A 57,671-nucleotide genomic window follows, 5' to 3' on the forward strand; every position below is an offset into this window, starting at 1 on the left:
CCGTGGCGACGCGTCGCTGGTCCGCCCCGATCCGGAAGCCTCGGACGAAGCCTGGCACGAATACGTCCATATCCGCAGCAACCCGCGCGGACGCTACCGCGAACACTGGCAGCATGTTGCCGGTTGCCGCCGCTGGCTGGTGGTCGAGCGCGATACATTCACCCACGAGGTTTTTTCGGTCACGGATGCGGCGTCTGATGGGCGGGAGGCTGGCCGATGACAGCCCATCGCCTCGCCTCCGGCGGTCTGGTCGATCGCAACGCGCCGCTTGATTTCCGGTTCGATGGCCGGAATCTGACGGGATTTGCCGGTGATACGCTCGCCTCTGCGCTGCTTGCCAGTGATCAGCTTCTGGTCGGCCGCAGCTTCAAATATCACCGGCCGCGCGGCATCGTCACAGCCGGACCTTCGGAGCCGAATGCGTTGGTGACCATCGGCAACGGCGCCAGCAGCGACCCGAACACCAAGGCGACTGTCGCCGAACTCTATTCGGGCCTCGACGCCCGCAGCCAGAACCGTTTTCCATCGCTGAAATATGATTTTGGTGCGGTAAACGGCCTGTTGTCGCCGTTCCTTGGTGCCGGTTTCTACTACAAGACGTTCATGTGGCCGGCGGCCTTCTGGGAGAAGGTTTACGAGCCGATCATCCGCAAGGCGGCCGGGCTTGGACGCGCGGTCCTGGAGAGAGATCCGCAATCCTATGAAAAATGCTGGGCGCATTGCGACGTGCTGGTGGTCGGCTCCGGTCCGACGGGACTGATGGCGGCATTGACGGCCGGCCGTGCTGGCTTGCGGGTTATTCTCGCAGACGAGGATTTCAGGCTGGGCGGCTCGCTGCTGGCTGAAACGGCGCGTATCGATGATGTCGCCGCACCGGATTTTGCCGAAACGGCGCTTGCGGAACTGCGGTCCCTGCCGAACGTGACGATGATGCAGCGCACCACCGTCTTCGGCTGGTACGACGACAATGTATTCGGTGCAGTCGAGCGGGTGCAAAAGCATCTGGCCTTGTCGCAGGCGAAACTGCCGGTCGAGCGGCTCTGGCGCATCGTCGCCAAGCGGGCGCTGCTGGCGACAGGCGCCGAGGAACGGCCGCTGGTGTTCGGCGGCAATGACAAGCCGGGCGTGATAATGGCGGGTGCGATGCGCACCTATGCCAATCGTTTCGGCGTTGCCGCCGGCAAGTCGGTGGCGATCTTCACCAATGGCAGCGCTGGTTACCGCACGGCCGCCGATCTCATTGCGCATGGTGTGGACATTGCTGCTATCATCGACAGCCGCGCACATGTCTCCGATGTCGGGCCGGATGGTGTTCGCGTCATTCATTCGGCCTCCGTGATCGATACGAAAGGACGCCAGCGCGTCTCCGGCGCCGTCATCGAACGCTCGGGCTTCGAGCAGACGATTGCCTGCGATGCGATCGGCATGTCCGGTGGCTGGAACCCGGTTATCCATCTTGCCTGCCAGCGCGGTGCCAAGGCCATCTGGTCCGAGGACTTGAAGACCTTTCTTGCGCCTGACGTCGGCAACGGTCTTGTTGTCGCTGGTTCGGCTGCCGGACGCTACAGCTTGGCCGGCTGTTTGCAGGACGGCGCCGACAAGGCGGCCATGATCGTTGCCGATCTCGGGTTCTCGGCTTCCGCCCATCCGGCCCCTGTGGTGGAGGGAGAGATCGATCCCTCGTTCACGGCGCTGTGGTATTCGCCGGGCGCCAAGGCGAAAGCCTTTGTCGATTTCCAGAACGACGTGCATGTCAAGGATATCGGGCTTGCCCTGCGTGAGGGCTTTGGCCATGTCGAACATGCCAAGCGCTATACGACAAATGGCATGGCGACTGATCAGGGCAAGCTGTCCGGCATCAACGCGACCGGACTTCTGGCGGCCATGCAGGGCATCAGCCCGGCCGATGTTGGCACCACCACCTTCCGGCCATTCTATACGCCGGTTGCCTTCGGGGCTCTGGCCGGCACATCGCACGATGAGCACGCAGCTCCGGTGCGCAAATCGCCGCTCCATGGTTGGGCGCAGCGAAATGGCGCTATCTTGGTCGATTCCGGCCTCTGGTTTCGACCGGCCTATTTTCCGCGTGGCGGAGAAAAGACCTGGCGTGAAAGCGCGGATCGCGAAGTCCGCAACGTCCGCGAGAATGTCGGCCTCTGCGATGTTTCGACGCTCGGCAAGATCGAGATTTTCGGACCGGATGCAGCGGAATTCCTCAATCGCCTCTATTGCAATCCGTTCCTGAAGCTGCCGGTCGGCAAGGCGCGCTATGGGCTGATGCTGCGTGAAGACGGCATGGTTTATGACGATGGCACGACGAGCCGCCTGTCGCCGGGGCATTTCGTCATGACCACGACCACGGCGCTGGCCGGTGGGGTGATGTCCCATATGGAATATTGCGCCCAGGTGCTGTGGCCAGAGCTCAAGGTCCGCTTCTGTTCCTCGACAGATCAATGGGCGCAGATGGCGATTGCCGGACCCAAAGCCCGGCTGGTAATGCAGGCTCTTGTCGAGGACGATATTTCCGATGCGGCCTTTCCATTCCTGGCTGCCGGCATCGTCACGCTGAAGGGCGGCGTCAAGGCGCGGCTGTTCCGGATCTCGTTTTCCGGCGAACTGGCCTATGAACTGGCCGTGCCTGCGGGGCTTGGCGATGCCGTTGCCGACGCCATCATGGAAGAGGGGCGGGCATATGGAATTTGTGCCTACGGGCTGGAAGCGCTGAATGTGCTGCGCATCGAGAAGGGCCATGTCACCCATGCCGAATTCGATGGCCGGGTAACGCCCGATGATGCGGGCTTCGGGCGCATGGTTTCGGCGCAGAAACCGGACTTCATCGGTAAGCGGCTTTCGACCCGCTACGGGCTCACCGCCGCCGACCGCATGCAGATGGTCGGGCTGAAGCCGGTGGAGGCGGACCAGCATATCCGCGCCGGTGCGCATCTGCTGCGCGAGGGCGCAAAACCCTCGACGCTGAACGATCAGGGCTACGTCAGCTCCGCCTGCTTCTCGCCGACGCTCGGGCACGACATTGCGCTTGCCTTCCTGAAATCGGGCCGCGAGCGCTATGGCGAGCGCATCGTCGTCTGGGACAAGCTGGCGGGTGCCGAAGTGGTGGCGGAGGTCTGCAACCCTGTCTTCGTCGATCCCGGCAACACAAAGCTGAACTCCTGATGTGGATGCGGACATGACCAGAACCTACATTTCCCACCATCCTCTCGACGGCCTGCTGCCGCCGCAACCCGGCATCCGCGCGGTCGACCATCTGGATGTTCCGCGTGCCGTCGCCATCTCCTCTGTCATGGCGATGGACGGCGAGGAGGCATCGGTGACGGCCGGATTGGCCGCATCGGGCGATGTATCCGTCCGGTTTGCCGGACCCGGCGAATGGCTGGCACTGTCGCAGTTGGAAACGCCGGAGGGCCTGCACCGCAACTTGTCATTGCTGCTGGCCGAGACGGCCTATGTCTTCGACCAGAGCGACGGCCGCGTCGTTTTCAGGCTGTCCGGCCCCAATGTCCGACGCATTCTTGCCAAGGGCATTGCCACGGATCTGTATCCCGCAGCGTTTGAGATCGGCACGTCATCGAACGTTCTTTGCGGCCATATCGGCGTCAATCTGGCCCGCACCGGCGAAAATGAGTTCGAACTGATCGTCATGCGCAGCTTTGCCGCGGCACTCTTTGACGATCTGCGCGTGATGGGGCGGGAGTTCGATCTGTCCGCCGGTTTCTCCACGCAAGGGTAAATGCGCCATCGCGTGACGCTTTTATGGCGCGGTTGAAGTGGCCGATGGCGGGAATGGGCAAGACCTGTTCGCAGGGATATCTTTAACCGGCGCGACTTTGCCGGTACGGTTTCGAAAGCCAAGAATTCGCTTCATTGAGCGGGACGTTTTTTTGCAAGCCGTCCCGAAACCGGAGAATACCCATGAAAAGCCATGCCAGGGTCGTCGTTATCGGCGGCGGCGTCGTCGGTTGTTCGATCCTTTATCACCTGACGAAATTCGGCTGGACCGATGTGGTTCTTTTGGAGCGTTCGGAGCTCACCTCCGGCTCGACCTGGCACGCGGCCGGCGGCATGCATACGATCAATGGCGATCCGAACGTCGCCAAGCTGCAGAAATATACGGTCGAACTCTACAAGGAAATTCAGGAATATTCCGGCCAGGATATCGGTCTGCATATGACCTCCGGCATGATGCTGGCGGCGACCAAGGAGCGGTTCGATTGGATGAAGTCGATCCTCGCCAAGGGCCGCTACATGGGCCTCGATGCCGAGCTTCTGTCTCCGAAGGAAGCGCACGAGCTGATGCCGCTTCTCGATCCCACGCAGTTCGTCGGTGCCGTGTTCGATCCGGTCGAAGGTCATCTCGATCCCTATGGCACCACCCATGCCTATGCCAAATCCGCCAAGAAGAACGGAGCGGATATCTACCTGCACACCAAGGTGGAAGACCTTGTCCAGCGGGAAGACGGCACCTGGCGGGTCATCACCAACAAGGGCGAGATCATTGCCGAGCACGTCGTCAACGCCGCCGGCCTGTGGGCGCGCGAAGTCGGGCGGATGACGGGGCTTGAGTTGCCGGTGCTTGCCATGGAGCATATGTATCTCATTACCGAGGACATGCCGGAGGTGATCGAGTTCAACCAGACGCGCGGCAAGGAACTGATGCACTGCGTCGATTTCGACGGCGAGATCTATCTGCGCCAGGAACGCAACGGCATGCTGATGGGCACCTATGAAAAGGCCTGCCGCCCATGGTCGCCGATCACTACGCCGTGGGATTTCGGCCATGAACTGCTGGCCGAAGATATAGAGCGCATCACGCCCGAACTTGAAGTCGGCTTCCGACACTTCCCGGCCTTCAACAATGCCGGCATCAAGAAGATCATCAACGGCCCCTTCACCTTCTCGCCGGACGGCAATCCGCTGGTCGGACCGGTGCGCGGGTTGACCAATTACTGGTCCGCATGCGCCGTCATGGCCGGCTTCAGCCAGGGCGGCGGCGTCGGTTTGGCGCTGGCCAACTGGATCATCTACGGCGATCCGGGTTTCGATGTCTTTGCCATGGACGTTTCGCGCTACGGCGATTTCGCCACGCTTGGCTTTACCAATGCCAAGGTCCGCGAAAACTATTCCCGCCGCTTCTCGATCCGCTATCCGAACGAGGAACTGCCGGGCGCACGCCCGTTCCTGACCACGCCGATCTACGACAAGCTGAAGGACGCCGGTGCCGTGTTCGGTGCCTCCTATGGGCTGGAAGCGCCGCTGTGGTTTGCGCCGAAGGGCGAAGAGGACAAATTCTCCTGGCGCCGCTCCAACGACTTCGATGTCGTCGGCGCCGAAGCCCGGGCCGTGCGCGACAGCGTCGGTCTGATGGAAACATCGGGCTTTGCCAAATACACCATCACCGGAAGCGGCGCGGAAGCCTGGCTCGACCGGATGCTGACCTGCCGCATTCCGGCCAATGGCCGCATGTCGCTGGCGCCGATGCTGAAGGACGACGGCAAGCTGATCGGCGATTTCACTTTGGCAAAGCTCGGCGAGGGGGATTTCCTGCTCATCGGCTCAGGGATCGCCGAAGACTATCACATGCGCTGGTTCGAAAGCCATTTGCCGAAGGACGGCTCGGTCATCCTGAAAGCGCTGAACCTGCAACTGGTCGGCCTGTCGATCGCTGGACCCAACTCCCGTGCGCTGATCTCCAAGCTGACGCATCTCGACATGTCCGACGAAGCGTTCGCCTTCATGGATATTCGCCGGATGAATCTCGGCATGGCGCCGGCGATCGTCGGCCGTGTCAGCTACACGGGCGATCTCGGCTATGAAATCTGGATGAAGCCGGAATATCAGCGCTATCTCTTTGACCTGATCATGGAGGCCGGTGCCGAATTTGCCATCAAGCCGTTCGGCCTGCGGGCGCTTAACGCCCTGCGGGTCGAAAAATCGTTCGGCAGCTGGTCGCGCGAATATCGCCCGCTTTACGGTCCGTTCGAGGCAGGGCTCGGGCGATTCGTTGCGCTGAAGAAGGATGCCAACTTCATCGGTAAGCAGGCGGCAGCAAAGGAAAAGGCCGAAGGCGGCACCTTGCGGCTCAGAACCTTCATCATCGATGCCAAGGATGCCGACGTTATCGGCGACGAGCCGATCTCGCTGAACGGCAAGGTCTGTGGTTGGGTGACCTCAGGTGGCTACGCCCATGCCTCCGGCGTTTCGGTCGCGATCGGCTATGTTCCGAAGGAGGTTGCGAACGAAGCGGAGGGGTGGCAAGTCGAATTGCTGGGCGAAATGCTGTCGGCCCGGTTGCAGGCCCAGCCGCTTTTCGATGCCAACGGTTCGCGCATGCGGTCCTGACAGGCTCGATTGTGATCGCGACCTTTCGTAGGCCGAGTTGGCGGCTGAACGGGCCCGCCGGGGCTTAGCCATGTTTAACCGTAGAATTCACGGTCTGATGCCCAAAAATAGGGCCTAAACTGCACTATTTTTGTTTTTTCGACTGTTTAAGCGTCAATATCACTAAAATGGGAAAGAAAATCAGGAAAGCATCATTTTACGCTTCACTTTTGGTCTGAAAGCATTATGGAATCCTCTATCGAAAAGGCTCAGAAAGAGCCACGAAAAGAAGAGGTCTGACCTACTAGGATCAGACCCGGGGGATATTGATGGAGTATTTTGTCCAGCAGCTCGTCAATGGGCTGACTCTTGGCTCGATTTACGGTTTGATTGCCATTGGTTATACAATGGTTTACGGCATTATCGGCATGGTCAACTTCGCCCATGGCGATATTTTCATGCTCGGTGGTTTCGCAGCGCTGATTGTCTACCTTGTTCTGGTGGGTTTGTTCGGCGGTATTCCGATCGCACTTGCCCTATTCATCATGATCATCGTGGCGATGGTGATGACTGGATTGTGGAACTGGGTCATCGAAAAGATGGCTTACCGCCCGTTGCGCGGCTCGTTCCGCCTCGCGCCACTGATCACCGCGATCGGCATGTCCATCGCACTGTCGAACTTCATTCAGGTGACGCAAGGCCCGCGTAACAAGCCGATCCCGTCAATGGTGTCGTCGGTTTACGAGGTGTTCGGCATCTCGATATCGCTGAAGCAGATCATCATCGTGGTGGTGACGGCGGTTCTGCTGACGATCTTCTGGTACATCGTCAATCATACGCCGCTTGGCCGCGCTCAGCGGGCGACCGAGCAGGACCGCAAGATGGCGGCATTGCTGGGTATCGACGTCGACAAGACCATCTCGATCACCTTCATCATGGGTGCGGCATTGGCTGCGGTCGCCGGTACCATGTACCTGATGTATTACGGTGTCATCGTCTTTACCGATGGCTTCACGCCGGGCGTCAAGGCCTTCACGGCTGCGGTTCTGGGCGGCATCGGTTCTCTGCCGGGCGCTGTGCTGGGTGGTCTGATGATCGGTCTCATCGAGTCGCTGTGGTCGGCTTACTTCACCATCGACTACAAGGATGTCGCGACATTCTCGATCCTCGCCATCGTGCTGATTTTCAAGCCGTCTGGTATTCTGGGTCGGCCGGAAGTCGAGAAGGTATAATTTCATGGCAAACATTACCAACACACCTGAGAGCGCCGGCAGCAATCTGATGGCGCGGGCTCTGCGCGAGGGCTTTTACGCCGGCCTCGTGGCACTTGGTCTCTTCGTACTCTTCGTCGGGTTGAAGACCGACCAGAACATCCTGAATGAGCTGATCCTCGTGCAACGCTGGGGATTGCTCGCAATCTTCGTCGTCATTGCCGCAGTCGGCCGTTTCGTGTCGGTTGCTTATATCCGGCCGTTTCTGGCTCGCCAGAAGGTAACGAATGCCGTCACCGGCCTTCTTCCCGACAGCGTTGCCACGCGTTTCTTTCGCATGCCAATAGTCGTCGTGGCGGCAGTGATCGCCATTTTGTTGATGTTCGCTGCGACGCCGATCACTGCGGCTTTGCCTGCCGTGCTCGCTCCTTGGGTGACGATGATCCGTGCGCTGGCGATCATCTACGTGCTGGCGTTCGGCTTCTTCTATTTTCGGGTCTATATAGCTGCGCATTTCAGCATGTTGGCCATCATTGCCCTTATTTTCTACCCGCCGCTCATGGTGTACTTCTTCGGCTATCAAGGGTCGCTGAAATATGTCGATAACTTCGGCATCCAGATCCTGATCTACGTGATGCTGGCCTGGGGCTTGAACATCGTCGTCGGCCTCGCCGGCCTGCTCGATCTCGGTTATGTCGCCTTCTATGCCGTTGGTGCCTATTCCTACGCATTGCTGTCGTCTTACTTCGGCCTGTCGTTCTGGGTTCTGCTGCCGATGGCCGGTATCTTTGCCGCCCTCTGGGGCATTATCCTCGGCTTCCCGGTTCTCCGCCTCAAGGGCGACTACCTGGCGATCGTGACGCTTGCCTTCGGGGAAATCATCCGGTTGGTTCTGATCAACTGGACCGCGGTGACCAAGGGCACCTTCGGCATCTCCGGCATCGCCAAGGCATCCGTGTTCGGCATCTGGTCCTTTGACGTCAGTGCGACGAACAATTTCGCCAAGGTCTTCGGGTTGCCGATGTCGTCGGCCTACTACAAAATCTTCCTGTTCTATCTGATCCTGGCGCTCTGCCTTTTGACGGCCTTCGTCACCATCCGTCTGCGCCGCATGCCGATCGGCCGTGCCTGGGAAGCCTTGCGCGAAGACGAGATCGCCTGCCGTTCGCTCGGCATCAACACGGTGACGACCAAGCTGACCGCATTTTCCACGGGCGCCATGTTCGGCGGCTTCGCGGGCTCTTTCTTCGCCGTGCGCCAAGGCTTCGTCTCGCCGGAATCCTTCGTCTTCCTCGAATCGGCAATCATTCTTGCCATCGTGGTTCTTGGCGGGATGGGGTCGCTGGTCGGCATCGCGGTTGCTGCGACGGTGATGATCGGTGGTACGGAACTGCTGCGCGAAATGACGATATTGAAGCAAATCTTCGGCCCGGATTTCACGCCGGAACTTTACCGCATGCTGATCTTCGGCCTGGCCATGATCATCGTCATGGTCTGGAAGCCGCGCGGTTTCGTCGGCACACGTGAACCCACGGCCTTCCTGCGCGAACGCAAGAGCGTCTCCGGCAGCTTTACCAAGGAAGGGCACGGCTGATGGCCCTTGAGACAGATACAATGACGAAAGATCCAATCCTCAAAGTCGACCATCTATCGATGCGCTTCGGCGGCCTGATGGCCATCAACGACCTGTCGTTCGAAGCCTATCGCGGCGATATCACCGCCCTGATCGGTCCTAACGGGGCCGGCAAGACCACGGTGTTCAACTGCATCACCGGTTTCTACAAGCCGACGATGGGCATGATCACGATGCGGCAGAAGGCGGGCAAGGAATATCTGCTCGAACGCATGTCGGATTTCGAGGTCAACCGCGATGCCAAGGTGGCCCGGACTTTCCAGAACATCCGGCTGTTTTCAGGCCTGACGGTGCTGGAAAACCTGCTGGTCGCGCAACACAACAAGCTGATGCTGGCCTCTGGCTATACCATCCTCGGTCTTTTGGGCTTTCCTGCCTACAAAAAGGCTGCGGCTCAGTCGATCGAGCAGGCCAAATACTGGCTCGACAAGGCAAATCTGACCGACCGTGCCGACGATCCGGCCGGCGATCTGCCCTACGGCGCCCAGCGCCGTCTGGAAATCGCCCGCGCCATGTGCACCGGCCCCGAATTCCTTTGCCTCGACGAACCGGCCGCCGGTCTCAATCCGCGCGAATCGCTGGTGCTCAACGAGTTGTTGCGCAGCATCCGCAAGGACACCGGGACCTCGATCCTTCTGATCGAGCACGACATGTCCGTTGTCATGGAAATCTCCGACCATGTCGTCGTCCTGGAATACGGCCAGAAGATTTCGGATGGCAATCCGGACCATGTGAAGAACGACCCGAAGGTTATTGCGGCCTATCTCGGTGTTGAAGATGATGAGGTCGAAGAGGTGATCGAACAGATCGAGGAAATCGCCGTCGCTGCGCCGGGAGACACGCCCAAATGAGCGATAACCTTCTGCATGTAAAAGACGTCGAAACCTATTACGGCAATATCCGGGCGCTCGGCGGGGTCGAAGTCGAAGTCAAGCGCGGCGAAATCGTCTGCATGATCGGGGCCAATGGCGCCGGAAAATCGACGCTGATGATGACGATCTGCGGTAGTCCGCAGGCAAGGGCAGGCTCGGTAACCTTCGATGGGCAGGATATCACCCATATGCCGACGCACGAGATCGCCCGGTTGCGGATCGCGCAGTCGCCGGAAGGCCGCCGGATCTTTCCGCGCATGACGGTCTATGAAAACCTTCAGATGGGCGCGAGCCTGGATAATCTGAAATATTTCAACGAGGATGTCGAAAAGATCTTCACGCTGTTTCCGCGTCTCAAGGAGCGTCAGTCGCAGCGCGGCGGAACGCTTTCCGGCGGCGAGCAGCAGATGCTGTCGATCGGCCGTGCGCTGATGGCGCGTCCGAAGCTGCTGCTTCTCGATGAGCCGTCTCTCGGTCTTGCGCCGCTGATCGTCAAGGGCATCTTTGCTGCGATCAAGAAGCTCAACGAAGAGGAGGGGCTTACGGTTTTCCTCGTCGAGCAGAACGCGTTTGCGGCCTTGAAGCTGTCTCACCGTGGTTATGTCATGGTCAACGGCAAGGTGACGATGAGCGGCAGCGGCAGGGAATTGCTGGCCAATCCGGAAGTGCGCGCCGCCTATCTCGAAGGCGGTCATCATTGATGGCATTCCGGCTCGAGTCAGAGGTTTCGTTGGACCCGGGCCGGCTTGCATATCCGACATGTTGGAGCGTTCGCATGCGGTCTGAAAACCGCCCGGCGCTTTGAAAGGGAGAAACGGGATGCACGGCATTCTCTACGAAGAACCTTCGGTTCTGCATTTCGCGCTGATCACCGTCGTCATGGGCGGCTGGACGGCGTGGCGCACGGGAAAGAGCGCTGCCGAAGGCTGGAGCAGCTACGGCGTTCTCGTCATCTATACTCTACTCCTGGGTGTGGCGATCCGCTTCATTCATCATGCGCTTTTCAACGGCAGCATGTTGACTTTGCAGTACTATGCCGTGGACACGATCATTCTTTTGCTGTTTGCTACGGCAGGCTATCGCTACTACCGTACGCAGCAGATGACCAACAACTACTATTGGCTTTACGAAAAGGTTTCGCCCTTCTCGTGGAAGTCAAAATGACAGAGGGAACCCCGCTGACGCGTCTCGCGCGCTGATGCGGATATAAGAATACCGGCGCGATTATGGTGGGTATCGTGACTGGCTTAAAAAGGCACCCGCTCAATTTTTTTGGGAGTAACAAGATGAAGAAGTCACTTTTGTCAGCTGTTGCGCTGACTGCAATGGTTGCTTTCAGCGGCACTGCATGGGCTGATCTGCTGGTTGGTGTTGCTGGCCCGTTGACGGGTCCGAACGCAGCTTTCGGCGCACAGCTCCAGAAGGGTGCCGAGCAGGCTGCAGCTGACATCAATGCTGCCGGCGGTATCAACGGCGAACAGATCAAGATCGTGCTCGGCGACGACGTTTCCGATCCGAAGCAGGGCGTTTCCGTTGCCAACAAGTTCGTTGCCGACGGCGTCAAGTTCGTCATCGGCCACTTCAATTCCGGCGTTTCGATCCCGGCTTCGGAAGTCTACGCTGAAAACGGCATCTTGCAGATCACTCCTGCCTCCACCAATCCGGTCTTTACCGAACGCGGCCTGTGGAACACCTTCCGTACCTGCGGCCGTGACGACCAGCAGGGCGCCGTTGCCGGTGCCTACATCGCTGCAAACTTCAAGGACGCCAAGGTTGCCGTCGTTCACGACAAGACACCTTACGGCCAGGGCCTTGCTGACCTGACCAAGGCTGCCATGAACGAAGCCGGCGTCAAGGAAGTCGTTTACGAAGGTATCACGGCTGGCGACAAGGACTTCTCGGCTCTGATCGCCAAGATGAAGGAAGCCGGCGTATCGCTGGTTTACTACGGCGGCCTGCACACCGAAGCCGGCCTGATCATGCGCCAGATGGCTGACCAGGGCCTGAAGGCTACCCTGATGTCCGGCGACGGTATCGTCTCGAACGAACTTGCTTCGATCGCTGGCGACGCTGTGAACGGCACGCTGATGACGTTCGCTCCGGATCCGCGCAAGAACCCGGCTGCAAAGGAACTGGTCGAAAAGTTCCGTGCAAACGGCTTTGAGCCGGAAGCCTACACGCTCTACTCCTATTCGGCTCTTCAGGTTATCGCTGAAGCTGCAAAGACGACCGGCGGCAACGACCCGCAGGCTGTAGCCGAAAACATCAAGGGCAAGGGTCCGTTCAAGACCGTTATCGGCGATTTCGGCTATGACGAAAAGGGCGACATCACCCGTCCTGACTACGTCATGTACACCTGGAAGAAGGGTGACGACGGCAAGTTCAGCTACTTCGAAAACGAAAAATAATCGTTTTCGGTTGAGCACCGATTGGTCCATCTGGACCGCGAAAGGCCCGGCATTGCCGGGCCTTTTTGCGTTCTGTCCGCCGTCTGTGATGATGTTCAGTTTTGGCAAGGCTGTTTCAACAAACCGACGGCTGGATTGATACCGTTGCTATGCTAATTGTCAGCGCAATTCCCTTTTATCCGGAGCCAGACGATGACCCAGAAACCACGCATCCTTGTCACCCGCCGCTGGCCCGATGCCGTCGAGCGTGTGCTTGCCGAGCGGTTCGATGCCCATTTCAACACATCGGATGTGGCGATGGATGCCGATGCGCTCTCCAGCGCGCTACGATCCTTCGATGCAGTGCTGCCGACGGTGTCCGACCGCCTGCCGGCGCCGTTGTTTGAAGGCGGCGATCTGCGCACACGGATCCTCGGGAATTTTGGCGTCGGCTACAATCACATCCATATCGCGACGGCCGAACATTACGGCATCGCCGTTACCAATACGCCAGGCGTTCTGACGGATTGTACGGCCGACATCGCCATGTCGCTGCTGCTTTCGGTGGCGCGCCGGGCAGGCGAGGGCGAGCGTCAGGTTCGTGCCGGACAATGGACCGGCTGGCGGCCGACGCACATGATCGGCACCAAGGTTACCGGAAAGACGCTGGGGATCATCGGCTTTGGCCGAATCGGCAAGGCGATGGCAAAACGCTGCCATTTCGGCTTCGACATGGACGTGGTCTTCTACAACAGATCGAAGATCGACCCAGCGGAAGCCGCACGCTATGGCGCACGGCAGCTGGAGACCGTCGAGGACGTGCTGGCCGCTGCCGATTTCGTTTCGCTGCACTGCCCGGGTGGCGGCGAAAACCGCCATCTGATCAATGCGCAGCGGCTGGCGGTGATGAGGCCGGGAGCGTACCTGATCAATACGGCGCGCGGCGATGTCGTCGATGAGGCAGCGCTGATCGAGGCTCTGGAAACGGGCATTATCCGGGGTGCCGGGCTGGATGTCTTCGAGGCGGAGCCGAATGTACCCGAGCGGTTGCTTGCTCTGGAAAATGTCGTGCTTCTGCCGCATCTTGGCAGTGCGACCGAGGAAACCCGCACGGCCATGGGCATGAAGGTGGTGGACAATATCACCGCCTTCTTCGAGGGCCGCGAGCCGCCCGACAGAGTTGCTTGACTGGCTATTCCTGATGCAGCGCGTTCGCCGCCTTGACGGCGGCCGAGGCGCGGTTTTCGACGCCGAGTTTGACGTAGATCTGTTCCAGGTGCTTGTTGACGGTGCGGGCGCTGAGGCCGAGGATTTCGCCGATATCGCGGTTGGATTTTCCCTTGGCGATCCAGAGCAGAACCTGTCCTTCGCGTACTGTCAGGGCAAAGCTCTGGCGGAGAATTTCGTCGTCGCTGGTGTGGCTGACACCGGTCAGCCGGAACAGGAATTCGTCGCCGCCGATCGCACCGAGATAGGCGAGTTGCAGCACCGGCTGGCCGTGCTGATGGATCATCAGGGGCCCGTCCTTCGAGATGCCGTGTTTCTGCCGTTCCTGCAGCCATTGGCGGACATGGACGGCCAGCGTATCCAGCCCGTCGTCGCGCCCCGTTGCGGCATTGACGAGCCGGGTCGCCTGCGGTGTCGACCACTGGATGGTGCCATTGCTGCGCACGGCGAGCAGATGCCGTCCTGCTGCGTCCAGCGCCACACGTGCACTTTGCGCCGAGCGGGCATTGGCAAGGTGCACCCGGATGCGGGCGCGCAGCTCATCGATATTGATCGGCTTGGACAGATAATCGACGCCGCCGGATTCCAGCGCATGGACGATATGCTCTGTCTCGGTCAGCCCGGTCATGAAGATCACCGGCACTTGCGCTACGGCAGGATTGGTCTTCAGCGTCCGGCAGGTATCGAACCCATCCATGCCGGGCATGACCGCGTCCATCAGGATGACGTCGGGCGTGATGCGGTCAACGACGTTGATGGCGGCGTTTCCGGAGGTGGCAATCAGCACGGAAAACCCGGATTGTTCCAGCGCATCCGTCAGGAAGCCCAGCGTCTCGGGTGAATCGTCCACAATGAGCACGATGTCGCGCGGATGCACGGTTTCATTCACCAGCCGGTCTCCCCTGTTTGTTGATGTTTTGCAGGAAGTTGGCATAGCCGGCAAGGTCGAAAGCCTGGACGTAAGTCTTGACCGCCTCGGTGAATGGCTGATTTTCCTCCTGGCGGGCGAGATCGGCGAGCTTGGCTTCGATACCCCGGACATAACCGATTTCGCCGAGCCGGATCAGCTCCTCGACATGGGCGGCACCTGGGGTTTTCACCGCAGCCTTGATCGTTGTTTTGACGGGTTGCTGTACCGTGTCGCTATAAATCCATTCGAGTGCGAGGTGCACAGCCAGCTTGTCCTGCAACTGGCGGATATCGAAAGGCTTGGCGAGCGTATCGTTGTGGCCGGTATGGCTATCGGCCGCCGTTCCGTCGCCGATATTGGCCGACAGCATGATGACCGGCGCTGTCTGGCCGTGATCGCGCAGGCGTGTCACCAATTGCCAGCCGTTCATGCCGGGCATCGAGATATCGATGAGGAAGAGATCGGGCTTGATTCCCTCGATCAGGGTCAGGCATTCCATGCCTCCGGCCGCCGTCAGCACGACGAAATCGAGCGGCATCAGCACTTCGCGCATCAGGTCGCGATGATCCTCGTTGTCGTCGACCACGACGATGGTGCGGCGCGGGCCGGCGTAAGCGGCGATCTTGCGGATCGAGGGCAGGGAGGCGGTCGGCCGGCTGATCGCCGACAGCATCAGCCGTACCCGGAAGGTGGAGCCCTTGTCGCGCTCGCTATCGACAACAATCTCGCCGCCGAGCGTCTGGGTGAGAAGCTGGGTGATGGTCAGCCCCAGGCCAAGGCCGGGCATCGGCCGGATATGCTCGGCCTCGCCGCGCTGGAACGGCTCGAAGATGCGCGGCAGGTCTGCCTGCGAAATGCCGCGGCCGGTGTCGGAGACGGTGAAGGTCGCCACCTGGCTGCGATAGGCGACGTCGAAGCGGATGGTGCCGGTATCGGTGAACTTGATGGCATTGGAGAGCAGATTGACGAGGATCTGACGCAGGCGCTTTTCATCGGTGCGGACATATTGCGGCAGGGCGCTTGCCCGGTAATGCTCGAAAACCAAGCCCTTGGCCTGAGCTTGCGGGCGAAACATGTCGGTGATCTGGTCGAGGAAATCCTGGATGTTGATCTCGTTGGAATAGACCTGCAGGCGGCCGGCCTCGATCTTGGAAATGTCGAGAAGACCATCGATCAGCCCGGACAGATGGTCGGCGCTGCGCTTGATCACCTTGATCGCCGATTGGCGCGGCGCGGGGATGGTCTCGTCGCGCTCGAGGATCTGGGCATAGCCGAGCACGGCGTTGAGCGGGGTGCGCAGTTCGTGGCTGAGGCCGACCACATAACGGCTCTTTGCCCGGTTGGCGGCCTCGGCGGTCTCCTTGGCATATTGCAGGGCGGCGTCGGTTTTCTTGTGCGCGGCGATTTCCTTCAGGAGCAGGGTGTTCTGGCGCGAGGATTCTTCTTCGGCCACCAGCCGGCTGTCATGGGCCAGCACATAGAACCAGCAGACGACGCCGGTGACGACGGCAAAGACGAAGAAGACCACGCCGACCGTCCGGTTGATCACCGATGCCGTTTCGGGCGAGGCGGTGCCGGTCTGGTGGGCGATCATCGCCAGGATGATGCCGATGCAGGCGACCGATAGAACGACGGCGATGCCATAGCGGCCGAGCCGGGTGGACAGCGTCTCCATCACCTTTTGCGGCAGCAGGGCCTTGGCCACCACGGCTGTCTGGGCATTGAAGCTCGCATGTGGCTTGCACATGTCGCGGCAGCGGCTATCCAGCGAGCAGCAAAGCGAACAGATCGGCGCGGAATAGGCCGGGCACCAGGCCATGTCCTCGGGCTCGAACGGGTGTTCGCAGATCGAGCAGGTGACGGTCGAGAGTTTCTTCCAGCTCTGGCGCGGCTTGCGGGCAAGGTAATATTTGCCCTTCGTCGCCCAGGCGATGGCGGGGGAGACGATGAAGGCGGTGATCAAGGCGATGTAGGGTGCCAGCGACGCGGCTATGGCACCCATGACGCCGAAATGCGCCGTCAGCGCGATCAGCGCCGAGGCGGTCATGGCGCCGACGCCGACCGGGTTGATATCGTAGAGATGGGCGCGCTTGAACTCGATATTGGGCGGCGCCAGCCCGAGCGGCTTGTTGATGAACAGATCGGCCGAGATGGTGCAGAGCCAGGACATGGCGATGATCGAGAAGATGCCGAGTGTTTCTTCCAAGAGCTTGTAGATGCCGAGTTCCATCAACAGGAGCGCAATCGCCACGTTGAACATCAGCCAGACGACGCGGCCGGGATGGCTGTGGGTGAGGCGCGAGAAGAAATTCGACCAGGCGAGTGAGCCGGCATAGGCATTCATGACGTTGATCTTCAGCTGCGACACGACGACGAAGGCGGCCATCAGCAAGAGGGCTGCGTTGTGCCAGGGGATCATGTAGCCGAAGGCGGTCAGGTACATATGGGCGGGATCGGCGGCATGCTCGACCGGCACGCCTGCGCTGAGGCACAGGACGACGAGGAACGAACCCGCCAAAAGCTTCGGCGCGCCGACGATCACCCAGCCAGCACCGGCCAGAAACACAGCAAACCGGTGGCGTAGCTTGCTCTGGCCTTCCGGCGGCAGGAAGCGCAAAAAATCCACCTGCTCGCCGATCTGCGCCATCAAGGCGAGGATGACGGCGGAGGCGGCGCCGAATTCGAGCAGCGAAAATGGCGCATAGGAGCCGGGCTCGCCCATCGGCTTGTGCGTACCGGGAAAGGCAAGCCAGAGGTCGAACTTGCTCCAGTCGGCGAGCGCGATGAAAATGAAAGGCGCGACGTTGAGGATGATCCAGAACGGCTGGGTCAAAAGCTGAAATTTGCTGATCAGCCGGACGCCATGGGTGACCAGCGGAATGACCATAACGGCGCTGATGATGTAGCCGATCCAGACGGGGATGCCGAGCGCCAGCTCCAACGCCGCCGACATGATCGAGGCCTCGATGGCAAACAGCATGAAGGTGAACGAGGCATAGATCAGCGAGGTGACGGTCGAGCCGATATAGCCGAAGCTTGCGCCGCGCGTCAGGAGGTCGATATCGACACCGTGGCGGATGGCATAGCGACTGATCGGCAGGCCGACGCCGAGCATGACGAGGCTTGCGGCGAGAATGGCGATGATGGCATTGGTCGTGCCGTAGGACAGCGTGATGGCGCCACCGATCGCCTCCAGCGCCAGGAAGGAGATCGCCCCGATCGCCGTCTGCGAGATGCGCTGCGAGGAGAATTGCCGGGCGCTCTTGGCGGTGAAGCGCAGCGCGTAGTCTTCCAGCGTCTGGTTGGCGACCCAGCGATTGTATTCGCGCCGGACCGGAATGATGCGCTGGCGTGCCGTCATGCCTAATTTATATTCCCATTTTCGATATGATCAACGATTAGGCAATCTCCCCCGGCGCGCGATCTTTTGCAAGTGCGAGAATCGGATTGTCTGGGGACTGTCAGAATTGTCTGCAAAAGCGCGTTGAGCGCCGCGTGCCTGCAGACAAAGGCCTTGCATCTGAGCAAAGCGGCGCAGATGCGTGTTGCAGTGCACACTTCGCCCCGGTCTCTACGTCAATTGACGTATACAGAATCCAGTCCCCTCAACGGATAGTTCCTGCACGAACGGCACTCCCAAGCGCCGTCGTCAAAAGAACGAGAGGGGTTCACATCATGAAATTCAAATCCCAGATCCTGGGCGCGTTCCTGGCTGGCGCGCTCGCCACGACAGCATTTTCCAGCGTGCAGGCCGCCGAAGACACCATCAAGGTGGGCATCCTGCATTCACTTTCCGGCACCATGGCAATCTCCGAGACGACGCTCAAGGATGCCATGCTGATGCTCATCGACGAGCAGAACAAGAAGGGTGGCCTTCTCGGCAAGAAACTCGAAGCCGTCGTTGTCGATCCCGCATCCGACTGGCCGCTGTTTGCCGAAAAGGCTCGCGAACTGATCTCCGTCGACAAGGTTTCCGCCGTCTTCGGTTGCTGGACGTCCTCGTCGCGCAAGTCGGTCCTGCCGGTTTTCGAAGAGCTGAATTCGCTGCTGTTCTATCCGGTCCAGTACGAGGGTGAAGAATCCTCGCGTAACATCTTCTACACCGGTGCAGCGCCGAACCAGCAGGCAATCCCGGCCGTCGACTATCTGATGAACACCGAGGGCGTCGAGCGTTTCGTGCTTGAAGGCACCGATTACGTCTATCCGCGCACCACCAACAAGATCCTCGAAGCCTATCTGATCGCCAAGGGCATTCCGAAGGAAGACATCCTGATCAACTACACGCCGTTCGGTTTCTCCGACTGGCAGACGGAAGTGGCCAAGATCAAGGAATTCGGGTCTGCCGGCAAGAAGACCGCCGTCGTCTCGACCATCAACGGCGATGCCAATGTGCCGTTCTACAAGGAACTCGGCAACAAGGGCATCAAGGCAACCGACATCCCGGTCATCGCCTTCTCGGTCGGCGAAGAAGAGCTGGCCGGTCTCGACACCAAGCCGCTGGTCGGCCATCTCGCCGCCTGGAACTATTTCCAGTCCGTCGATGCACCGGCCAATTTCGAATTCATCAAGCAGTGGCATGCGTTTACCAAGAACGACAAGCGCGTCACCAACGACCCGATGGAAGCCGCCTATATCGGCTTCAATGCCTGGGTGAAGGCCGTCGAGGCTGCCGGCACGACCGACACGGACGCGGTTCTCGACACCATCATCGGCACTTCGGTTCCGAACCTTTCGGGCGGCTACTCCACCGTCATGCCGAACCATCACATCACCAAGCCGGTGCTGATCGGTGAAATCCAGGCCGACGGCCAGTTCGAAATCGTCCAGCAGACCCCGCAGGTCGTCGGCGATGAATGGTCGGACTTCCTGCCGGACTCGAAAGACCTGATCTCCGATTGGCGCAAGCCGATGTCCTGCGGCAACTTCAACGTTGCAACGGGCAAGTGCGGCGGCAAGGGCTCCTGATTTTGACGAACACCCGCTGTTTTCATCAAGTTCAGCATATTCCGGCAACGGCCTGATCGCTGTTTCCCAAAATCCATTCTCATAACGTCGTGATAGAAATGCCAATACCCTCCGTCCAGACACCGTCTGGACGGAGGGACCTTCATCTCCCCTTATCTGGCATGTTTTCTGCATGGTTCAGCTGGACGCGGTTCCGGGTACCGGTCCTGTTCGATGTGATCGCCGGGCGAGCGGATTGCGGAAAACTTAAGCACAGCGCCGGCATCAAGCGTTCCTCGTCAATACGCGGCTGCCCAAGCCAACGGAACAAGAAGAGCTCATGTATCGCGCCATTCAGACCTTCCTTGTTGCCCTTTGCCTGCTCGTCAGTTGCCTTGCAACGGGCCTGCGTGCGCAGGAAGATATCCGGCCGCTGGTCGATGCACTGGGTGCACCGGCCTTCCCGCAGAAGATCGGGGCAGTCAAAGCCCTTGCAGCTTCAGGCAATCCGAAAGTCGGCGGCATCCTGCAAAATCTCAGCGACGGCAAGCTTTATGCGCCGAAGACCGGCGGCACGGTTTTTCTCGAAGGCCCGTCTGACGGCGCCTATCTCGACGTGCTGACGGGGGCTGCGGTTACCGAGGTTCCCGGAAATCTCGCCAAGATCCGGCTGAACAACGGCCTGCGCGGCGCTATCGGCGCGGCGCTCAGCCAGTTGACGCTGTTGAGCCCAGACCGTTCCGCGCGCCTCGCGGCATCGCAGGACCTGCTCAAGGATGCCAATCCCGACAATCTCGGTCTGTTGAATTCAGCGCTGACGCAGGAAAAGGACGCCGAGGTCAAGGCGACGATGGAAGCGGCACGTGCCGTCATCCTGTTGAAGACCGATGCCAGTGCCGGAGACAAGAAAGCCGCCATCGATATGATCGCCGCGCGCGGAAACCGCGATGCCTTGACGATCCTGACGGCAGCCATGGACAATGCCCCGGACGAATTGAAGCCGTCCATCGAGCAAAGCATCAGTTCCATCAAAGGCAGCCTTGCCCTGTGGGACGTGGCGCAAAACGTCTGGTACGGACTGTCGCTCGGATCGGTGCTGCTGCTTGCGGCCATCGGTCTTGCCATCACCTTCGGCGTCATGGGCATCATCAACATGGCGCATGGCGAAATGGTCATGCTTGGCGCCTACACGACCTATGTGGTGCAGCAGACGGTCGCTTCCGTCGCCCCCGGCATCGCCGATTATTCGCTGGCCTTTGCGGTTCCTGCGGCTTTCCTGTTTACCGGCCTGGTCGGTGTCTGCATCGAGCGCAGCGTCATTCGCTGGCTCTACGGACGGCCGCTCGAAACGCTGCTTGCCACCTGGGGCATTTCGCTGATCCTGCAGCAGGCGATCCGCACCCTCTTCGGCCCCACCAATCGCCAGGTCGATAATCCAAGCTGGATGTCGGGCGTCTTCGAGGTTGGCGGCCTTGCCATCACCTATAACCGTATGTGGATCATCGTCTTTTCGCTCGGTGTCTTCGTGGCGCTGCTCTTGCTGCTGAAACGCTCCAAGTTCGGCCTGCAGATGCGCGCCGTCACGCAGAACCGGCGCATGGCATCCTCGATGGGCATTCGCACACCCTGGGTCGATGCACTAACCTTCGGTCTTGGTTCCGGCATTGCCGGCATGGCGGGCGTGGCGCTCAGCCAGATCGACAATGTCTCGCCCAATCTCGGCCAGAACTACATCATCGACAGTTTCATGGTCGTGGTGTTCGGGGGCGTCGGCAATCTCTGGGGCACGCTGGTCGGCGCGCTGACGCTCGGCATCGCCAACAAGTTCCTTGAGCCCTATGCCGGCGCGGTGCTCGGAAAGATCCTCATCCTCATCTTCATCATTCTCTTCATCCAGCGGCGGCCGCGCGGCCTGTTCGCGCTCAAGGGAAGGGCGGTCGAACAATGATCACGCAAATGCTTTTCATGAGGCACGAGAAGAAGACGCTCTGGGCCGTTTTCCTGATCCTGCTGGCCGCAGCCCTCGTGCCGCTTGCCAATCTGCTCATCCCCGAAGGCAGTGCTTTCCATGTGCCCGGCTATCTCGTGCCGCTGCTTGGCAAGTATCTGTGCTATGCGCTTCTGGCCCTGGCGCTGGATCTCGTCTGGGGCTATTGCAGCATTCTTTCGCTCGGCCATGGCGCGTTCTTCGCGCTTGGCGGTTATGCCATGGGCATGTATCTGATGCGCCAGATCGGCGATCGCGGCGTCTACGCCAATCCGCTGCTGCCGGATTTCATGGTGTTCCTCAACTGGCAGGAGCTGCCCTGGTACTGGTATGGCTTCGACCATTTCGCCTTTGCGGCGCTGATGGTTGTTCTGGTGCCCGGTCTGCTTGCCTTCGTTTTCGGCTGGTTTGCCTTCCGCTCCCGCGTCACCGGCGTCTACCTGTCGATCATCACCCAGGCGATGACCTATGCACTGCTGCTGGCCTTCTTCCGCAACGAGATGGGCTTCGGCGGCAATAATGGCCTCACAGATTTCAAGGAAATCCTCGGCTTCAACATTCAGGCGGGTGGTACGCGGGCAGCATTGTTTGCCGCAACCGCGATAGCGCTCGCGTTGGCCCTGGTTTTGAGCTCCGCCATCGTCCGCTCGAAATACGGCAAGGTGCTGGTCGGCGTCCGCGATGCCGAAAGCCGGACCCGGTTCCTGGGCTACCGGGTCGAGAACATGAAGCTGTTCATCTTCACCATCTCGGCGATGATGGCCGGTGTGGCCGGTGCGCTCTACGTGCCGCAGGTCGGCATCATCAATCCCGGCGAATTCGCCCCGGCAAACTCCATCGAAGTGGTGATCTGGACTGCGGTCGGAGGCCGCGGCACGCTGATCGGGCCGATCATCGGCGCCATTCTGGTCAATTTCGGCAAAAGCGTCTTTACTGCCGCCTTTCCGGAATTCTGGCTGTTCGCCCTCGGCGCCCTGTTTGTCGCGACGACGCTGTTCCTGCCCAAGGGCGTCGTCGGCACGGTCCAGCAATTCCTTGCCCGTCGCAAGGAACAGAAAAAGGCCGATGCTGTCGAACAGGCCTATCAGGACAAGGCCACTGCGAAAGCGGAAAGCCAGATGACGACGCTCGAACCCCAGGCTGCGGAGTAAGATCGATGGACGAAAAGACCTCCCGCAGCCTTCTCTATCTCGACGGCGTGTCGGTTTCCTTTGATGGCTTCAAGGCGCTGAATTCGCTGTCCTTCGTGGTCGAGCCAGGTGAACTTAGGGCCATTATCGGCCCGAACGGGGCCGGTAAGACGACGATGATGGATATCATTACCGGCAAGACCCGGCCGGACAGCGGCCAGGTCTTCTTCAACGGCGATATCGACCTCACCAAGAAGGACGAGGCGGATATTGCCCAGCTTGGCATCGGCCGCAAGTTCCAGAAGCCGACGGTGTTTGAAAGCCATACGGTCTGGGACAATATCGAGCTGGCGCTCAACCGGAAACGCGGCGTGTTCTCGACGCTGTTCTACCGCCTGGCGCCTGCCGACAAGGCGCGCATCGAGGACATTCTCGAAACCGTGCGCATGACGGCGCGCAAGGACGATCTCGCCGCCAATCTCTCGCATGGGCAGAAACAGTGGCTGGAGATCGGCATGCTTTTGGCGCAGGAGCCGAAACTGCTGCTGGTCGATGAGCCGGTGGCCGGCATGACCGACGCGGAAACCGCCGAAACCGCCATCCTGCTCAAGGAAATCGCCAAGACCCGTTCGGTCGTCGTCGTCGAACACGACATGGGCTTCATCCGCGATCTCGGCGTCAAGGTGACGTGCCTGGCGGAAGGCTCGGTGTTGGCCGAAGGCTCGATCGACTTCGTCAGCAACGATCCGAAAGTGATCGAGAATTATTTGGGACGGTGACGATGCATTACAATGTTTCGATGTTCGACGTTCAGAGTATGCCGCTTCTACCCCCCTCTGTCGCTTCGCGACATCTCCCCCTCAAGGGGGGAGATCGTTCTTTTCCCACATGCGCTCATAAGCGGGTGGTAATCTCCCCCCTTGAGGGGGAGATGTCGGCGTCGCCGACAGAGGGGGGTATGCTCTCCGCAAATGTGAAAGGTGCAGCATGCTGACCGTCGATAACATCAATCTGCACTACGGTGCGGCCCAAGCTCTTCGTGGCGTCTCCATCACCGCTCCGATGGGTAAGATCACCTGCGTGCTTGGGCGCAACGGCGTCGGCAAGACCAGCCTGCTCAGGGCGATTACCGGCCAGCATGGGCCGAGTGCGGGAACGATAACCTTCAACGACGCCGTGCTCAACGGCATGGCACCCTATAACCGGGCCAAGCACGGTATCGGTTTCGTGCCGCAGGGCCGCGAGGTCTTTCCGTTGCTGACGGTCAAGGAAAATCTGGAGTCGGGCTATGCGCCGGTGGCGCGCAGGGACCGGTTCATTCCCGAGGATATCTTCAACCTGTTTCCGATTTTGCGCACCATGCTCGGGCGGCGGGGTGGGGATCTTTCGGGCGGGCAGCAGCAGCAGTTGGCGATTGGCCGGGCTCTGGTGACGCGGCCGAAAATTCTGGTTCTGGACGAGCCGACCGAAGGCATCCAGCCCTCGATCATCAAGGATATCGGCCGGGCGATCCAGTATCTGCGCGATTCCACCGGGATGGCAATTCTGCTTGTGGAACAATATCTTGACTTCTGCCGGGAGCTTGCAGACCATGTCTACATCATGGATCGGGGCGAGATCGTGCATGAAGGCCCGGCCGAAACGCTGGATACGCCGGAAGCACGCCGCCACCTGACGGTTTGACGGCGGATATAAATGGCTGAGGCAGCAGGTATCGCTCCGCAAAGGGCATGGGGCAAGGGACGGCTGGTGGCAAAGCCGTTTGCGGGGCGCACCCGGCTGGCCGAATTCTACCAGGAAGGTTGCGCCAAGATCCGGCTGCCGGAGACGTTCAATGCGACGATGGAAGCCGTACTGATCAACAGTTCCGGCGGGCTGACCGGTGGCGATCATATGGAATGGTCGTTTGCCGCCGGCGAGGGCACGCATCTGACCCTGACCACGCAGGCCTGCGAGAAGATCTACAAGGCGAGCGCAGGCACCGCTGATGTGACCGCGCAGATTTCGGTCGGCGCGGGAGCAACAGTGCATTGGCTGCCGCAGGAAACCATCCTGTTCGATCGCGCTTCGCTGTCGCGCAGGCTTGAGGTCGATCTCGCTGAAGGGGCTGAATTTCTGGCTGTCGAGGCCGTGCTTCTCGGCCGCAAGGCGATGGGCGAGGCGATGCGCGAAGGCCTGTTTCAGGATCGCTGGCGCATCCGCAAGAATGGAGTTCTGTTGCATGCCGAAAACCTCCGGCTCTCCGGCGATATCGCCGGCCTGACGCAGGAATTGGCGGTGCTCGGCGGACAGGTGGCTTTTGCAACACTCTTCTATACGGGCGCTGATTGCGAGCAGCAGGTCGACACGCTGCGCAGCCTGATCGGCGGCATTGGCGGCGGCGTCAGCCGCTATCAGGTGGCGGGCGAGGACAAGCTGATTGCCCGTCTCGTTGCACCTGATGGTTTCGCTCTGAGAAAAATCCTCATCCCGGTCATTTCGCACTTGCGCAAGGGCGCCTCTGTGCCGAAAGTCTGGAACCTTTAATCGACACGCAAGCCTGGTGACCGCGCATGAACCTGACACCCCGTGAGAAAGACAAACTGCTGATTTCGATGGCGGCCATGGTCGCCCGCCGGCGGCTGGAGCGCGGCGTCAAGCTCAATCATCCCGAAGCGATCGCACTGATCACCGATTTCGTCGTCGAGGGCGCCCGCGACGGCCGCTCGGTGCCGGACCTGATGGAGGCGGGCGCCCACGTCATCACCCGCGCCCAGGTGATGGAGGGCATCCCCGAGATGATCCACGACATCCAGATCGAGGCGACCTTTCCGGACGGGACCAAGCTGGTCACCGTCCACGAACCCATTCGCTAAAGGAACGGCCATGCTGCAACTGAGACCCAATTGCGAATGCTGCAACAAGGACCTGCCGCCCGGCAGCCGCGAAGCGATGATCTGCAGTTTCGAATGTACCTTCTGCACGCAGTGCGTTTCCGAGGTTCTGGACGGACAATGCCCGAACTGCGGCGGTGAACTTGTCCGCCGCCCGGTCCGTCCAGCCGCCAAGCTCGGCAAGTTTCCGGCATCCACCGAGCGGGTCTTGAAGGCCGAAGGCTGTGCGCCGATCAAGGCTGCCTGAACAGGAGAGACGATACGATGATCCCCGGTGAAATCCTTGCGGCAGATGGCGAGATCGAACTGAATGCCGGGCTGGACACAGTCTCGCTGGAGGTTTCCAATAGCGGCGACCGTCCGGTACAGGTTGGCAGCCATTATCATTTTGCCGAGACCAATGCGGCGCTGTTGTTCGATCGCGCGGTGGCGCACGGACGGCGCCTCGATATTCCGGCCGGCACGGCCGTTCGCTTCGAGCCGGGGCAGACCCGCAGCGTCACGCTCATTCCGTTTGCAGGCAAGCGCGAGGTCTATGGTTTCCGCCAAAAGGTCATGGGAAAATTATGAGGCGGGGGCTTCCCATGCGGCTGATGGCGTCGAGGTGCCCGTGACGGTGGGCCGAACCGTCATGATCGTTGGAAATGGCCCAGTACAGGAGGGTGCTGCTGCGGTTATCGATGCGGCCGATCTGGTCATCCGCTTCAACGACTGCCGCTCCTGCGGCGCGGGTGGAGATAAGACGGATATCGTCGCCGTCTGCAATACCGGGCGCCCGGCTTTGGCAATGCTGGGTGGCGGCGCGTGGAAGACCAATGCGGCGGTGCGGCAGGCGAGCTCGATCTGGTGCGTTCGCGATGCCGAAAAATTTCAGACGCTGCGGCAGCAACTGGCCGTGACACACCCGGATCTCGATGATCTCTGCGACGACTATACCGATGGTTTTCGCACCTTTGCCAAGGCGACCGGGCGCACCTTCCATACGGTTCCGGCATCGACGCATGAGGGTGTCGATGCCGGGCTGAAACAGTTCGATGCGGGCGCCTATGTCGTGCCGAGCAGCGGTCTGATTGCGATTGCCGAAGTGCTGGAACATTGGCGCCAGCCGGGCGACCGCGTCGTGCTTGCCGGTTTCGGCCATGCCGGCTGGCAGTGGCACCCGTTCGCGGCTGAAAAGGATCTGGTCGAAGACTATGTTTGCCAAGGGAGGCTGGAGCGTCTCGATCCGTCCATTGCTTATTCTCGCGTGAATCCTTACATTTTGACAGAAAGGTAAGGCGGTAAAAATGGCGGAATCTGCGAAAATCACTTCGAAAAACCAGATCACACTCCCTGCTCGTGTCCGCAAAACGCTTGGGATCGGCGTGGGCGACAAGGTGGATTTTGTTGCGACGGCCAACGGCACTTTCGAGCTGCGGTCGCGCAAGGAAACGCTTGCCGGCTTGCGCGGCGTGATCAAACCCGATCAGCCCATATCGGGCGCGGACATCGAAGGCTGGATACAGGAAGCGCGCTCGGCGGGCGGGAAAGTCAGTGATGATTGGAGTTGATACCAACGTCCTGCTGCGCTGGTTGATCGACGCGCAGATGGTGGATGACGATGCACCGGATCAAACACGCGTTGTTGAAGACTTGATCCTTCAGAGCGGAGAACAGTTTTTCGTCAATCATATCGTCATTGCAGAAACGATATGGGTGCTGCGAAACAAGGTGGGTCAAAAGAAGAATATCATACGGGATGTCGTCGAGCGGATTTTGCATTCGGCCAATGTTGTTGTCCTCGATTCCGATACCGTCAGCAGCGCCTTGAATACATTTATAAATTACCCGGGTGATTTCTCTGACCATCTTATCGGAGAGGTCAACAGGAAAAACGGTTGTCGAACGACAATGACTTTCGACAAGGCAGCATCGAAATCTCCCAATTTTTCTGAACTTAAGAGGTAGAGCATGTCCTACAAAATGTCGCGCGCGGCCTATGCCAGCATGTTTGGTCCCACCACCGGCGACAAGGTTCGGCTGGCCGATACCGAACTGTTCATCGAGGTGGAGAAGGATTTCACCACCTATGGCGACGAGGTGAAATTCGGTGGCGGCAAGGTGATCCGCGACGGCATGGGCCAAAGCCAGGCAACGCGCGCTCAAGGAGCGGTCGATACCGTCATCACCAACGCGCTGATCGTTGATCATACGGGCATCGTCAAGGCCGATATCGGCTTGAAGAACGGCCGCATTGCGGCGATCGGTAAGGCCGGCAATCCGGATACCCAGCCGGGCGTGACCATCATTGTCGGTCCGTCCACCGAGGTAATCGCCGGCGAGGGCAAGATCGTTACGGCGGGTGGCATGGACGCGCATATCCATTTCATCTGCCCGCAGCAGATCGAGGAAGCGCTGATGTCGGGCATCACCACCATGCTCGGCGGTGGTTCCGGCCCGGCGCATGGGACGCTGGCAACGACCTGCACCGGTGCCTGGCATATCGAGCGGATGATCGAGAGTTTTGACGGCTTTCCGATGAACCTGGCGTTGGCCGGCAAGGGCAATGCCTCGCTGCCGGCGCCGCTTGAGGAAATGATCCTGGCCGGTGCGTCCAGCCTGAAGCTGCACGAGGACTGGGGCACGACGCCGGCTGCCATCGACAATTGCCTGTCGGTTGCCGATGCCTTTGACGTGCAGGTGATGATCCACACCGATACCTTGAACGAAAGCGGCTTCGTCGAAGATACGATTGATGCCATCAAGGGCCGCACGATCCATGCTTTTCACACGGAAGGCGCCGGTGGCGGCCACGCGCCAGATATCATCAAGATCTGCGGCCAGTCGAACGTCATCCCGTCCTCGACCAACCCGACCCGGCCTTACACGATCAACACGCTGGCCGAGCACCTCGACATGCTGATGGTCTGCCATCACCTGTCCCCGTCCATTCCCGAAGACATCGCCTTTGCCGAAAGCCGGATCCGCAAGGAAACCATCGCGGCCGAAGATATCCTGCACGACATCGGCGCCTTCTCGATCATTTCCTCCGACAGCCAGGCGATGGGCCGTGTCGGCGAGGTGGCGATCCGCACCTGGCAGACGGCCGACAAGATGAAACGGCAACGCGGACGGCTGGCGCAGGAGACCGGCGAAAACGACAATTTCCGTGTCCGGCGCTATATTGCCAAGTATACGATCAACCCCGCGATCGCGCAGGGGCTTTCCCATGAAATCGGCTCGATCGAACCCGGCAAGCGCGCCGATCTGGTGATCTGGAACCCGGCCTTCTTTGGCGTGAAGCCCGACATGGTCATTCTCGGCGGCATGATCGCGGCCGCTCCGATGGGCGATCCCAATGCTTCCATCCCGACGCCGCAGCCGGTGCATTACCGGCAGATGTTCGGCGCCTTTGGCAAGGCAAGGACAAATTCCTCCGTCACCTTCGTGTCGCAGGCCTCGCTCGATGGCGGTTTGCAGGCGCGCCTTGGCGTCGCAAAGCAACTGATCGCGGTAAAGAACACCCGTGGCGGCATCAGCAAGGCCTCGATGATCCACAACAGCCTGACGCCGCATATCGAGGTCGATCCGGAAACCTATGAGGTCCGCGCCGATGGCGAGCTTTTGACCTGCGAACCCGCGACAGTGCTACCGATGGCGCAGCGCTATTTCATGTTCTAGCGCGGTTGTTGATCGAGAAAGAATGCCGATGTCCTGGAGACGGCCCTTGCGCTGGCTGGCTGCCGTCGTTTTCACGGCCGCCTTTGCCGTGGTTGCCGGGACGTTCGTGCCGCGGCCTTTGTGGCCTGCGGCGAAAGCCGATACGGCGACGGGGGAGACGCATCGGATCCTTGTGCTTGCCAATCCCATCCACACGGACATTGCCATTCCCATCAATGCAGAAACACTGGCCCGCTTTCCGTTTCTCGGTGAAAGCGGCATGCCGGTTGCGCATCCGGATGCGCGCTGGCTGGTGTTTGGCTGGGGTGGGCGGGCGTTCTATATCGAAACGCCGGCTTGGTCCGAGCTGAAGCCGGTGCCGTTGTTCAAGGGGCTGACGCTCGATCGCTCCGTCATCCATGCCGATGTTGCCGGAGAGATCATCGAGCCTGCCGATCATATTGTCAGCTTCGAGATCGGCACGGAGGGATATCAACGCCTGCTGTCGTTCATAGAGGCAAGCTTTGCGCCGGTGGATGGGCGGATTAAGGCAATACCCGATACGGCCTATGGAGAGAACGACCGTTTCTTCGAGGCCAATGGCTGGTTCAGCGCTGTGAGGGGCTGCAATACCTGGACGGCAAAGGCGCTGCGCGAGGCAGGCTTGCGGACAGGCTGGTGGAACCCGTTGCCGGTTTCCCTATCGGCATCGCTGAAGCTGTATAATTGAATTCATTCGATTTTCGTCCCAAGGCTTAGACATGCGCGCGGTGCAGGTCAGCCATGCACGGCGTGTTTTTCGTGCCCTTTGTGCTGCATCGCAGCAGGAGTTGCTGTAGAAAATGGTTCACCTCCTGTGCCGGGTTCCTCCCAAGACCTGCCGCGCAGGGCGTTTGTCTTTCAAGGAGTTTTCATCATGATCATTGGCAGAAAAGTGCCGTCCGTAACCTTCCGCACGCGCGTTCGCGACGAGGCCGTTGGCGGTGCCAATCCATTCCGTTGGCAGGATGTTTCGTCCGCTGACTATTTCGCTGGCAAGCGCGTTATCCTGTTCTCGCTGCCGGGCGCCTTCACGCCGACCTGCTCGACCTTCCAGCTTCCCGATTTTGAAAAGCTGACCGCCGATTTCCGTGCCGAGGGCATTGACGAGATCTACTGCATCTCCGTCAACGACGCCTTCGTCATGAATGCCTGGGGCAAGTCGCAGAATCTCGAAAACGTCAAGCTCATTCCGGATGGTTCCGGCGAGTTCACCCGCAAGATGGGCATGCTCGTTTCCAAGGACAATCTCGGCTTCGGAATGCGCTCCTGGCGTTATGCCGCCGTCATCAATGATGGCGTCGTCGAGCAGTGGTTCGAGGAGGAAGGCTATTGCGACAATGCCGACAGCGATCCATACGGCGTCTCGTCGCCGCAGAACATCCTTGGCGCGCTGCAGTCGGAAAAGATCGCGGCCTGATTTCTGGCCTGCGTGATCTTCTTGAAGTCCGGCGCCGGGCCTGTTTGGTCTGGCGCCGGATTTTTTTGTTGTTACAGTGGCATGAATGAACTTGAAGGCGCGCTGAATGCCCTATCGCTCGACTGAGATCCTGTCACCCGGCCCGGCCGGCAAGACACCGCTTCACACCATCGCGCTCACCCATGATCAGCGGCATCTGCGCCGCAAACTGCTGCATCTCGACAATGACGATGTGGTGATGCTCGATCTCAAGGAAGCCGTCATGCTGGCCGATGGCGATCTTCTTGTGCTCGATACCGGCGACCATGTGCGCATCGCAGCCGTCGCCGAACCGTTGTACGACATCCGTCCGCGCGATCCGCTCCACCTGATCGAACTTTCCTGGCATCTCGGCAACCGGCACCTTGCAGCCGAAATCCGGCTGGACCGGATCCTGGTCCTGCGCGATCCGGTGATCAAGGCGATGCTGGAAGGTTTGGGCGCGACGGTGGGGGAGGTGACGGAACCGTTCCAGCCGATGCGCGGTGCCTATCATGGCTCCGGCGGCCATTCGCATGGACATGGCAGCCACCATCACGCCCATGACTGAGCGTGATGGCACGCAGGCGCTGTTGCGGCTGGTGACATGGTTGTCGCCCGCCTTTCCGGTCGGCGCATTCTCCTATTCCGGCGGGCTTGAACAGGCTGTTCATGACGGTCTGGTCGCCGATGCGCCGGGGCTTGCCCGATGGCTGCAGGCGCTGATCGAGCATGGTTCGAGCTGGAATGATGCCGTGCTGTTGGCCGAGAGCTATCGTGCCTGTGGCGATGCGCCAAGACTGGCGGTGCGGGAACTGGCGGAAGCGCTGGCCGGATCGCGCGAGCGGCACATGGAAACGATGCTGCAAGGGGAGGCCTTTCTGACGGCCGCTGCCCATTGGCCGCATCCGCTTTTGAAGACGTTGACCGGTGCCATTGCCTACCCAGTTGCTGTTGGCGCGGTTGCGGGTGCGCATCGCACCGGGCTGGAGCCGGCGCTTGCGGCTTACCTGCATTCCACCGCGTCCAACCTTGTCTCGGTGGCGATCCGTTGCGGAGTCACCGGACAGACGCATGGCGTCGGTGTGCTGGCCGAACTGGAGCCTATCATTGCCGAGACGGCAGTAAAGGCTTCGCAGAGCACGCTGGACGATCTCGGCTCCGCCACCATCACCGCCGATATTTCGGCGCTGCGCCATGAGACTTTGCATGCGCGGCTCTTCCGGTCCTGACGGTTTCGAGCCCGCTTTCTTGAAAGGAATGTTGCGATGAAATCTGCCAATGGTCCCCTTCGCGTCGGCATCGGCGGGCCGGTCGGTTCCGGCAAGACGGCGCTGACCGACAAGCTGTGCAAGGCGATGCGCGAACACTATTCGATCGCCGTCGTCACCAACGACATCTACACCAAGGAGGATGCCGAGGCGCTGGTGCGCATGCAGGCGCTGCCGTCGGACCGGATCGTCGGCGTCGAGACCGGCGGGTGCCCGCATACGGCCATCCGCGAGGATGCGACGATCAATCTGCAGGCCATCGCCGATCTCAACCGCCGCATTCCCGATCTCGACGTCATCTTCATCGAATCCGGCGGCGACAATCTTGCAGCGACCTTTTCGCCCGATCTCGCCGATATCACCATCTATGTCATCTCCGTCTGCCAGGGCGAGGAAATCCCGCGTAAGGGCGGCCCTGCGATCACCCGTTCGGACCTTTTGGTTATCAACAAGAAGGATCTGGCGCCCTATGTCGGCGCCGATCTCGATGTCATGGAGCGTGACGCCAGCCGCATGCGCGCCGATCGGCCGTTCGTGTTTTCCGACATGAAGCGCGGCGAGGGCGTCGAAACGATCGTCGATTTCCTCAGGGTCGAAGGCGGGCTGTAGAGGTCGCGATATTCCAGAACGCAAAAGCCCGGCCGCATGCTTGATGGGGCCGGGCTTTTTCATGCGAATTGCTGGAGCAATTATTCGGCTGCGAGCGCCGGATGGTTGATGACGTTGCCGCCGCGTTTGGGGCCTTCAAGCTTGTTCAGGCGCTCCTGCAGTTCGTTGATCGTCTTGCTCTGATCGGTGACAATATCGGTGAGTGCTGCATTTTCCAGCACTTCCGTTTCCTCATCCTTTTTGCCGACGAAGCGGCCGAAGATCTTGCCGAGCAGGCGGGACAGGTCGTCCATGATCAGGAAGAAGGCCGGCACGACGACGAGTGAGATCACCGTCGAGACGATAATGCCGCCGATCACCGCGATCGCCATCGGCGCGCGGAACGAACCGCCTTCGCCAACGCCCAGCGCCGAGGGCAGCATGCCCGCCGACATGGCGATCGATGTCATGATAATCGGCCGTGCGCGTTTGCGTCCGGCTTCAATCATCGCTTCCGTCCGCTCCATGCCGCGATGCATCATCTCTATGGCGAAATCCACCAGCAGGATGGCATTTTTCGTGACGATCCCCATCAGCATCAGGATACCGATCAGCACCGGCATCGACATGGCGTTTTGCGTCAGGATCAAGCCGATCGCCACGCCGCCGATAGCGAGCGGCAGCGAGAACAGGATCGTGAAGGGCTGGATGATGTTCTTGAACAGAAGGATCAATACCACCAGCACCAGCATCAGGCCGAGCAGCATGGCATTGGCGAAACCCGCTTCCATTTCGGCTTGAACTTCGGCGTCACCGCTTTCGAGGAACTCGACGCCAGCTGGCAGCTTGGTTTCCTTGGCTATCTCCTTGAAGCGGTCCGAGGCCGTGTTGAGGGCCACGCCGATCGGCAGGTCCGCACCCATGGTGACGACGCGGTTGCGGTCGTAGCGCTTGATCGAGCTTGGGCCTTCCGAATAGTTGATATCGGCCACGGTGGAGATCGGCACCAGCGCACCGGCGGCTGTCTGGACTTTCAAGTTGCGGATGGCGGCGAGATCGGTGCGGAAATTCGTATCCACCTGGACACGGATCGGAATCTGCCGGTCATCGAGCGAGATTTTTGTCAGCGCCGCATCGATATCGCCGATCGTGGCGACGCGAACGACGTCGGCGATCTGCGATGTCATGATGCCGAGACGCGACATCTGGTCGGGGCGCGGACGGATCTGCAGTTCAGGCCGCGGCAGGGCGCCGTCGGGGCTGACATTGGCGAGCAGCGGCTCGTTGCGCAGATTGGCTTCCAGCATGGCGACGGCCGTGTCGAGGGCGGCGTCGCTCTTCGAGAGAAGATTGAACGACAGGTCCCGTTCACCACGGTCGTTCAGCTTCAGGATGCGGACGTCCGGAATGGAGCGGACGGCGGCATAGACCTGCTTTTCGATCTCAGCCTGCGGGATGATGCGGCCGGCCGGGGGCAATTTCGGCAGATACTGACCGATCACCGGTATGCGGCCGAAAACGTCGTTGACCACCTTGTTGAGAAGCGAATGGTCGAGCTTTTCCAGCATGATGGTAATCGACGCGCGGCGCAGTTCGAGGTCACCCTTCGGCGAGGCGCCGCCAAGGACGAAGATGCCTGCCACGCCGTCGAGATCCTTGATCCGGGCGTAGATTTCTTCCGTCGTCTTGTCGGTGTCTTCCAGTCGTGCATCCGGCGGCAATTCGACGGACAGGACGATGCGCGACGCATCTTCCGTCGGCAGGAAGCTGCCTGGTACGGTCATCAAAAGCATGACCGATCCAATGACGAAGCCGATGGCGGCCAGCATCGTGGCGTAACGCATATACCAGCGCCGGGTCGTCGTGCTGACCAGCCAGGTATAGCCGCGCATGATCGCGCCGTCGCTGTCATCGTGATGACCGTCGCCGTCGCTGGATTTCATCAGATAGGCGGCCATCAGCGGCGTGATCAGCCGCGCGACCATCAGCGAGAAGAACACCGAGACCGCGACCGTCAGGCCGAACTGGATGAAGTACTGTCCGGGAATGCCGGGCATGAAGGACACCGGCACGAACACCGCGATGATCGTGAACGTCGTCGCGATCACGGCAAGACCGATTTCGTCGGCGGCTTCGATCGCGGCCCTGTAGGGCGTTTTGCCCATCTTGATATGCCGGGCAATATTCTCGATTTCGACGATGGCGTCATCGACGAGAATGCCGGTCGCCAGCGTCAATGCGAGGAAACTGACCAGGTTCAGCGAGAAGCCGAGCATGTCCATGACCCAGAAGGTCGGGACGGCTGACAAAGGCAGGGCCATGGCCGAGATCAGCGTTGCGCGCCAATTGCGCAGGAACAGCATGACCACGGCAACGGCAAGCAGGGCGCCTTCGAGCAGCGTATGGATCGCGGCCTCGTAATTGCCATAGGTGTAGTAGACCGAATCATCCACCAGCTCGATCGATACGTCCGGGTTTTTCTCCCGCAGTTCCGTCAGCGTCCTGCCGACGGTTTCGGCGACGGAAACCTCGCTTGCTCCCTTGGAGCGGAAGACGGCGAAGGTCACGACCGGCGTGCTGTTGAAGCGCGAAAACGACTTCGGTTCCTCGTAGGTGTCGGTCACCTTGCCGAGTTCGGAAAGGCGGACGAACCTGCCGTTCGGCATGGCGATCATGGTGTTCGCCAGGCCTTCGACGGAGCGTGCGTCGCCGAGCGTGCGGATCGCCTGCTCGCTACCGCCGACCTGACCGCGGCCGGAGCCGAGGTCGGTGTTCATCTTGCGCAGCTGGTTGTTCACATCAGAAGCGGTGATGCCGTAGGAATTCAGGCGGGCATCGTTGAGTTCGACGCGGACTTCGCGGTCCGCCCCGCCGTAGCGGTCGATCCGGCCGATGCCGGATTTGCCTTGGAGCGCGCGCTTGACCGTATCATCAACGAACCAGGAAATCTCCTCGAGCGTCATCCCTGGCGAGGAGACGGCAAAGGTCTGGATCGCCTGACCTTCGACATCGACCTTGGAGACGATCGGCTCTTCCACCGAGGCCGGCAGATCGCCGCGGATGCGGTCGATCGCGTCCTTGGTGTCCTGAACGGCCTGGTTGGTCGGCACGTCCATCATGAACATCACGGCGGTGTTGGAAACCCCGTCGCTGATGGTGGATGTCACGTGATCGACCCCGGAAATACCGGCAACGGCATCCTCGATTTCCTTGGTGACCTGCGATTCAAGCTCCGCCGGTGCCGCACCGCTCTGGGCCACGCTGATCGAGACGATCGGCACGTCGATGTTGGGGAAGCGGGTGATCGGCAGCGTGTTGAAGGATGAATATCCAAGATACATCAACAACACGAAGGCGAGGATCGGCGCAATCGGATTGCGAATTGCCCAAGCTGAAAAATTCATGCCGCTCTTCCCGTCAATTGGTCGCCGTGGCGGCGGATGTCACCGGATTGATCTTGTCACCGTCGCGCACATACGCGCCGGCCTTGGCCACCACCCTGTCACCGGGCTTCAGACCCGTGGTGATCTCGATGAATTCACCGTCCTGAATGCCTGTCGTCACTTTTGTCAGGTGAACAACGCCATCATCAACCCTGCGCACGATCGTCTCTTTGCTGCCAACTGTAACGGCCGTCAGCGGCAGGACGATGGCCTGTTTTTCTTCGACGATGATCTGGGCGTCGGCATACATGCCGACCCGGGCTTTTTGCGGCTCATTCAGCGAAATGTAGACGGCGCCCAGGCGGGTCTGCGCGTCGATCATCGGTGAAATCAGCCGGATTTTGCCGTCGATCCTGGTCTTGCCGTCGGCCAGCGTCACCACGGCTTTCTGGTCGATCGCCAGCTTGATGAGGTCGGCCTCGTTGATATCGGCGCGCATTTCCAGCGCGCCGTCGCGAATGATGGTGAACAGCGGTTCGCCGGTGCCATTGGCGATGGCGCCGACCTTGGCGGTCTTTGCCGACACGATGCCGCTGACCGGAGATTTGACCTCGGTGCGGGCGAGGCGCAGGTCCAGGTCCGACATCTGGGCTTCGACAACCTTGATATCGGCCTTGGCGACGGCGATGAACTGTTCGGCCGAGTTCACCCGGGCAAGGGCGGCTGTTGCAGCGGCCTTTTCCTGATCCCGCTGCGCGGTCGAAATGGAGCCCGCTTCGGAAAGCTTGCGCGACCGCTCGCTGACCCGCACGGCTTCTTCGGCATTGGCCCGCGCTTCGGCAAGCTGTGCCTCGTATTGTGCGAGCGAAGCGTTGGCCTTGGCCAGGCTTGCGGCGAACTGGCTTTTCTGCAGAATCAGCATGTCCTCGTTGAGGACGACCAGCGTGCTATCGGCTTCCACCCGGTCGCCGACATCGGCGTTCAGCGTACGGATCGACAATCCATCGACCTGCGGCGAGACATAGGTCTCCTCCACGGCCTTGATGGCGCCGGTTGCAACGACACGATCGACGAGCGGTTTGTTCTCGACCTCGGTCACGACGATGGACGGCAATGTCTGGGTCCCCTTCGGCGCGGCGGCCTCCTGCGCCAATGCCGTTCCGGACAGCAAAGTCAGCAGCAGGGCAGTGGAAATTCCAAACGCAAACGTCTTGTTACGGGCCATCGGCTACTTTCCTTAAATTCCGGATAATCAGTTCACTGTCGCCGAAAACCTTGCGAGAAGGGATGTTCGCCGTCATGTGCAGGAAGGGGAGGAAACACCGCGTCGATTGCAAATACGTTACGCGTAAATTTTTTTCCCCGCATCCTCCTCAGAATGCCTCGGGCTCTATTTAGTTAGGCCCTTTCGGCTATGCAAGATGATAGAAATAAAGAATGGTGCCTCATTATTTTATTTGTTAGGTGCCATCAATGCAACTTGTGTTTTATGTCTTTTTGTTGCCCAGACGTATTTGCCAAGTGTTGCAAATGAGAAACGCGCGGGACTAGCCCGCGCGCTTCAGCCTTCAAGAGATTGTAAAAACGCCTATTTGAGAGCGGCGTCGGTAATTTCGTGGGTGAACGCGCCGGTGGGTTCCTTGCTGATAACGGGATCGGATCCACCCTTCAGAAGGGAATCGACTGTGCGTTTATAGTCGGAGTCGTCCAATGCGCCATTGGAGCCTGCCGTCAGTTTGGCAACTTCGCTCATCATGCGCTTCTGGTGTTCTTCCGTCTGAGCACCCGTGGCATCGTTTTCAAGGACGATCCCGGCTGCTTCGTCGGTGTGCTCCTCGGCATATTTCCAGCCCTTCATCGAAGCGCGGACGAACTTGACCATCCTTTCCTTGAATGCCGGATCCTTGAGCTTGTCTTCAAGGACGTAGAGGCCGTCTTCCAACGTGGCAACGCCCTGATCCTGATACTTGAAGACGACGAGGTCCTCCGGCTTGATACCGGCGTCGATGACCTGCCAATATTCGTTATAGGTCATGGTGGAGATGCAGGCCGCCTGCTTCTGGATCAGCGGATCGACGTTGAAGCCCTGCTTCAGGACAGTAACGCCTTCCGGGCCGCCATCGGTCTTGAGACCCAGCTGGCTCATCCAGGACAGGAACGGATATTCGTTGCCGAAGAACCAGACGCCGAGCGTCTTGCCCTTGAAATCGGCAGGGGAGGCGACACCGGATTCCTTCAGGCAGGTCAGCATCATGCCGGAGGACTTGAACGGCTGGGCGATGTTGACGAGCGCCACGCCCTTTTCGCGGGTCGCAAGCGCAGACGGCATCCAGTCAACGACCACGTCGGCACCACCACCGGCGATGACCTGCGGAGGCGCAATGTCAGGGCCGCCCGGCTTGATCTCGACATCGAGGCCTTCGGCTTCATAAAAGCCCTTGTCCTTGGCAACGTAATAGCCGGCGAACTGGGCCTGCGTGACCCATTTCAGCTGCAGTACCACCTTTTCGGCGGCCATCGCATGGAATGCGGACAGCGAAAAGGCGCTTGCCAGCAGCAATGATGCAAGTCTCGTCTTCATGTCAGTTCCCTTTTTGTTATGCCGGGCCCGACGCGAGCCGGCGGCTTTTTTGTTGTGCCCGCCCACCACGGACGGGCATTTCTTAGGCCGTCCGTGAATTTCGCACGGACGGATGCCAGAACGTGACAGCCCGCTCGATGAGCGCGACTATCCCGTAAAAAGCGGAGCCAGCCACCGCCGCAACGGCGATTTCGGCCCAAACCATATCGACATTCATGCGCCCCACCTCGGTGGAAATCCTGAACCCCATGCCGACGATCGGGGTGCCGAAGAATTCAGCGACGATGGCACCGATCAGCGCCAACGTGGAGTTGATCTTGAGCGCATTGAAGATGAAAGGCCATGCCGCCGGCAGACGCAATTTGACCAGCGTCTGAAACCAGCTTGCGGCATAGGTGTGCATCAGGTCTCGTTCCATCGAACTGGCTGCAGCCAGCCCCGACACCGTGTTCACCAGCATCGGGAAGAAGGTCATGATGACCACCACCGCGACCTTCGACTGCCAGTCGAAGCCGAACCACATGACCATGATCGGCGCGACGCCGATGACGGGCAGGGCGGAGACGAAATTGCCGAGCGGCAAGAGTCCCTTTTGCAGGAAGGGCGACCGGTCGATGGCGATGGCGACGAGAAAGCCGAGACTACAGCCGAGCGCATAGCCGATGATCACGGCCTTCAGGAAGGTTTGCTGAAAATCGGCCCAGAGTATCGGCACCGAGTTGATCAGCCGTGTCCCGATCATCGAGGGCGGCGGCAACAGGACCGATGGAACGTTGAAACCTCGGACAATGCCTTCCCACAGAACCAGGATGCTGACGCCGAACAGCAGCGGCACGGCAAGGCGGACAGCCCGGTTGGCGGGCACGTTCCTGAATTTGCGGCGCACCAGCCATTCATTGGTTGCCCAGGCGGCGAGCCAGAAGGCGATGGCGCCGGATAGAACACCGTAATTCATGGCTTCATCCCCATGCGCTTGAGGACGGCGGTGTGGGCAAAGCCGACGATGATCACCAGGGTCGCGGCAAGGGCCGCTGCCATGAACAGAGCCGACCAGATCTGCACCGTCTGGCCGTAATAGGAACCGGCAAGCAGGCGGGCGCCGAGACCGGACACCGCTCCGGTCGGCAGTTCACCGACAATGGCGCCAACCAGCGAAATGGCGATGGCGACCTTTAGCGAGGCGAACAGATAGGGCATGGACGACGGCCAGCGCAGTTTCCAGAAGGTTTGTGCCGGGCTGGCATAATAGGTGTGCATCAGGTCGAGCTGGATCTGCTCCGGGCTGCGCAACCCCTTCACCATGCCGACGACGATCGGAAAGAAGCTGAGATAGGTGGAGATCAGCGCCTTCGGCAGCAGCCCGGATATGCCGATGGCATTGAGCACAACGATGATCATCGGGGCGATGGCAAGGATGGGGATGGTCTGGCTGGCGATCACCCAGGGCATCAGCGAGCGGTCCATGGCGCGGTTGTGGACGATGCCGACGGCGAGCAGAATGCCGAGCACGGTGCCGATGCCGAAGCCGAGCAGCGTCGCCGAGAGCGTGATCCACGCATGGTAGACGAGGCTGCGCTTGGAGGTGATCGGCATCAGGAATGTCGTATTCCAGATTTCGGCGATCACCTGATGCGGGGCGGGAAGCACCGGGCGTTGCTGGAACATGGTTCTCGGCAGGATTTCCGAGAAAGTGATTTTTGTTCCGGCGCGGGCAGCCGTATCACGCTCGAACGGCGTATTGAGGAAGACCACCGCGACATACCAGATGGCGAGGACAACAAGGAGGATGACCCCCACCGGCATGATCCGGTCTTTGAAAAGGTTCGGCTTTTCCATGCTCAAGCCTTCCCTCCCGTAGGCATCAGCATCAGCCCCATCGACACAACGCCCAACGCGACGCCGGCCAGTTGCGGCAAGGTCATGCGCTCGCCGAAGACGGCAAAGGCGATGACATTGACCAGAAGCAGCTGGGCGATGGCCGATGCCGAAATGGCAAGCCCAAGCCCACCCTCGCGCATCAACCGCACCATCATCAGGTTACCCAGGCAATAGAGGCCGAGCGAGAACAGCAGGATCAGGATGTTGTTGCTGGAGACATAGTACCGCGATGCTGTTGCGGCGCTGAGGAAAATCGCCATGGAGGCGGAGAGCCAGAGGATGAAGGAGAGGTTCATGATAGACACCTCATCGGGGTGTGGCACCCCCCTCTGTCACTTCGTGACATCTCCCCCACAGGGGGGGAGATCGGGAGCAAGCTGCCAGCCTCCATTTCTACTTCGGACATAGAGTGTTTTGAGAGATGAGCACGGGAAAAGAATGATCTCCCCCCTTGTGGGGGAGATGTCACGAAGTGACAGAGGGGGGTATTCCACGGCACAATTGATCTACTCATCATAGCTATGCCCCGCCCTCAGTCCCTCGCGCACGCGATGGGCGATCTGTAGGAATTCCGGGGTTTCGCGGATGCCGAGGGGGCGTTCCCTGGGCAGGGTGGATTCGATGATGTCGGTGACGCGGCCGGGGCGGGGGCTCATGACGACGATCTTGGTGGAAAGATAGACGGCTTCGGGGATCGAGTGGGTAACGAAACAGATCGTCTTGTTGGTGCGGTCCCACAGTTTCAGCAGTTGCTCGTTCAGGTGATCGCGAACGATTTCGTCGAGTGCGCCAAACGGCTCGTCCATCAACAGAAGATCGGCATCGAAGGCGAGCGCACGGGCGATCGAGGCACGCTGCTGCATGCCGCCCGAAAGCTGCCAGGGGAATTTCTTGCCGAAGCCCGTCAGGTTCACCAGCTCCAGGGTGCGGTCGATCCGGGCCTTCCGGTCGGCGGCGCTATAGCCCATGATTTCCAGCGGCAGGGCGATGTTCTTTTCGATGGTGCGCCACGGGTAGAGCGCGGCGGCCTGGAAGACATATCCGTAGGAGCGGTTCTTGCGGGCGTCTTCCGGCGTCGTGCCGTTGACGGTGATCGAGCCGGAGGTCGGTTTTTCCAGATCGGCGATGACGCGCAGGAAGGTGGTCTTGCCGCAGCCGGAGGGGCCGATGAAAGAGACGAAATCGCCCTTGTTGACGTCGAGATCGACGCCGGTCAGCGCGTTGACGGGGCCGTCATTGGTCTCGAAGGTGAGGCCGAGATCGCGCGCCGAAACGACGGATGCTGGTGTGGTTGTCATTGTATCCGGTGCGCTCCGCCCTGAATGCCATTGCCTGGAAGATTGATGTGACGTCATCCGGCTTTTTGCCTCCGATAGTCGTACTTCATATTTTTTGAATGGGGTATGCAGAGCGCGATATTGCTGCCCGGGACATGCGGAAAGGTCTGCGGGACCCGCCCCTGTGTGCGGTGACCGCGCACGCCCATCCGAACGCGCAGGAGAGCGTTGTGATGGTGCCGGAGGTGAACGCTCCCATTCCGCTGTAATTCTGGTGTTGCGTGGGTCTGACCGTCATGCCGCCCTTGGCCCGCCGGCCGGCGACAGAGTGCTATGCTGGACCGGGGGCGGCTCATTTGCATTTCTTCAGCGGCCCCCAGCGTGTCCCGTCCTTGAAGGCGATGGTGTAGTCCTGGCGCGTCCGCAGGATTTCGACGCTCTCGTCAGCTTCGCCGCTTTCGCCCTCAGCGCTGCAGGAGACTGTCGCGGCAAAGGATGTGCCGGTCTTCGTCACCGGTCCCTTGAAGCTGCAATAGGATGCCGCCGTGGTGATGCCTTCGTTGGTCAGCAGGAAAAAATTGTCCGAACCGGTGGATTCGCCGGTCTTGGAATAGGCGCACCCATCCTTATTGCCATAATCGCCGTCGAGAAACGTCTGGCTCGCAATGGCGGCTCCGGCCGTTGCGAGGCTGGTTACCAGCAACACAGCAATGCGGGTTGCGGCGTTCACCCTCACACCCCGCTTGCCGGGATGCCGGTGCGCTGGACTTTGCGCGGTGCGGTAATGTCCTTCCAGGTCGAGAGCGCCTTGTTGACGGCGGTAAAGGGTTCGCGGCTGACGAACTTGCCCTGGCCCTCGCGGGTCTTGACGGTGGATTCCTCGATGGCAACGATGCCACCCGTCAGCGTGTAGCGCGGCAGGCCGGTGACCTGCTTGCCTTCGAAGACGTTGTAGTCGATCGCCGATTGCTGGCTTGCAGCCGAGATGGTTTTCGAACGCTTCGGATCCCAGACGACGAGATCGGCATCGGCGCCGACCAGGATTGCGCCCTTTCTCGGATACATGTTGAGGATCTTGGCGATATTGGTCGAGGTGACGGCGACGAACTCGTTCATGGTGATGCGGCCGGTGGCGACGCCATTCGTCCAGAGCATCGGCATCCGGTCTTCAAGCCCGCCGGTGCCATTGGGGATCTTGGTGAAATCGCCGACGCCGAAGCGCTTTTGTGCCGTCGTGAAGGCACAGTGATCGGTCGCGACCACCTGCAGGGAACCGGCGGCAAGACCAGCCCAGAGACTGTCCTGATGCTGCTTGTTGCGGAACGGCGGCGACATGACGCGGCGGGCGGCATGATCCCAGTCGGGATTGGCGTATTCGCTCTCGTCCAGCGTTAGGTGCTGGATCAGCGGCTCGCCATAGACGCGCATGCCGTTTTGCCGGGCACGGCGGATGGCCTCATGGGCCTGTTCGCAGGATGTGTGCACCACGTAGAGCGGGCTGCCGGCCATGTCGGCGATGATGATGGCGCGGTTGGTGGCCTCGCCTTCGACGGCGGCAGGCCGCGAATAGGCGTGGGCTTCCGGGCCGTTGTTGCCGTCTGCCAGCAATTTCGCCTGCATCTGCGCGACGATGTCGCCATTTTCCGCGTGCACCATCGGCAGCGCGCCGAGTTCGGCGCAGCGCTGGAACGAGTGGAACATCTCGTCGTCATCCACCATCAAGGCGCCCTTGTACGCCATGAAGTGCTTGAACGAGTTGATGCCCTTGTCTTGGACGATGGTTTGCATCTCGTTGAAGACCTGTTCGCCCCACCAGGTGATCGCCATGTGGAAGGAAAAATCGCAATTGGCCCGCGACGTCTTGTTGTCCCACATGGTCAGCGCTTCGAGCAGCGACTGGCCGGGAGCGGGCAGGGCGAAATCGACGACCATGGTCGTGCCGCCGGAGAGTGCCGCGCGCGTACCGCTTTCGAAATCGTCGGAGGAATAGGTGCCCATGAACGGCATTTCGAGATGGGTGTGCGGATCGATGCCGCCCGGCATGACATAACAGCCCGTCGCGTCCAGCGTCTCATCGCCCGAGAGATTTGGCCCGATCTCGACAATCCTGCCGCCATCGATCTTGACGTCGGCCTTGTAGGTGAGGTCGGCGGTGACGATGGTTCCGTTTTTGATGACTGTGGTCATGGTTTCTCTCCGATCCTGAAATTTTATAGCTCTCTCACCATGGTAGGCAAACCAGATCGAAAGTGCTCGATAGCCTTCTCAATGAAATTGTAGGCTTGATCCTCAGAAATGCCCCCGGCTTCCGGCCAAGTGCCGTAATGTTCTTGGTAAAACCACGCCGGCGTCCGGATTACATCCGCGTCCCCAATGTGCATTTGCCAACTGTCACCACGAGATCGAAAATAGAACTCTTTGCCATCAACGAGTCCATAAGCTTGTATTGGTGCTATGCCCCCGGCTATTCCCACCAACGCGCCTGGAATCTCCCGCCCAAGATATATGCGCCGGGCAAACAGTTGCCCTTCGCCGTGATGTATTGTCAGTAAACCAGTCTGGGGCGGCTGATAACGCCAGAAGCTTGGTATGGCCTCAAGCTTTACGTGGTCGCCGTTAAGGGTGACACCGACATATGCGACGCGGATGGCAGGCACGTTCTCCCACGGTCCCTCGGTCACGATAGCGCCGACCGATTCCGCAAAGGCTATATCGGCCGCGTTCTCGGCTGCGCGGGTTGCCCAAATGCGCTCCAAGGGTCCCTTGAGATGGATGTCTTCGGCCGTCTCAGAGGCAGGGGGCCTGTCCGATGCGTCTGAAGAATTCACCCCACAATCCCCGCCGTCTCTACCACCGCATGGAACAGCACATCGCATCCCGCAGAGGCCCATTCCTTGGAGATTTCCTCGGCTTCGTTATGACTCAAGCCTCCGACGCACGGGCACATGACCATGGTGGCGGGCGCCACCTTGGAGGCCCAGCAGGCGTCGTGGCCGGCGCCGGAGATCAGGTTCATGTGGCTGTAGCCGAGTTTTTCGGCGGCGGTGCGCACGGCAGTCACCAGCGTCGGATCGAAGGTCACAGGCTCGAAATGGCCGATGGCTTCGATGGAGCAGCCGACACCGAGCGCGTCGGTGATCTTCGGTGCTTCAGCCTCGATCTTGGCGCGCATGCGGTCGAGCTTGGCCTTGTCGGGGGAGCGGATATCGACGGTGAAGACCACCTTGCCCGGCAGCACATTGCGGGAATTCGGCGAGAAGAACACCTGGCCGACGCCGCCGACGGCGCCCGGCTGGTTTTCCATGGCAACGCCCTGAACCATCTCAACGATGCGCGCCATGGCAAGCCCGGCATTGACGCGCAGGTTCATCGGCGTCGAGCCGGTATGGGCCTCGCGGCCGGTCAGCGTAAACTCCAGCCACCAGAGGCCCTGACAGTGCGTCACCACGCCGATGGTCTTTTCTTCCGCTTCGAGGATCGGGCCTTGTTCGATATGATATTCGAAATAGGCGTGCATTTTTCGCGCGCCGACCTCTTCGTCGCCCTGCCAGCCAATCCGCTTCAGCTCGTCGCCATAGGTCTTGCCCTCGGGATCCCGACGGCCATAGGCGTAGTCCAGTTCGTGGATGCCGGCAAAGACGCCGGAGGCGAGCATGGCGGGTGCGAAACGTGCGCCCTCTTCATTGGCCCAGTTGGTGACGACGATCGGGTGTTTTGTCCGGATGCCGAGATCGTTCATGGTGCGCACGACTTCGAGCGCGCCGAGCACGCCAAGCACGCCGTCATATTTGCCGCCGGTCGGCTGGGTATCGAGGTGGCTGCCGACATAGACGGGCAGGGCGTCGGGATCGGTGCCGGGGCGCGTGGCAAACATCGTGCCCATCTTGTCGACGCCCATGCTCATGCCGGCGTCTTCGCACCATTTTTGAAACAGGTGGCGGCCTTCGCCGTCTTCGTCGGTCAATGTCTGGCGATTGTTGCCGCCGGCAATGCCAGGGCCGATCTTGGCCATATCCATCAGTGAATCCCACAGACGGTCGGCGTTGACGCGCATGTTCTCGCCCGGTGCATGAGCCATGACGGTTCTCCTCATTCTTTTTAAGGGAGGCAGATTTGGCTGCGCATCCCGTCGTTCCCGTGGTCAAATCGGGGCATCTGGTTTTTTCGATTGCCCTGCGATCAGCCGTTGCGTTTGCGTTTGAACTGACTGATAATTTGACCGGTTGGTAAAACATTACAACTTCCGTTGCCGCACTCAAGGTGGAAAAACAGAAAAAACGTCAGCGCCGTCCGAATTTTTGGATCCTGCTGTTTTCGGACGTTTTAAAGGCCGCGCGCCGGTGGCGATTGCTGAGAAGACTGGGGGAAAGATGGTACTTCCGAGGGCAGCCCGAACACAAAGGCGAACCCGCATCCAGGAGGAGAAGGAAGAGCTGATTCTGGAGGCGGCGCTGGATGTGTTCGCCACCCACGGTTTTCGCGGCAGCACCATCGACCAGATCGCCGATGTGGCGGGCATGTCGAAGCCCAACCTGCTTTATTATTTCCGCACCAAGGACGCGATGCACAGGGCGCTGATCGACCGGGTGCTGGACAGCTGGCTCGATCCGCTGCGCGAGTTCGATGCGGAGGGGAGCCCGGTTTCGGAAATCCGCAGCTATATTCGGCGCAAACTGGAGATGGCGCGGGATTTTCCGCGCGAAAGCCGGTTGTTCGCCAATGAAATCCTGCAGGGTGCGCCGCACATCGAAGATGAGTTGAAAGGCCCTTTGAAATCGCTCGTCGATGAGAAGGCCGAGGTGATCCGCAGTTGGGCCAAGGCCGGCAAGATTGCCAAATGCGACCCCTATCACCTGATCTTCGCCATCTGGTCGACGACCCAGCATTATGCGGATTTCGACGTTCAGGTGCGCGGGGTGCTCGGCGAGGAGCGCTCGGGCGAGGGGCGTTTCGAAGATGCGGCGCGATTTCTCGAGCAGTTGTTCGTCAGCGGCCTGGAAATCAGGGACGGCAGCACCTGACCGACGACGATCCACATTCAGCTTGTCAGACCGCCGGGCTCTCCGGCTGTTTTCCTGCTGCGAGCATGGCTTCCACCTCCTCCGCGTTCTCGACGATCAGCGTTTCGAGCGTGCCGGCGCGGCCGCGAATGGAGATGTTGTAGCTTTCCCGGTTGTCCACCTTCAGCCCGGCATAGCGGACCAGATCAGCGGAAACGGCAAGCTGTGCGTCATATTCCTTGGCAAAGCCTTCCAGGCGGCTTGCCGCGTTGATCGTGTCGCCGACAGCGGTCAGCGACGAGGCCTTGCCGTAGCCGATCTGGCCGATAATCGCCGGACCGGCATGCATGCCCATGGCGATGCGCAACGGTTTGTCCAGTTCGCTCATGAAATTGCGGTTGAGCACATCGATCCCCTTGGCGATGCGCGCCGTCGCCGTCAGCGCCTGGGCGCAGGCTTCCTCGATGCTGTTATTCAGCCCGAAGATTGCAAGCGCGCCATCACCGATGAATTTGTCGATGACGCCGCCCGACTCTTCCACCGCTTCCCCGATGGTCTCGAAATAACGGTTGAGCAGGAAGACCGTATCAAAAGGCAGCTGTTTCTGGGCAAGCAGGGTGAAATCACGAAGATCGCAAAACAAGACGGCGATGTGACGTTCGCGGCCGGCGGCCTGCTGCTCTGTCGGTTGAGCTTTCAGGCCGACATTGTCGCCGCCCAGGATGGGGGAGATCGACAGATTGTGGCTCGGCCGCAGCTGGCAGGCGAGGCGCACATTGTCGGGTGCGCGGATACGCGTCAGCGTGGCGCGCTCGGCATCGCTGGCCGGGGGCTGCCGCTCCAAACCTTCCGTCACCCGGACGCGGCAGGTGGAACAGCGTCCACGTCCGCCGCAGATCGACAGATGCGGGATACCGGCGGCACGGCTTGCCTCGAGCACACTGAAACCTTTTGCGACCGAGATGGCCCGGTCCGGATAGGTGACGCGAATTTTTCCGCGCACCGGAATGGCGCGCAGGGTCAAGGTCCCGGCGATCATTGCGATCAGGCCGGCAACGATGGACGTCCTGATTTGCCCGATCATTTCGGGCGGGGTGCGGTGTGGCATAAACCAGGTTGTCGATGGCAGCCCGACCTCCAGCGATCGGGCGCCGACGGCAAAACCGAGCAGAGCGAGCATCGGAACGAGCACGGCGAAGGAATAGAAAAACAGGAAATAGCGCGGATACCAACTGCGGCCCCTCATCCAGAACCAGGCGCCCAGACACCCATGCGTCCATGCGAAAATCAAAGCCAGCGATTGCCGTGTCGCGTTGAAGGGGTTCGACCAGAGCGCTGGCAACACTTGATAATAGCCGTCGCCGTAACCCGTGAGCATCCACTCGACCCGCGTGCTGACCACATGGCTTACGATGAGAAAGGGAAAGGTGAGGCCGAAGATGATTTTCAGCGCTTCCCGCACCGGCATGCGCAGAGTCTGGCGGCGATAAAGGCTTTCAAGGGCGAGCACGAAGTGCACGAGCAGCGAACCGTACAGGAGCACCGTTACCGGCCAGCTGCGCCAGACAGAGTTGAAAATCCGGCGCGCCGCTTCCATGGCTTCGACGGAGATAAGACCCAGGGCGTGGTTTGAAAAATGCGTGAGCAGAAACAAGCCGAGGCATGCGCCCGTCAGGAGATGCAGCCTTTTGCGGGTACGTGAGGAGGCGATCTTCAAGCAGACATCCGGTGTTGGCGGCAAAGCCGCATCTTCGTCCCTTCTTATTGACGAGTTCGCGGTAAGGGGCAACGCACGTTTTTGTGGACGCACCGTTGCCATGCCGTGCGCAATCGGCAGTCTGCCGGCACTGTCTTGAAATCCGCTGCATTTCGCGGCGCTGACCGACGATCAGCCGCCCTGCGTTTCGGCGGGGCGGCTGATATTCTTGCAGAGGAAGATTATTCGGCGGCCTGACGGGCCATCGGGTTGTTCGGGTGGGTCGTCCAGTTGGCATAGTTCGGATCGACCACCTTGCCGGTGCGCTCGTCGAGCATTCCGGGCTCCAGACCCACCATGGTGATGCAGTCCTGCACGGGACAGACGTTGACGCAGAGATTGCAGCCGACGCATTCGTCTTCCATCACCTCGAAATGCCTTTTGCCATCGACAAACTGGGTGATCGCCTGGTGCGAGGTGTCCTCGCAGGCGATGTGGCAGCGGCCGCACTTGATGCAGGAATCCTGGTCGATCTTTGCCTTGGCGATGTAGTTGAGGTTGAGATACTGCCAGTCGGAGACGTTGGGCACGGCGCGGCCGCAGATATCGTCGAGGTCGCGATGTCCTTTTGCGTCCATCCAGTCCGAAAGCCCGGTGATCATCTCCTGGACGATCTTGAAGCCGTAGGTCATGGCTGCGGTGCAGACCTGCACGTTGCCGGCCCCAAGCACGAGAAACTCGGCCGCGTCCCGCCAGGTGGTGATGCCGCCGATGCCGGAGATCGGCAGTCCGTAGGTTTCTGGATCGCGGGCGATCTCGGCCACCATGTTGAGCGCGATCGGCTTGACCGCCGGGCCGCAATAGCCGCCGTGACTGCCCTTGCCGTTGATCGATGGTTCCGGCGAGAAGGTATCGAGATTGACCGAGGTGATCGAATTGATCGTGTTGATCAGCGAGACGGCGTCGGTGCCGCCGGATTTGGCGGCGCGCGCAGGCTTGCGGATGTCGGCGATGTTCGGGGTCAGCTTGGTGATGACCGGCATGCGGGTATACTGCTTGCACCAGCGCACGACCATCTCGATATATTCCGGCACTTGTCCGACCGCAGCACCCATGCCGCGTTCCGACATGCCGTGCGGACAGCCGAAATTGAGCTCGATGCCGTCAGCGCCGGTTTCTTCGACCAGCGGCAGGATCGATTTCCAGGCGTTTTCTTCGCAGGGCACCATGATCGAGGCGATCAGGGCCCGGTCGGGCCAGTTCATCTTCACCTGCTTCATTTCGCGCAGGTTGGTATAGAGGTCGCGGTCGGTGATCAGTTCGATATTGTTGAGACCGAGCAGACGGCGGTCGGCGCCCCAGATGGCGCCATAGCGCGGGCCGTTGACATTGACGACCGGCGGGCCTTCCTCGCCCAGCGTCTTCCAGACAACGCCGCCCCAGCCCGCCTTGAAGGCGCGCTCGACATTGTAAGCCTTGTCGGTTGGCGGTGCCGAAGCCAGCCAGAAGGGGTTCGGAGACTTGATGCCGACGAAGTTGTTGCGCAGATCAGCCATGGTTCATTCTCCCCTTCAAGCGACGGCAACGGCCGGCTGCGATGCAGCGGCGAGCACGTGGTTGATCGATTCGGCGGCGTCGCGGCCCATGGCAACAGCGGAAACCGTCAGGTCCTCGCCGCCCAGCACACAGTCGCCACCCGCCCAGACACGGTCGAGCGAGGTGCGGCCTTCGCCATCGACGACGATGCGGCCGGACTGCAGGGTGATGATGCCGAGACCGTCGGCCTCGAACATCTGACCGATGGCTTTGAGCACATGATCAGCGGTAATCACGCCGGTCTCGCCAGTTGTCGTCAGCCGGCCGTCGGCAATGGCCGTATAGTCGAGTTCGATCCCGGCAACCTTGCCATCACGGGCAATGATGCGCTTGGGCTGCAGCCAGTGTCGGATGGTCACGCCCTTGGCGGCAGCCAGATCCTGCTCGAACACGGAGGCGTTCATATGCTCTTTGCCGCGGCGATAACAGATGGTCACCTCCTCTGCGCCGAGCAGCTTGGCCTGAACGGCCGCATCGACGGCCGTCATGCCGCCGCCGAGCACCACGACGCGGCGACCGATGGCGATGTCGGCCTTGGTTTGCGATTGGCGCAGTGCCGCGATGAAATCGACGGCATCCTCGACACCTTCTGCGGTTTCGCCTTCGGCCCTCAGCGCATTGACGCCGGCAAGGCCAAGACCGAGAAACACCGCATCATGCTTGGCCAGCATGTCGCTCAGCGAGAAATCACGTCCGAGCATCATGCGATTGCGGATATCGATACCGCCGATGGCAAGCACGTAATCGACCTCGGCCTGGGCGAAATCATCGACGGCCTTGTAGGTGGCGATGCCGTATTCATTGAGGCCGCCTGCCTTTTCACGGGCATCGTAAATGGTGACGTCATGGCCCTTGACGGCCAGGCGGTGAGCGCAGGCGAGCCCGGCCGGGCCGGCACCGATGACGGCGACGGATTTTCCGGTCGGTGCGGCACGCTGGTAGAACTGCCGGTTTTCGCGCATGGCGATATCGGTCGCATAACGCTGCAGCCGTCCGATCTCGACCGGCCGGTGCTCGGCCTCGTTGCGCACGCAGGCCTGTTCGCAGAGCGTTTCGGTGGGACAGACGCGAGCGCACATGCCGCCGAGGATGTTCTGGTCGAAGATGGTGTTTGCCGACCCGATGGGGTTTCCAGTCGATATCTGCCGGATGAACAGCGGGATATCGATGGAGGTGGGACAGGCCGTCATGCAGGGCGCGTCGTAGCAGAAGTAACAACGGTCGGATGCGACCAGTGCTTCATGCTCGTCCAGCGGCGGGTGCAGATCGGAAAAATTCTTCTCGTATTCGACGGGTGACAGGCGCCCGCTCAGTATTCCAGTTTCAGTCGTTCCCATTTTTTGCTCCCAAATGTCGCGCCTCAGGATGTTGAAACGGTAACACGCTTTATTTTTTTATCAAACGGTAAAATTTTAAAATGAAAATCGCTGGAATCCCAGCATCGTAGGGGTTTCAAGGGGGCTGAAAAGGCAAGTCTTATGGTCTGTGTTTGACAGAAGCCTGGAAAAAGTGTCAGCACATCGTTCAGGGAGTACGGACAATGGCGCGCAGACCGGACGGTAATAACAGGCTCGATGACGCCGCGCGTGCGGGCTGGCTCTATTATGTCGCCGGGCGTACGCAGGACGAAATTGCCTCCACGATGGGCATCTCGCGTCAGTCGGCCCAGCGGCTCGTTTCTCTGGCAATGGCCGAACGTCTGATCAAGGTTCGCCTTGACCACCCGATCGCGGCCTGCCTGGAACTCGGGCTTCGCCTCAAGGAAAAATTCGACCTGTGGCAAGTGGACATCGTGCCGAGTGACCCCGGGTCTTCATCGACGACGGTCGGCATTGCGGAAGCGGGGGCTGCCGAGATCGAGCGCTGGCTGAAATCGGTCGATCCGATCATCCTGGCGATCGGCACGGGGCGAACGCTGAAGGCGGCGATCGACCAGTTGCCGGCGATGGAATGTCCGCAGCATCGCATCGTCTCGTTGACCGGCAATATCGGTCTGGATGGATCGGCTGCCTATTACAACGTCATCTTCTCGATGGCGGATGCCGTCAAGGCGCGGCATTTTCCGATGCCGCTGCCGGTTCTGGTGTCTTCACCGGAGGAGCGGGCGCTGCTCCACAATCAGGCGCTGGTCAAATCTGCCCTGCAGCTCGGTTCCGAAGCCAATGTCGCCTTTGTCGGTGTCGGTGAACTCGGCCAGGACGCGCCCTTGTGCGAGGATGGCTTTTTGGCGCGCGACGAGATGATGCAGCTGATGGACGAGGGGGCTGCGGGTGAAATCTGCGGCTGGATGTTTGATCGCGACGGGCGGATGCTGTCCGGCAGCATCAACGAGCGTGTTGCCAGCGTGCCCTTGCCGTCGCGTGATTCGGCGACCGTCATCGGCATCGCCAAGGGCCAGCGCAAACAGGTTGCTTTGCGGGCCGCGCTGACGGGGCGAGTGATCAACGGCTTGATCACGGACGAGGCAACGGCCCAGTTTTTGCTCGCCAATTGAGCGTCTAGACAGAAATTTTCACAAGCAAAATCAAACAGGCCATCGGACGTTTCTGCACTGCAGCAACGAATGCCGATTGACATTTTTCGCGGATATGTGAGTAATTGCCCACGAGCAAGGCAAATGCTCATAACTCTTCTGGGAGGAAGATATATGAACTTGAAAACTTTCCTGCTGGGCACATGCTCGGCAATCGTCATCGCGGGTTTCGCCCAGGCAGAAACCCTCACCATTGCCACGGTGAACAACAGCGACATGATCCGCATGCAGGGGCTGACGGACGATTTCACCAAGGCCAACCCCGACATTCAGCTCGATTGGGTAACGCTCGAGGAAAACGTGTTGCGCGAACGCGTCACCACGGATATCGCCACCAAGGGCGGCCAGTACGACGTGCTCACGATCGGCACCTATGAAGTTCCGATCTGGGCCAAGCAGGGCTGGCTCCTGCCGCTCGACAAGCTCGGCGCCGACTACGACGTCGACGATCTGCTGCCTGCCATCCGCTCGGGCCTGACCGGGGAGGACGGCAAGCTCTACGCTGCACCGTTCTACGGCGAAAGCTCGATGGTCATGTACCGCAAGGACCTGATCGAAAAGGCCGGTCTGAAGATGCCCGATGCCCCGACCTGGGAATTCATCGGTGAGGCAGCCCGCAAGATGACCGATCGTGCCGCCGGCATCAACGGCATCTGCCTTCGCGGCAAGGCCGGCTGGGGCGAAAACATGGCGTTCCTGACCGCCACCTCCAACGCCTTTGGCGCACGCTGGTTTGATGAAAAATGGCAACCCCAGTTCGATCAGCCGGAGTGGAAAAACGCGCTTGAGATGTATGTCAAGCTAATGAACGATGCCGGACCCCAGGGTGCTTCGTCCAACGGCTTCAACGAAAACCTGGCGCTGTTCCAGCAGGGCAAGTGCGGCATGTGGATCGATGCCACTGTCGCCGCGTCCATGGTAACCGATCCGAAAGGCTCCACGGTCGCCGACAAGGTCGGCTTCGCTCTGGCTCCGGATACGGGCCTTGGCAAGCGCGGCAACTGGCTGTGGGCATGGAGCCTTGCCGTTCCGGCAGGTACCCAGAAGGCGGAAGCTGCCGAGAAGTTCGTGTCCTGGGCAACCAGCAAGCACTATCTCGACGTGGTCGCTGCCAAGGAAGGCTGGGCAAACGTTCCTCCGGGTACTCGTACCTCGCTCTACAACAACCCCGAGTACCAGAAGGCGGCGCCGTTCGCCAAGATGACGCTCGAAAGCATCAATGCCGCCGACCCGAAGAACCCGTCCGTCAAGCCCGTGCCTTACGTCGGTGTTCAGTTCGTCGCCATCCCGGAATTCCAGGGTCTCGGCACGACGGTCGGTCAGCTGTTCTCGGCGGCTCTCGCCGGTCAGATGACGGTTGATGATGCGCTGGCGCAGGCACAGCAGGTAACCACCCGCGAAATGACCCGCGGCGGTTACATCAAGTAGGTTCCTTCCCAAGGACAGGCAGCCCGGACTACCATCCGGGTTGCCAACTCTAACCTGGCGTCGTCCGCTGTGAAGTCTATTGGTCACCGCGTCTGACGTCAGGCTTTTCCAAAAAGACGACCAAGGCGGCCGGCTTGCTGCCCTCCCGGCGGGGCGGGTGTCCGGACCGGCATCAGAGGGAGGGTGTTGAAATGGCTACGCAGAATACGCGGGCGCTTGCGCGCTGGATGATGGCCCCGTCTGTCGGGCTTCTCCTGATCTGGATGATCGTGCCACTGGCCATGACGCTGTGGTTCTCGTTCCAGAACTACAACCTGCTCAACCCCGGCAATGTCAGTTTCGCCGGCCTGTTCAATTATCAGTATTTCTATGCGGATCCTGCTTTTTTCCAGTCCATCTGGAACACGCTGCTCATCGTGGGCGGCGTGCTTTTTATCACGGTCATCGGCGGCGTCGCCATTGCGCTGATGCTCGATCAGCCGATGTGGGGGCAGGGGCTTGTCCGCATCCTGGTGATCTCACCGTTCTTCGTCATGCCGCCGGTTGCGGCGCTGGTCTGGAAGAACATGATCATGCATCCGCAATATGGCGTGTTTGCAGATATCAGCCGCTTCTTCGGACTGCAGCCGATCGACTGGTTCGGTCAGTATCCTCTGTTTTCGATCATCATCATCGTCGCCTGGCAATGGCTGCCGTTTGCAACACTGATCCTTTTGACCGCCCTTCAGTCGCTTGACGGCGAGCAGAAGGAAGCCGCCGAAATGGATGGCGCCGGCTTCGTCAACCGCTTAATCTACCTGACGGTGCCGCATCTGGCCCGCTCGATCACCGTCGTCATCCTGATCCAGACGATCTTCCTTCTGGGGGTCTATGCCGAAATCCTCGTTACCACCAATGGCGGCCCGGGTTACGCATCGACCAACCTGCCGTTCCTCATCTACCGCACCGCTCTGCTCGGCTACGACGTCGGCGGCGCTTCGGCCGGCGGCATCATCGCAGTCATCCTCGCCAATATCGTCGCCTTCTTCCTGATGCGCGCCGTTGGCAAGAACCTCGACAAATAGTTAACGCAGTTCCTGACGGAAAACCGCTTCACACTTTTCCTGGAACAGCTTTTTAAGGGAGGCAAGACCATGGCACGTGCCGTTTCGACCAGAAGAACCGTCTTCTTCACCATCGTCGCCTGGATCATCGCACTCGTGATCTTCTTCCCGATCCTTTACACGATCATCACCTCGTTCAAATCCGAGACCGAGGCGATCCAGGGGTTTAATCTCGTTCCCTCGGGCACGGTCGAAAGCTACGGCGCCGTGCAGGCCCAGAGTAATTATTTCAAGTTCTTCCTGAACTCGGTCATCCTGTCGCTTGGCTCGACGCTGCTTGCGCTGCTGATTTCGGTGCCGGCCGCATGGTCGATGGCCTTTTCGCCGACCAACAAGACCAAGGACATCCTGATGTGGATGCTCTCCACCAAGATGATGCCGGCTGCAGCCGTCATGGTGCCGATCTATCTGCTGTTCCGCGACTTCGGCTTGCTCGACAGCCGCTTTGGCCTCACCGTCATGCTGACGATGATCAACCTGCCGATCGTCGTTTGGATGCTCTATACCTACTTTCGCGAAATTCCCGGTGAGATCCTGGAAGCCTCGCGGATGGATGGTGCATCGCTCTGGGGCGAGATCGTCTACGTGCTGACGCCCATGGCGGTGCCTGGTATCGCCTCGACCATGCTGCTCAACATCATCCTTGCCTGGAACGAAGCGTTCTGGACGATCCGGCTGACCACCACCAATGCGGCGCCGCTGACGGCCTTCATAGCCTCGTTCTCCAGCCCGCAAGGTCTGTTCTGGGCAAAGCTGTCGGCAGCTTCGACCCTTGCCATCGCACCGATCCTGATCATGGGCTGGTTCTCACAGAAACAACTTGTCCGCGGCCTGACTTTTGGCGCCGTGAAGTAACGCACAGAAAAGACTTGGGAGGCACGCATGGGCAATATTCAGCTGAAAAAGGTCAACAAGAGCTTTGGCGCGACGCAGGTCATTCCCGGTATCGACCTGACGATCAACGAGGGTGAATTCGTCGTCTTCGTCGGTCCTTCGGGCTGCGGAAAATCGACCTTGCTGCGCCTGATCGCCGGCCTTGAGGATACGTCGTCGGGCACGATCGAGATCGACGGACGCGACGTCACGGGCATGGCGCCGGCCAAACGTGGACTGGCCATGGTGTTCCAGTCCTACGCGCTCTACCCACACATGACGGTGCGCAACAATATCGCCTTCCCCCTGAAGATGGCGAAGATGGATCAGGGTGCGATGGACAAGAAGGTGACGGAGGCGGCGCGCGTCCTCAACCTCACCAACTATCTCGACCGGCGCCCCGGCCAGCTTTCCGGCGGCCAGCGCCAGCGTGTTGCCATCGGCCGTGCCATCGTGCGCGAACCCTCGGCCTTCCTGTTCGACGAGCCGCTCTCCAATCTGGACGCGGCCTTGCGCGGCACGATGCGGCTGGAAATCAGCGAGCTGCATCATCAGCTGAAGACGACGATGATCTACGTCACCCACGACCAGGTCGAAGCCATGACCATGGCCGACAAGATTGTCGTGCTCAACGCCGGCAATATCGAACAGGTCGGTTCGCCGCTCGATCTCTATCACCGGCCGGACAATATCTTCGTCGCCGGCTTCATCGGTTCGCCGCGGATGAACTTTGCGACCGGCGAATTCTCCAAACCGTACAACGCACATACGATCGGTGTTCGTCCGGAGCATCTCAAACTCTCGACCGAATCCGGCGCTTGGCGTGGCACCGTCGGCGTCGCCGAACATCTGGGATCGGATACCTTCCTGCACATTCATGTCGATGGCATCGGGCTGGTGACAGCCCGTGTCGGCGGCGATTTTGCAGTCAAGCATGGCGACAAGGTCTTCCTCACACCGGAAGAGGGCCGCGTGCACAAATTCACGGACAAGGGACTGGCAATTCGATGACACGGCTCAAAGGTAAAAGCGCTCTGATCACCGGATCGGCGCGCGGGATCGGACGCGCCTTCGCGGAGGCTTACATCCGCGAAGGCGCTACCGTTGCGATTGCCGATATCAATCTCGAGCGCGCCACCCTAACGGCCGCCGAGCTTGGACCTTCGGCCTATGCGGTCCAGATGGACGTGACCAGCCAGGCGTCGATCGACGCGGCGGTTGCGGCGGTGGCCGCAAAGGCGGGTGGCCTCGATATCCTCGTCAACAATGCAGCCCTGTTCGATCTGGCACCGATCGTCGAGATCACCCGCGAAAGCTATGACAGGCTGTTTACGATCAATGTCTCCGGCACGCTGTTTACCCTGCAGGCTGCTGCAAAGCTGATGATCGCGCAGGGACGCGGCGGCAAGATCATCAACATGGCAAGCCAGGCGGGGCGCCGGGGCGAAGCTCTTGTCGGCGTCTATTGCGCCACCAAGGCGGCGGTCATCAGCCTGACCCAGTCGGCAGGGCTGGATCTCATCAAGCACGGCATCAACGTCAATGCGATTGCGCCCGGCGTCGTCGACGGCGAGCATTGGGACGGTGTGGACGCGATGTTTGCCAAGTATGAAAATCGCCCGCTCGGCGAGAAGAAGAGGCTTGTCGGTGCCGAAGTTCCGTTCGGACGCATGGGCACGGCCGAAGACCTGACGGGCATGGCGGTCTTTCTCGCCTCCGCAGACAGCAACTATGTCGTTTCGCAGACCTACAATGTCGATGGCGGCAACTGGATGAGCTGAGCTCACAGCTCGTCGAAAGGAATGAACATGACGACCAAACTCTCGCTCGCCAATCTT

Annotated in this window: 52 protein-coding genes and 2 pseudogenes (2 of these 54 cut by a window edge); 38 read left to right on the forward strand and 16 right to left on the reverse strand. The window is 60.2% G+C overall.

The window, feature by feature from the left end:
- The 12 genes and pseudogenes from ACP7E6_RS00270 to ACP7E6_RS00325 form a co-directional block, all read left to right on the forward strand.
- Window positions 1-220, forward strand: partial view of a sarcosine oxidase subunit delta gene (locus tag ACP7E6_RS00270; protein WP_426226861.1) — the 3' portion only. The gene continues 59 nt to the left of window position 1, outside the view; only the last 220 of its 279 coding nucleotides appear in the window; the start codon falls outside the window, past its left edge; the stop codon is at window positions 218-220.
- Window positions 217-3,174: a sarcosine oxidase subunit alpha family protein gene (locus tag ACP7E6_RS00275; RefSeq protein ID WP_426226863.1), complete on the forward strand. Its 2,958-nt coding sequence runs from the start codon at window positions 217-219 to the stop codon at window positions 3,172-3,174. The genes ACP7E6_RS00270 and ACP7E6_RS00275 overlap by 4 nt, the downstream gene beginning before the upstream one ends.
- 13 nt (window positions 3,175-3,187) lie before the next feature.
- The gene (locus ACP7E6_RS00280; RefSeq protein WP_426226865.1) at window positions 3,188-3,748 is read left to right on the forward strand and encodes a sarcosine oxidase subunit gamma; all 561 of its coding nucleotides are present in this window, start codon (window positions 3,188-3,190) and stop codon (window positions 3,746-3,748) included.
- 182 nt (window positions 3,749-3,930) lie between these two features.
- Window positions 3,931-6,357, forward strand: coding sequence for a GcvT family protein (locus ACP7E6_RS00285; protein ID WP_426226867.1), 2,427 nt, complete (start codon window positions 3,931-3,933; stop codon window positions 6,355-6,357).
- A 308-nt stretch (window positions 6,358-6,665) separates the two neighbouring features.
- On the forward strand, window positions 6,666-7,568 hold the full coding sequence (locus tag ACP7E6_RS00290; protein WP_426226869.1) for a branched-chain amino acid ABC transporter permease: 903 nt from the start codon (window positions 6,666-6,668) through the stop codon (window positions 7,566-7,568).
- 4 nt (window positions 7,569-7,572) lie between these two features.
- A pseudogene (locus ACP7E6_RS00295) lies at window positions 7,573-7,881 on the forward strand (DUF3382 domain-containing protein); the annotation flags it as partial.
- 180 nt (window positions 7,882-8,061) lie between these two features.
- Window positions 8,062-9,141: pseudogene (livM, locus tag ACP7E6_RS00300) on the forward strand (high-affinity branched-chain amino acid ABC transporter permease LivM); the annotation flags it as partial.
- On the forward strand, window positions 9,141-10,031 hold the full coding sequence (locus ACP7E6_RS00305; RefSeq protein WP_426226871.1) for an ABC transporter ATP-binding protein: 891 nt from the start codon (window positions 9,141-9,143) through the stop codon (window positions 10,029-10,031). The pseudogene livM and the gene ACP7E6_RS00305, both read left to right, overlap by 1 nt.
- Window positions 10,028-10,753, forward strand: coding sequence for an ABC transporter ATP-binding protein (locus ACP7E6_RS00310; protein ID WP_426226873.1), 726 nt, complete (start codon window positions 10,028-10,030; stop codon window positions 10,751-10,753). Before ACP7E6_RS00305 ends, ACP7E6_RS00310 begins: the two co-directional genes overlap by 4 nt.
- 118 nt (window positions 10,754-10,871) lie before the next feature.
- Window positions 10,872-11,216, forward strand: a complete 345-nt coding sequence (locus ACP7E6_RS00315; protein WP_426226875.1) for a DUF6867 family protein — start codon at window positions 10,872-10,874, stop codon at window positions 11,214-11,216.
- 122 nt (window positions 11,217-11,338) lie between these two features.
- Window positions 11,339-12,460: a branched-chain amino acid ABC transporter substrate-binding protein gene (locus ACP7E6_RS00320; protein ID WP_426226876.1), complete on the forward strand. Its 1,122-nt coding sequence runs from the start codon at window positions 11,339-11,341 to the stop codon at window positions 12,458-12,460.
- Window positions 12,461-12,652: 192 nt separating this feature from the next.
- Window positions 12,653-13,627, forward strand: a complete 975-nt coding sequence (locus ACP7E6_RS00325; protein WP_426226878.1) for a 2-hydroxyacid dehydrogenase — start codon at window positions 12,653-12,655, stop codon at window positions 13,625-13,627.
- A 4-nt stretch (window positions 13,628-13,631) separates the two neighbouring features.
- Here ACP7E6_RS00325 and ACP7E6_RS00330 read toward each other — a convergent pair whose 3' ends face one another.
- On the reverse strand, window positions 13,632-14,600 hold the full coding sequence (locus tag ACP7E6_RS00330) for a response regulator (protein ID WP_426226880.1): 969 nt from the start codon (window positions 14,598-14,600) through the stop codon (window positions 13,632-13,634).
- Entirely contained in the window at window positions 14,548-17,937 is a 3,390-nt protein-coding gene (locus tag ACP7E6_RS00335; protein WP_426226882.1) for a hybrid sensor histidine kinase/response regulator, read from the reverse strand. The genes ACP7E6_RS00330 and ACP7E6_RS00335 overlap by 53 nt, the downstream gene beginning before the upstream one ends.
- Before the next feature lie 314 nt (window positions 17,938-18,251).
- Here ACP7E6_RS00335 and urtA point away from each other — a divergent pair, with 314 nt between their 5' ends.
- The 18 genes from urtA (at window position 18,252) to ureG (ending at window position 32,506) form a co-directional block, all read left to right on the forward strand.
- Window positions 18,252-19,541, forward strand: coding sequence for an urea ABC transporter substrate-binding protein (gene urtA, locus ACP7E6_RS00340; RefSeq protein ID WP_426226884.1), 1,290 nt, complete (start codon window positions 18,252-18,254; stop codon window positions 19,539-19,541).
- A gap of 319 nt (window positions 19,542-19,860) precedes the next feature.
- A complete protein-coding gene (gene urtB / locus ACP7E6_RS00345; protein WP_426226885.1) occupies window positions 19,861-21,468 on the forward strand; it encodes an urea ABC transporter permease subunit UrtB in 1,608 nt (535 codons plus the stop codon).
- Window positions 21,469-21,476: 8 nt separating this feature from the next.
- Window positions 21,477-22,658, forward strand: a complete 1,182-nt coding sequence (urtC, locus tag ACP7E6_RS00350) for an urea ABC transporter permease subunit UrtC (protein ID WP_426228465.1) — start codon at window positions 21,477-21,479, stop codon at window positions 22,656-22,658.
- A gap of 5 nt (window positions 22,659-22,663) precedes the next feature.
- Window positions 22,664-23,416 carry an urea ABC transporter ATP-binding protein UrtD gene (urtD, locus tag ACP7E6_RS00355; RefSeq protein WP_426226887.1) on the forward strand — a complete coding sequence of 251 codons (753 nt, stop codon included), beginning with the start codon at window positions 22,664-22,666 and terminating at the stop codon, window positions 23,414-23,416.
- A 208-nt stretch (window positions 23,417-23,624) separates the two neighbouring features.
- Entirely contained in the window at window positions 23,625-24,320 is a 696-nt protein-coding gene (gene urtE, locus ACP7E6_RS00360) for an urea ABC transporter ATP-binding subunit UrtE (RefSeq protein ID WP_426226889.1), read from the forward strand.
- A gap of 12 nt (window positions 24,321-24,332) precedes the next feature.
- On the forward strand, window positions 24,333-25,163 hold the full coding sequence (locus ACP7E6_RS00365) for an urease accessory protein UreD (RefSeq protein WP_426226891.1): 831 nt from the start codon (window positions 24,333-24,335) through the stop codon (window positions 25,161-25,163).
- A gap of 26 nt (window positions 25,164-25,189) precedes the next feature.
- On the forward strand, window positions 25,190-25,492 hold the full coding sequence (locus tag ACP7E6_RS00370) for an urease subunit gamma (RefSeq protein WP_037099076.1): 303 nt from the start codon (window positions 25,190-25,192) through the stop codon (window positions 25,490-25,492).
- A gap of 10 nt (window positions 25,493-25,502) precedes the next feature.
- Window positions 25,503-25,757 carry a DUF1272 domain-containing protein gene (locus ACP7E6_RS00375; RefSeq protein WP_113312663.1) on the forward strand — a complete coding sequence of 85 codons (255 nt, stop codon included), beginning with the start codon at window positions 25,503-25,505 and terminating at the stop codon, window positions 25,755-25,757.
- Window positions 25,758-25,774: 17 nt separating this feature from the next.
- Entirely contained in the window at window positions 25,775-26,080 is a 306-nt protein-coding gene (locus ACP7E6_RS00380) for an urease subunit beta (RefSeq protein WP_426226893.1), read from the forward strand.
- 40 nt (window positions 26,081-26,120) lie between these two features.
- Window positions 26,121-26,786, forward strand: a complete 666-nt coding sequence (locus ACP7E6_RS00385) for a Urease operon accessory protein (RefSeq protein ID WP_426226895.1) — start codon at window positions 26,121-26,123, stop codon at window positions 26,784-26,786.
- 10 nt (window positions 26,787-26,796) lie between these two features.
- Window positions 26,797-27,060, forward strand: coding sequence for an AbrB/MazE/SpoVT family DNA-binding domain-containing protein (locus tag ACP7E6_RS00390; protein ID WP_426226897.1), 264 nt, complete (start codon window positions 26,797-26,799; stop codon window positions 27,058-27,060).
- A complete protein-coding gene (locus ACP7E6_RS00395; RefSeq protein WP_426226898.1) occupies window positions 27,047-27,457 on the forward strand; it encodes a PIN domain-containing protein in 411 nt (136 codons plus the stop codon). The genes ACP7E6_RS00390 and ACP7E6_RS00395 overlap by 14 nt, the downstream gene beginning before the upstream one ends.
- Window positions 27,458-27,460: 3 nt before the next feature.
- Window positions 27,461-29,170: an urease subunit alpha gene (gene ureC / locus ACP7E6_RS00400; protein WP_426226900.1), complete on the forward strand. Its 1,710-nt coding sequence runs from the start codon at window positions 27,461-27,463 to the stop codon at window positions 29,168-29,170.
- 28 nt (window positions 29,171-29,198) lie between these two features.
- Complete coding sequence (locus ACP7E6_RS00405; RefSeq protein ID WP_426226902.1) at window positions 29,199-29,879, forward strand: TIGR02117 family protein; 681 nt, start codon at window positions 29,199-29,201, stop codon at window positions 29,877-29,879.
- 189 nt (window positions 29,880-30,068) lie between these two features.
- Window positions 30,069-30,608 (forward strand): peroxiredoxin, encoded by a 540-nt coding sequence (locus ACP7E6_RS00410; protein ID WP_426228467.1) that lies wholly within the window; start codon window positions 30,069-30,071, stop codon window positions 30,606-30,608.
- Window positions 30,609-30,714: 106 nt separating this feature from the next.
- Window positions 30,715-31,197 carry an urease accessory protein UreE gene (ureE, locus tag ACP7E6_RS00415; RefSeq protein ID WP_426226904.1) on the forward strand — a complete coding sequence of 161 codons (483 nt, stop codon included), beginning with the start codon at window positions 30,715-30,717 and terminating at the stop codon, window positions 31,195-31,197.
- Entirely contained in the window at window positions 31,190-31,858 is a 669-nt protein-coding gene (locus tag ACP7E6_RS00420; RefSeq protein WP_426228468.1) for an urease accessory protein UreF, read from the forward strand. The genes ureE and ACP7E6_RS00420 overlap by 8 nt, the downstream gene beginning before the upstream one ends.
- Before the next feature lie 36 nt (window positions 31,859-31,894).
- Complete coding sequence (gene ureG, locus ACP7E6_RS00425; protein WP_426226906.1) at window positions 31,895-32,506, forward strand: urease accessory protein UreG; 612 nt, start codon at window positions 31,895-31,897, stop codon at window positions 32,504-32,506.
- Between the two features lie 80 nt (window positions 32,507-32,586).
- Here the strand turns inward: ureG and ACP7E6_RS00430 are convergent, their stop codons facing one another.
- The 11 genes from ACP7E6_RS00430 to ACP7E6_RS00480 all read right to left on the reverse strand — a co-directional run bounded on the left by ACP7E6_RS00430 (window position 32,587) and on the right by ACP7E6_RS00480 (window position 45,682).
- Window positions 32,587-35,889, reverse strand: coding sequence for an efflux RND transporter permease subunit (locus tag ACP7E6_RS00430; protein ID WP_426226908.1), 3,303 nt, complete (start codon window positions 35,887-35,889; stop codon window positions 32,587-32,589).
- Between the two features lie 13 nt (window positions 35,890-35,902).
- Window positions 35,903-37,093, reverse strand: coding sequence for an efflux RND transporter periplasmic adaptor subunit (locus ACP7E6_RS00435; RefSeq protein WP_426226910.1), 1,191 nt, complete (start codon window positions 37,091-37,093; stop codon window positions 35,903-35,905).
- A gap of 363 nt (window positions 37,094-37,456) precedes the next feature.
- Window positions 37,457-38,449: an ABC transporter substrate-binding protein gene (locus ACP7E6_RS00440; RefSeq protein WP_426226912.1), complete on the reverse strand. Its 993-nt coding sequence runs from the start codon at window positions 38,447-38,449 to the stop codon at window positions 37,457-37,459.
- A gap of 82 nt (window positions 38,450-38,531) precedes the next feature.
- Window positions 38,532-39,404 carry an ABC transporter permease gene (locus ACP7E6_RS00445; protein WP_426226914.1) on the reverse strand — a complete coding sequence of 291 codons (873 nt, stop codon included), beginning with the start codon at window positions 39,402-39,404 and terminating at the stop codon, window positions 38,532-38,534.
- Window positions 39,401-40,285 (reverse strand): ABC transporter permease, encoded by an 885-nt coding sequence (locus tag ACP7E6_RS00450; protein ID WP_426226916.1) that lies wholly within the window; start codon window positions 40,283-40,285, stop codon window positions 39,401-39,403. Before ACP7E6_RS00450 ends, ACP7E6_RS00445 begins: the two co-directional genes overlap by 4 nt.
- A 2-nt stretch (window positions 40,286-40,287) precedes the next feature.
- The gene (locus tag ACP7E6_RS00455; RefSeq protein WP_426226917.1) at window positions 40,288-40,623 is read right to left on the reverse strand and encodes a hypothetical protein; all 336 of its coding nucleotides are present in this window, start codon (window positions 40,621-40,623) and stop codon (window positions 40,288-40,290) included.
- A gap of 210 nt (window positions 40,624-40,833) precedes the next feature.
- Window positions 40,834-41,625 (reverse strand): ABC transporter ATP-binding protein, encoded by a 792-nt coding sequence (locus ACP7E6_RS00460; protein ID WP_426226919.1) that lies wholly within the window; start codon window positions 41,623-41,625, stop codon window positions 40,834-40,836.
- Window positions 41,626-41,956: 331 nt separating this feature from the next.
- Window positions 41,957-42,334, reverse strand: a complete 378-nt coding sequence (locus ACP7E6_RS00465) for a hypothetical protein (protein WP_426226921.1) — start codon at window positions 42,332-42,334, stop codon at window positions 41,957-41,959.
- Window positions 42,335-42,336: 2 nt separating this feature from the next.
- Entirely contained in the window at window positions 42,337-43,791 is a 1,455-nt protein-coding gene (gene hydA, locus ACP7E6_RS00470) for a dihydropyrimidinase (RefSeq protein WP_426226922.1), read from the reverse strand.
- Between the two features lie 23 nt (window positions 43,792-43,814).
- Window positions 43,815-44,432, reverse strand: coding sequence for a hypothetical protein (locus ACP7E6_RS00475; protein WP_426226924.1), 618 nt, complete (start codon window positions 44,430-44,432; stop codon window positions 43,815-43,817).
- Window positions 44,429-45,682, reverse strand: a complete 1,254-nt coding sequence (locus ACP7E6_RS00480; protein WP_426226926.1) for a Zn-dependent hydrolase — start codon at window positions 45,680-45,682, stop codon at window positions 44,429-44,431. The genes ACP7E6_RS00475 and ACP7E6_RS00480 overlap by 4 nt, the downstream gene beginning before the upstream one ends.
- A 292-nt stretch (window positions 45,683-45,974) precedes the next feature.
- Between ACP7E6_RS00480 and ACP7E6_RS00485 the strand changes: the two genes are divergently transcribed.
- Entirely contained in the window at window positions 45,975-46,625 is a 651-nt protein-coding gene (locus ACP7E6_RS00485) for a TetR family transcriptional regulator C-terminal domain-containing protein (protein WP_426226928.1), read from the forward strand.
- Between the two features lie 25 nt (window positions 46,626-46,650).
- On the opposite strand, the gene ACP7E6_RS00490 is transcribed toward ACP7E6_RS00485, so the two are convergent.
- The 3 genes from ACP7E6_RS00490 to ACP7E6_RS00500 all read right to left on the reverse strand — a co-directional run bounded on the left by ACP7E6_RS00490 (window position 46,651) and on the right by ACP7E6_RS00500 (window position 51,233).
- Window positions 46,651-48,321 carry an adenylate/guanylate cyclase domain-containing protein gene (locus ACP7E6_RS00490; RefSeq protein WP_426226929.1) on the reverse strand — a complete coding sequence of 557 codons (1,671 nt, stop codon included), beginning with the start codon at window positions 48,319-48,321 and terminating at the stop codon, window positions 46,651-46,653.
- Window positions 48,322-48,542: 221 nt separating this feature from the next.
- On the reverse strand, window positions 48,543-49,856 hold the full coding sequence (gene preA / locus ACP7E6_RS00495) for an NAD-dependent dihydropyrimidine dehydrogenase subunit PreA (RefSeq protein WP_426226930.1): 1,314 nt from the start codon (window positions 49,854-49,856) through the stop codon (window positions 48,543-48,545).
- Window positions 49,857-49,871: 15 nt separating this feature from the next.
- Window positions 49,872-51,233 carry an NAD(P)-dependent oxidoreductase gene (locus ACP7E6_RS00500; RefSeq protein ID WP_426226931.1) on the reverse strand — a complete coding sequence of 454 codons (1,362 nt, stop codon included), beginning with the start codon at window positions 51,231-51,233 and terminating at the stop codon, window positions 49,872-49,874.
- Between the two features lie 203 nt (window positions 51,234-51,436).
- On the opposite strand from ACP7E6_RS00500, the gene ACP7E6_RS00505 reads away from it, so the two are divergent.
- The 7 genes from ACP7E6_RS00505 to ACP7E6_RS00535 form a co-directional block, all read left to right on the forward strand.
- Window positions 51,437-52,390, forward strand: coding sequence for a sugar-binding transcriptional regulator (locus tag ACP7E6_RS00505; protein WP_426226933.1), 954 nt, complete (start codon window positions 51,437-51,439; stop codon window positions 52,388-52,390).
- A gap of 153 nt (window positions 52,391-52,543) precedes the next feature.
- Complete coding sequence (locus ACP7E6_RS00510) at window positions 52,544-53,857, forward strand: ABC transporter substrate-binding protein (RefSeq protein WP_426226935.1); 1,314 nt, start codon at window positions 52,544-52,546, stop codon at window positions 53,855-53,857.
- Window positions 53,858-54,048: 191 nt separating this feature from the next.
- Window positions 54,049-54,921: a carbohydrate ABC transporter permease gene (locus ACP7E6_RS00515; RefSeq protein ID WP_426226937.1), complete on the forward strand. Its 873-nt coding sequence runs from the start codon at window positions 54,049-54,051 to the stop codon at window positions 54,919-54,921.
- Between the two features lie 69 nt (window positions 54,922-54,990).
- Window positions 54,991-55,815 carry a carbohydrate ABC transporter permease gene (locus tag ACP7E6_RS00520; RefSeq protein WP_426226939.1) on the forward strand — a complete coding sequence of 275 codons (825 nt, stop codon included), beginning with the start codon at window positions 54,991-54,993 and terminating at the stop codon, window positions 55,813-55,815.
- A 27-nt stretch (window positions 55,816-55,842) separates the two neighbouring features.
- Entirely contained in the window at window positions 55,843-56,844 is a 1,002-nt protein-coding gene (locus ACP7E6_RS00525; protein ID WP_426226941.1) for an ABC transporter ATP-binding protein, read from the forward strand.
- Window positions 56,841-57,614: an L-iditol 2-dehydrogenase gene (locus ACP7E6_RS00530; RefSeq protein WP_426226943.1), complete on the forward strand. Its 774-nt coding sequence runs from the start codon at window positions 56,841-56,843 to the stop codon at window positions 57,612-57,614. Before ACP7E6_RS00525 ends, ACP7E6_RS00530 begins: the two co-directional genes overlap by 4 nt.
- A gap of 27 nt (window positions 57,615-57,641) precedes the next feature.
- On the forward strand, window positions 57,642-57,671 hold the 5' end (the start) of the coding sequence (locus tag ACP7E6_RS00535; RefSeq protein ID WP_426226944.1) for a mannitol dehydrogenase family protein. The gene runs 1,455 nt beyond the window's last position; 30 of the gene's 1,485 nt are visible here — the first part of the coding sequence; it begins with the start codon at window positions 57,642-57,644; its stop codon lies beyond the right edge, outside the window.

Origin of the sequence: Pararhizobium sp. DWP3-4, assembly GCF_049898205.1 — a bacterium.
Classification (GTDB): Bacteria; Pseudomonadota; Alphaproteobacteria; order Rhizobiales; family Rhizobiaceae; genus Pararhizobium.

Coding starts and splice junctions, on each gene's coding strand:
- ACP7E6_RS00365 (WP_426226891.1), top strand. CDS start 24,333: ATGGCTGAGGCAGCAGGTATCGCTCCGCAAAGGGCATGGGGCAAGGGA.
- ACP7E6_RS00515 (WP_426226937.1), top strand. CDS start 54,049: ATGGCTACGCAGAATACGCGGGCGCTTGCGCGCTGGATGATGGCCCCG.
- preA (WP_426226930.1), bottom strand. CDS start 49,856: ATGGCTGATCTGCGCAACAACTTCGTCGGCATCAAGTCTCCGAACCCC.
- ACP7E6_RS00390 (WP_426226897.1), top strand. CDS start 26,797: ATGGCGGAATCTGCGAAAATCACTTCGAAAAACCAGATCACACTCCCT.
- ACP7E6_RS00395 (WP_426226898.1), top strand. CDS start 27,047: ATGATTGGAGTTGATACCAACGTCCTGCTGCGCTGGTTGATCGACGCG.
- ACP7E6_RS00280 (WP_426226865.1), top strand. CDS start 3,188: ATGACCAGAACCTACATTTCCCACCATCCTCTCGACGGCCTGCTGCCG.
- ACP7E6_RS00405 (WP_426226902.1), top strand. CDS start 29,199: ATGTCCTGGAGACGGCCCTTGCGCTGGCTGGCTGCCGTCGTTTTCACG.
- ACP7E6_RS00450 (WP_426226916.1), bottom strand. CDS start 40,285: ATGGAAAAGCCGAACCTTTTCAAAGACCGGATCATGCCGGTGGGGGTC.
- ACP7E6_RS00330 (WP_426226880.1), bottom strand. CDS start 14,600: ATGCCAACTTCCTGCAAAACATCAACAAACAGGGGAGACCGGCTGGTG.
- ACP7E6_RS00430 (WP_426226908.1), bottom strand. CDS start 35,889: ATGAATTTTTCAGCTTGGGCAATTCGCAATCCGATTGCGCCGATCCTC.
- ACP7E6_RS00375 (WP_113312663.1), top strand. CDS start 25,503: ATGCTGCAACTGAGACCCAATTGCGAATGCTGCAACAAGGACCTGCCG.
- ACP7E6_RS00505 (WP_426226933.1), top strand. CDS start 51,437: ATGGCGCGCAGACCGGACGGTAATAACAGGCTCGATGACGCCGCGCGT.
- ACP7E6_RS00325 (WP_426226878.1), top strand. CDS start 12,653: ATGACCCAGAAACCACGCATCCTTGTCACCCGCCGCTGGCCCGATGCC.
- ACP7E6_RS00445 (WP_426226914.1), bottom strand. CDS start 39,404: ATGAATTACGGTGTTCTATCCGGCGCCATCGCCTTCTGGCTCGCCGCC.
- ACP7E6_RS00335 (WP_426226882.1), bottom strand. CDS start 17,937: ATGACGGCACGCCAGCGCATCATTCCGGTCCGGCGCGAATACAATCGC.
- ACP7E6_RS00370 (WP_037099076.1), top strand. CDS start 25,190: ATGAACCTGACACCCCGTGAGAAAGACAAACTGCTGATTTCGATGGCG.
- ACP7E6_RS00305 (WP_426226871.1), top strand. CDS start 9,141: ATGGCCCTTGAGACAGATACAATGACGAAAGATCCAATCCTCAAAGTC.
- ACP7E6_RS00455 (WP_426226917.1), bottom strand. CDS start 40,623: ATGAACCTCTCCTTCATCCTCTGGCTCTCCGCCTCCATGGCGATTTTC.
- ureC (WP_426226900.1), top strand. CDS start 27,461: ATGTCCTACAAAATGTCGCGCGCGGCCTATGCCAGCATGTTTGGTCCC.
- ACP7E6_RS00485 (WP_426226928.1), top strand. CDS start 45,975: ATGGTACTTCCGAGGGCAGCCCGAACACAAAGGCGAACCCGCATCCAG.
- ACP7E6_RS00275 (WP_426226863.1), top strand. CDS start 217: ATGACAGCCCATCGCCTCGCCTCCGGCGGTCTGGTCGATCGCAACGCG.
- hydA (WP_426226922.1), bottom strand. CDS start 43,791: ATGACCACAGTCATCAAAAACGGAACCATCGTCACCGCCGACCTCACC.
- ACP7E6_RS00380 (WP_426226893.1), top strand. CDS start 25,775: ATGATCCCCGGTGAAATCCTTGCGGCAGATGGCGAGATCGAACTGAAT.
- ACP7E6_RS00510 (WP_426226935.1), top strand. CDS start 52,544: ATGAACTTGAAAACTTTCCTGCTGGGCACATGCTCGGCAATCGTCATC.
- urtD (WP_426226887.1), top strand. CDS start 22,664: ATGGACGAAAAGACCTCCCGCAGCCTTCTCTATCTCGACGGCGTGTCG.
- ACP7E6_RS00500 (WP_426226931.1), bottom strand. CDS start 51,233: ATGGGAACGACTGAAACTGGAATACTGAGCGGGCGCCTGTCACCCGTC.
- ACP7E6_RS00440 (WP_426226912.1), bottom strand. CDS start 38,449: ATGAAGACGAGACTTGCATCATTGCTGCTGGCAAGCGCCTTTTCGCTG.
- ACP7E6_RS00460 (WP_426226919.1), bottom strand. CDS start 41,625: ATGACAACCACACCAGCATCCGTCGTTTCGGCGCGCGATCTCGGCCTC.
- urtC (WP_426228465.1), top strand. CDS start 21,477: ATGCTTTTCATGAGGCACGAGAAGAAGACGCTCTGGGCCGTTTTCCTG.
- ureG (WP_426226906.1), top strand. CDS start 31,895: ATGAAATCTGCCAATGGTCCCCTTCGCGTCGGCATCGGCGGGCCGGTC.
- ACP7E6_RS00290 (WP_426226869.1), top strand. CDS start 6,666: ATGGAGTATTTTGTCCAGCAGCTCGTCAATGGGCTGACTCTTGGCTCG.
- ACP7E6_RS00435 (WP_426226910.1), bottom strand. CDS start 37,093: ATGGCCCGTAACAAGACGTTTGCGTTTGGAATTTCCACTGCCCTGCTG.
- urtE (WP_426226889.1), top strand. CDS start 23,625: ATGCTGACCGTCGATAACATCAATCTGCACTACGGTGCGGCCCAAGCT.
- ACP7E6_RS00320 (WP_426226876.1), top strand. CDS start 11,339: ATGAAGAAGTCACTTTTGTCAGCTGTTGCGCTGACTGCAATGGTTGCT.
- ACP7E6_RS00310 (WP_426226873.1), top strand. CDS start 10,028: ATGAGCGATAACCTTCTGCATGTAAAAGACGTCGAAACCTATTACGGC.
- urtB (WP_426226885.1), top strand. CDS start 19,861: ATGTATCGCGCCATTCAGACCTTCCTTGTTGCCCTTTGCCTGCTCGTC.
- ACP7E6_RS00530 (WP_426226943.1), top strand. CDS start 56,841: ATGACACGGCTCAAAGGTAAAAGCGCTCTGATCACCGGATCGGCGCGC.
- ACP7E6_RS00525 (WP_426226941.1), top strand. CDS start 55,843: ATGGGCAATATTCAGCTGAAAAAGGTCAACAAGAGCTTTGGCGCGACG.
- ACP7E6_RS00420 (WP_426228468.1), top strand. CDS start 31,190: ATGACTGAGCGTGATGGCACGCAGGCGCTGTTGCGGCTGGTGACATGG.
- ACP7E6_RS00315 (WP_426226875.1), top strand. CDS start 10,872: ATGCACGGCATTCTCTACGAAGAACCTTCGGTTCTGCATTTCGCGCTG.
- ACP7E6_RS00520 (WP_426226939.1), top strand. CDS start 54,991: ATGGCACGTGCCGTTTCGACCAGAAGAACCGTCTTCTTCACCATCGTC.
- urtA (WP_426226884.1), top strand. CDS start 18,252: ATGAAATTCAAATCCCAGATCCTGGGCGCGTTCCTGGCTGGCGCGCTC.
- ACP7E6_RS00285 (WP_426226867.1), top strand. CDS start 3,931: ATGAAAAGCCATGCCAGGGTCGTCGTTATCGGCGGCGGCGTCGTCGGT.
- ureE (WP_426226904.1), top strand. CDS start 30,715: ATGCCCTATCGCTCGACTGAGATCCTGTCACCCGGCCCGGCCGGCAAG.
- ACP7E6_RS00480 (WP_426226926.1), bottom strand. CDS start 45,682: ATGGCTCATGCACCGGGCGAGAACATGCGCGTCAACGCCGACCGTCTG.